41 protein-coding genes and 2 pseudogenes (1 of these 43 running past the window's edge) are annotated in these 57,671 nt (G+C 76.4%); 13 read left to right on the plus strand and 30 right to left on the minus strand.

Features of this window, described 5'->3' with window-relative positions; genetic code table 11:
• The 4 genes and pseudogenes from K353_RS00005 to K353_RS37060 form a co-directional block, all read right to left on the minus strand.
• A partial coding sequence (locus tag K353_RS00005) for a hypothetical protein (protein ID WP_199527931.1) occupies positions 1-468 on the minus strand: 468 nt, incomplete at its 3' end.
• Positions 469-1,080: 612 nt separating this feature from the next.
• On the minus strand, positions 1,081-1,491 hold the full coding sequence (locus K353_RS34725) for a hypothetical protein (RefSeq protein WP_199527932.1): 411 nt from the start codon (positions 1,489-1,491) through the stop codon (positions 1,081-1,083).
• A 221-nt stretch (positions 1,492-1,712) separates the two neighbouring features.
• On the minus strand, positions 1,713-1,991 hold the full coding sequence (locus K353_RS35000) for a GlsB/YeaQ/YmgE family stress response membrane protein (RefSeq protein ID WP_233533295.1): 279 nt from the start codon (positions 1,989-1,991) through the stop codon (positions 1,713-1,715).
• Between the two features lie 333 nt (positions 1,992-2,324).
• A pseudogene (locus tag K353_RS37060) lies at positions 2,325-2,627 on the minus strand (alpha/beta fold hydrolase); the annotation flags it as partial.
• Positions 2,628-2,995: 368 nt separating this feature from the next.
• Here K353_RS37060 and K353_RS00020 point away from each other — a divergent pair.
• Entirely contained in the window at positions 2,996-3,199 is a 204-nt protein-coding gene (locus K353_RS00020; RefSeq protein WP_033253417.1) for a cold-shock protein, read from the plus strand.
• Between the two features lie 278 nt (positions 3,200-3,477).
• On the opposite strand, the gene K353_RS00030 is transcribed toward K353_RS00020, so the two are convergent.
• Complete coding sequence (locus K353_RS00030; RefSeq protein ID WP_111551454.1) at positions 3,478-4,077, minus strand: TetR/AcrR family transcriptional regulator; 600 nt, start codon at positions 4,075-4,077, stop codon at positions 3,478-3,480.
• Between the two features lie 88 nt (positions 4,078-4,165).
• Between K353_RS00030 and K353_RS00035 the strand changes: the two genes are divergently transcribed.
• On the plus strand, positions 4,166-5,032 hold the full coding sequence (locus tag K353_RS00035) for an MBL fold metallo-hydrolase (RefSeq protein WP_111551455.1): 867 nt from the start codon (positions 4,166-4,168) through the stop codon (positions 5,030-5,032).
• Between the two features lie 45 nt (positions 5,033-5,077).
• Here K353_RS00035 and K353_RS00040 read toward each other — a convergent pair whose 3' ends face one another.
• The 4 genes from K353_RS00040 to K353_RS00055 all read right to left on the minus strand — a co-directional run bounded on the left by K353_RS00040 (position 5,078) and on the right by K353_RS00055 (position 9,462).
• Complete coding sequence (locus tag K353_RS00040) at positions 5,078-6,028, minus strand: YihY/virulence factor BrkB family protein (protein WP_370447531.1); 951 nt, start codon at positions 6,026-6,028, stop codon at positions 5,078-5,080.
• A 151-nt stretch (positions 6,029-6,179) separates the two neighbouring features.
• Positions 6,180-8,339, minus strand: a complete 2,160-nt coding sequence (gene glgX, locus K353_RS00045) for a glycogen debranching protein GlgX (protein ID WP_111551457.1) — start codon at positions 8,337-8,339, stop codon at positions 6,180-6,182.
• 153 nt (positions 8,340-8,492) lie between these two features.
• Positions 8,493-8,768 (minus strand): UBP-type zinc finger domain-containing protein, encoded by a 276-nt coding sequence (locus K353_RS00050; protein WP_111551814.1) that lies wholly within the window; start codon positions 8,766-8,768, stop codon positions 8,493-8,495.
• A gap of 130 nt (positions 8,769-8,898) precedes the next feature.
• Positions 8,899-9,462, minus strand: coding sequence for a TetR/AcrR family transcriptional regulator (locus K353_RS00055; protein WP_111551458.1), 564 nt, complete (start codon positions 9,460-9,462; stop codon positions 8,899-8,901).
• Positions 9,463-9,579: 117 nt separating this feature from the next.
• Between K353_RS00055 and K353_RS00060 the strand changes: the two genes are divergently transcribed.
• Positions 9,580-10,506 carry an NmrA family NAD(P)-binding protein gene (locus K353_RS00060; protein ID WP_111551459.1) on the plus strand — a complete coding sequence of 309 codons (927 nt, stop codon included), beginning with the start codon at positions 9,580-9,582 and terminating at the stop codon, positions 10,504-10,506.
• A gap of 91 nt (positions 10,507-10,597) precedes the next feature.
• Here the strand turns inward: K353_RS00060 and K353_RS00065 are convergent, their stop codons facing one another.
• The 3 genes from K353_RS00065 to K353_RS00075 all read right to left on the minus strand — a co-directional run bounded on the left by K353_RS00065 (position 10,598) and on the right by K353_RS00075 (position 12,628).
• Positions 10,598-10,876, minus strand: a complete 279-nt coding sequence (locus K353_RS00065) for a DUF427 domain-containing protein (RefSeq protein ID WP_111551460.1) — start codon at positions 10,874-10,876, stop codon at positions 10,598-10,600.
• Positions 10,877-11,114: 238 nt separating this feature from the next.
• Complete coding sequence (locus K353_RS00070; RefSeq protein ID WP_199527934.1) at positions 11,115-11,570, minus strand: heme-degrading domain-containing protein; 456 nt, start codon at positions 11,568-11,570, stop codon at positions 11,115-11,117.
• Positions 11,567-12,628, minus strand: a complete 1,062-nt coding sequence (locus K353_RS00075; RefSeq protein ID WP_111551461.1) for a Gfo/Idh/MocA family oxidoreductase — start codon at positions 12,626-12,628, stop codon at positions 11,567-11,569. The genes K353_RS00070 and K353_RS00075 overlap by 4 nt, the downstream gene beginning before the upstream one ends.
• A gap of 53 nt (positions 12,629-12,681) precedes the next feature.
• On the opposite strand from K353_RS00075, the gene K353_RS00080 reads away from it, so the two are divergent.
• Entirely contained in the window at positions 12,682-13,758 is a 1,077-nt protein-coding gene (locus K353_RS00080) for an ROK family protein (RefSeq protein ID WP_111551462.1), read from the plus strand.
• 66 nt (positions 13,759-13,824) lie between these two features.
• Here the strand turns inward: K353_RS00080 and K353_RS00085 are convergent, their stop codons facing one another.
• The 14 genes from K353_RS00085 to K353_RS00150 all read right to left on the minus strand — a co-directional run bounded on the left by K353_RS00085 (position 13,825) and on the right by K353_RS00150 (position 38,266).
• Positions 13,825-14,142 carry a hypothetical protein gene (locus tag K353_RS00085; RefSeq protein WP_111551463.1) on the minus strand — a complete coding sequence of 106 codons (318 nt, stop codon included), beginning with the start codon at positions 14,140-14,142 and terminating at the stop codon, positions 13,825-13,827.
• Positions 14,143-14,337: 195 nt separating this feature from the next.
• The gene (locus K353_RS00090) at positions 14,338-15,072 is read right to left on the minus strand and encodes a class I SAM-dependent methyltransferase (protein ID WP_111551464.1); all 735 of its coding nucleotides are present in this window, start codon (positions 15,070-15,072) and stop codon (positions 14,338-14,340) included.
• Positions 15,073-15,204: 132 nt separating this feature from the next.
• Positions 15,205-16,932: a thiamine pyrophosphate-dependent enzyme gene (locus tag K353_RS00095; RefSeq protein ID WP_111551465.1), complete on the minus strand. Its 1,728-nt coding sequence runs from the start codon at positions 16,930-16,932 to the stop codon at positions 15,205-15,207.
• A 78-nt stretch (positions 16,933-17,010) separates the two neighbouring features.
• Complete coding sequence (locus tag K353_RS00100) at positions 17,011-18,591, minus strand: FMN-binding glutamate synthase family protein (RefSeq protein ID WP_111551816.1); 1,581 nt, start codon at positions 18,589-18,591, stop codon at positions 17,011-17,013.
• Between the two features lie 201 nt (positions 18,592-18,792).
• Positions 18,793-20,652: a N,N-dimethylformamidase beta subunit family domain-containing protein gene (locus K353_RS00105; RefSeq protein WP_111551817.1), complete on the minus strand. Its 1,860-nt coding sequence runs from the start codon at positions 20,650-20,652 to the stop codon at positions 18,793-18,795.
• Between the two features lie 110 nt (positions 20,653-20,762).
• Positions 20,763-22,136: a condensation domain-containing protein gene (locus K353_RS00110; protein ID WP_111551466.1), complete on the minus strand. Its 1,374-nt coding sequence runs from the start codon at positions 22,134-22,136 to the stop codon at positions 20,763-20,765.
• Positions 22,133-22,387, minus strand: a complete 255-nt coding sequence (locus K353_RS00115; protein ID WP_111551467.1) for an acyl carrier protein — start codon at positions 22,385-22,387, stop codon at positions 22,133-22,135. The genes K353_RS00110 and K353_RS00115 overlap by 4 nt, the downstream gene beginning before the upstream one ends.
• Positions 22,384-22,605 carry an MbtH family NRPS accessory protein gene (locus K353_RS00120; RefSeq protein WP_100838719.1) on the minus strand — a complete coding sequence of 74 codons (222 nt, stop codon included), beginning with the start codon at positions 22,603-22,605 and terminating at the stop codon, positions 22,384-22,386. The genes K353_RS00115 and K353_RS00120 overlap by 4 nt, the downstream gene beginning before the upstream one ends.
• Entirely contained in the window at positions 22,602-25,661 is a 3,060-nt protein-coding gene (locus K353_RS00125; RefSeq protein ID WP_111551468.1) for a non-ribosomal peptide synthetase, read from the minus strand. The genes K353_RS00120 and K353_RS00125 overlap by 4 nt, the downstream gene beginning before the upstream one ends.
• A complete protein-coding gene (locus K353_RS00130; RefSeq protein ID WP_111551469.1) occupies positions 25,658-27,241 on the minus strand; it encodes a class I adenylate-forming enzyme family protein in 1,584 nt (527 codons plus the stop codon). The genes K353_RS00125 and K353_RS00130 overlap by 4 nt, the downstream gene beginning before the upstream one ends.
• Positions 27,238-32,766, minus strand: a complete 5,529-nt coding sequence (locus tag K353_RS00135; protein ID WP_111551470.1) for a non-ribosomal peptide synthetase/MFS transporter — start codon at positions 32,764-32,766, stop codon at positions 27,238-27,240. The genes K353_RS00130 and K353_RS00135 overlap by 4 nt, the downstream gene beginning before the upstream one ends.
• A 17-nt stretch (positions 32,767-32,783) precedes the next feature.
• Entirely contained in the window at positions 32,784-36,008 is a 3,225-nt protein-coding gene (locus tag K353_RS00140; protein ID WP_111551471.1) for a non-ribosomal peptide synthetase, read from the minus strand.
• Positions 36,009-36,484: 476 nt separating this feature from the next.
• Positions 36,485-37,129, minus strand: coding sequence for a hypothetical protein (locus K353_RS00145; protein ID WP_111551472.1), 645 nt, complete (start codon positions 37,127-37,129; stop codon positions 36,485-36,487).
• Between the two features lie 141 nt (positions 37,130-37,270).
• Positions 37,271-38,266: a DUF5937 family protein gene (locus tag K353_RS00150; RefSeq protein WP_233533261.1), complete on the minus strand. Its 996-nt coding sequence runs from the start codon at positions 38,264-38,266 to the stop codon at positions 37,271-37,273.
• A 116-nt stretch (positions 38,267-38,382) separates the two neighbouring features.
• Here K353_RS00150 and K353_RS00155 point away from each other — a divergent pair, with 116 nt between their 5' ends.
• The 4 genes and pseudogenes from K353_RS00155 to K353_RS00175 all read left to right on the plus strand — a co-directional run bounded on the left by K353_RS00155 (position 38,383) and on the right by K353_RS00175 (position 41,609).
• Complete coding sequence (locus K353_RS00155; RefSeq protein WP_111551473.1) at positions 38,383-39,291, plus strand: oxidoreductase; 909 nt, start codon at positions 38,383-38,385, stop codon at positions 39,289-39,291.
• Positions 39,292-39,360: 69 nt separating this feature from the next.
• A complete protein-coding gene (locus K353_RS00160) occupies positions 39,361-40,311 on the plus strand; it encodes a serine hydrolase (RefSeq protein WP_158585300.1) in 951 nt (316 codons plus the stop codon).
• A 345-nt stretch (positions 40,312-40,656) separates the two neighbouring features.
• Positions 40,657-40,998, plus strand: a pseudogene (locus tag K353_RS37065) (FUSC family protein); the annotation flags it as partial.
• A gap of 293 nt (positions 40,999-41,291) precedes the next feature.
• Positions 41,292-41,609 carry a hypothetical protein gene (locus K353_RS00175; protein WP_111551476.1) on the plus strand — a complete coding sequence of 106 codons (318 nt, stop codon included), beginning with the start codon at positions 41,292-41,294 and terminating at the stop codon, positions 41,607-41,609.
• A gap of 130 nt (positions 41,610-41,739) precedes the next feature.
• Here the strand turns inward: K353_RS00175 and K353_RS00180 are convergent, their stop codons facing one another.
• Positions 41,740-42,012, minus strand: coding sequence for a hypothetical protein (locus tag K353_RS00180; RefSeq protein WP_111551477.1), 273 nt, complete (start codon positions 42,010-42,012; stop codon positions 41,740-41,742).
• A 356-nt stretch (positions 42,013-42,368) separates the two neighbouring features.
• Between K353_RS00180 and K353_RS00185 the strand changes: the two genes are divergently transcribed.
• Positions 42,369-43,130: an isocitrate lyase/phosphoenolpyruvate mutase family protein gene (locus K353_RS00185; protein WP_111551478.1), complete on the plus strand. Its 762-nt coding sequence runs from the start codon at positions 42,369-42,371 to the stop codon at positions 43,128-43,130.
• 236 nt (positions 43,131-43,366) lie between these two features.
• Here K353_RS00185 and K353_RS00190 read toward each other — a convergent pair whose 3' ends face one another.
• Positions 43,367-44,803, minus strand: a complete 1,437-nt coding sequence (locus tag K353_RS00190; protein WP_111551479.1) for a DHA2 family efflux MFS transporter permease subunit — start codon at positions 44,801-44,803, stop codon at positions 43,367-43,369.
• Positions 44,804-44,908: 105 nt separating this feature from the next.
• Between K353_RS00190 and K353_RS00195 the strand changes: the two genes are divergently transcribed.
• Positions 44,909-45,433 carry a MarR family winged helix-turn-helix transcriptional regulator gene (locus K353_RS00195; RefSeq protein WP_111551480.1) on the plus strand — a complete coding sequence of 175 codons (525 nt, stop codon included), beginning with the start codon at positions 44,909-44,911 and terminating at the stop codon, positions 45,431-45,433.
• Positions 45,434-45,725: 292 nt separating this feature from the next.
• Here the strand turns inward: K353_RS00195 and K353_RS00200 are convergent, their stop codons facing one another.
• A complete protein-coding gene (locus K353_RS00200; protein ID WP_111551481.1) occupies positions 45,726-46,589 on the minus strand; it encodes an NAD(P)H-binding protein in 864 nt (287 codons plus the stop codon).
• Between the two features lie 96 nt (positions 46,590-46,685).
• Here K353_RS00200 and K353_RS00205 point away from each other — a divergent pair, with 96 nt between their 5' ends.
• Complete coding sequence (locus K353_RS00205) at positions 46,686-47,147, plus strand: helix-turn-helix domain-containing protein (protein WP_111551482.1); 462 nt, start codon at positions 46,686-46,688, stop codon at positions 47,145-47,147.
• Positions 47,148-47,199: 52 nt separating this feature from the next.
• On the opposite strand, the gene K353_RS00210 is transcribed toward K353_RS00205, so the two are convergent.
• Positions 47,200-48,054: a hypothetical protein gene (locus K353_RS00210; RefSeq protein ID WP_111551483.1), complete on the minus strand. Its 855-nt coding sequence runs from the start codon at positions 48,052-48,054 to the stop codon at positions 47,200-47,202.
• A gap of 648 nt (positions 48,055-48,702) precedes the next feature.
• Between K353_RS00210 and K353_RS00215 the strand changes: the two genes are divergently transcribed.
• A complete protein-coding gene (locus K353_RS00215) occupies positions 48,703-48,921 on the plus strand; it encodes an MbtH family protein (protein WP_111551819.1) in 219 nt (72 codons plus the stop codon).
• A gap of 234 nt (positions 48,922-49,155) precedes the next feature.
• Positions 49,156-57,671 carry the 5' portion of a non-ribosomal peptide synthetase gene (locus K353_RS00220; protein WP_111551484.1) on the plus strand. 6,196 nt of this gene lie beyond the right edge of the window, so only the first 8,516 of its 14,712 coding nucleotides appear in the window; it begins with the start codon at positions 49,156-49,158; its stop codon lies beyond the right edge, outside the window.

A 57,671-nucleotide genomic window follows, 5' to 3' on the forward strand; every position in this document is an offset into this window, starting at 1 on the left:
GCTCCGAGTGAGGTCGAGGTGCCCGAAGGGGCTGGGGAAGTCGGCCAGCAGCGTGCCGTTCGGGCCGCCGCCGGCCTTGCACCACTGGAAGCCATCGCCGTCGGGGCGGAAGTCGCCCACGGTGACGTAGTCACCGCTCTGCGGGTCCTGCGGGTGGGCCGCCGTCGAGTCGACGTACCGCCGGCCCTGGATCAGGTGGAAGCAGTCGGCGCAGGTGCCGCTCGGCCCGGCGAAGACCGTACTGAACCGGCGGCTGCCGCTCCCCGGGGCATCGGAGGCCAGGTAGACGGGGCAGGGAACCGTCTCCAGATCGTCGACCGCGAGCGCCGGGACCGGGCCGCCGCCGTACGGGGGGTTCACCGCGCAGGCGGGTGCCACGGTAAGGAGCAGGACCGCTCCGGCGACCGCGACCGCGCCCGCAACGGCGGCGGCGGCGGTGGCGGCCGGCTTGAACGATTCCAGGGACACGGTGGCACTCGCTTTCGGCTCTGCCGGCGGGATCGGCACGAGCGGTGGCGGAATTCGCCCGACAGCCCCGGAACGTGATCCGGCACCGGGACCGGCGTGCACGAAAAGACTCCCGCGCCGGCCGGCGCGACGGCATCGGTCACATGACGCTCACTCCGTCCGCGCGCACCGGCGCGCGGGCGGACGGCCCGGAAATCCGGGACGCCGCTCTCCCGGCCGCCGACGCGGCGCTTCGATCCACGGCCCCGGGCCCCGACGAGGCGCCCGCCGCCACCCGTTCGGCAGTTGCGCACGGTCGAGACGCCCACGCGGGCCGTCTGACGGGGGTGGCCGCAGCAAGGCCCTGGCGAACAACCGCGGCGTCGCGCTCACGGGTGTGATCCTCGGTGCCGTCGGGCTCCTCGCCTCGGTCGGCGGCGGGACGGTCGCCGTGGTGGAGGTGCACGACCTCAGGCAGGAGCGCCGCAATGCCATCCGGACCGGCTCCCCCGACCGATCGGCCCCTCGTCCGCCGACCGGCAGCCCTCAACTGGTCCTGACGGCGCTCCGGTTCGCGCTGTACGTGCGGTGGTGGGACCCGGCGGTCAGCGGACGGGGCGGTGTCGCCGGGTGTTACTCCGGCTGGGTCACCACCAGGGCCCAGCCGATCGTGTCGGCGGAGGCGTCGATGCCCACGGAGAAGGAGCCCTCGACCAGGCCCGGTGCCATGGTGGCGGAGCCGACTCCGGTGGTGCCCACCGGGCAGTCCACGGTGAAGGCGGCGACCCGGGTCTGCTGGGACTCCATCGTCACCCGGACGCTGCCGCCGCCTTCGCAGGCCACGGTCAGAACGGTCGGCAGCCTCTTCGACATCCCGCCCGACACCAGGCCGCCGTCCCCGACCTGGCCGTTCACCCACACCACGCCGTCCGGCCCGGGGTACGGCAGCTCGACACCGCCGGTCGCGCCGGCCGGGCCGGCGCCGAGGCCGGTCACCGCGCACAGTGCCAGTACCGCCGCGCCGAAAGCCTTCGCACACTTCATGGTCGTCCCCTCCACAGCTGTTGTGACGTCAGCCATCCTGGTGGGCCCCGGCGGGAGGTACCTGAGCACGGGTACTCATATCCGGCTGCGGAGTCACGTGCCGGTTCGGCCCGGGGCGCGGGGGACGGGGAAGGCGCGGGCGGTGTCCACGCGACAAGCCCTCCGCAGCGGCCCCCTTGTGGTGGGGGCACTGCGGAGGGCTTGTCGGGGAGGGGGGAGGATCAGGCGTGGCTGTGGTGGTGCTTGTTGCCGGTGACCATGCGGTAGACGATCAGCAGGATGACCGAGCCGGCGATGGCGGCGACCCAGGTGGAGATGTCGAAGAAGCCGTCGATGGAGTCGACGCCGAAGATGACCTTGCCGAGCCAGCCGCCGAGCAGGCCGCCCGCGATGCCGATGAGCATCGTGATGATGATGCCACCCGGATCCTTGCCCGGCATCAGGGCCTTCGCGATCGCACCGGCGACCAAACCAATCAGTATCCAGGCGACGATGCTCATGTGCTTCCCTACCTCCACGAGAACGGTCGGTGACGGAAGCCGTCTTCGCTTTTCTCGGGTTTCCAAACCCCTCGAATTTTCCGACGCCCGATCAGGTGGGGTGGCACGGCTGCCGGTTCGGGCGGGACGGCCGGGGCGCGGTGGCGGTGGTAGGGCGAGGGCTGCGGCGGTCTCCTGCGGGGCGGCGGGCTGAGGGCGGTGCCCGGTCGCGTTCAGTGTGACCGGTCGGCTGCCGGCACCTGCGCGTGAACGAACGCGCCCACCTCCGGCGGGGCGATCGCGCCGGACCAGCCGGGGTAGTTGGCGTCCAGCGACTCCAGCAGCCCGTCGATGTCGGCGGCGCTGAACCCGCCCCGGTAGCCTGTGGCCAGGTCGTCGACGAGGCGAGGGGGGCGGGGCGAACAGCACCAGGCCGCTGAACGACTCCGGCGCGCGGGCGGCGGCCAGGACGCCCGTCACGGCGCTGACCGAGTGCCGCACGGAGGTGACCGGCCCCGACGCCGCCTCCCGCACGTCGTGGGCGTACCCGGTCGGCGTCCCGTGGCGGTCCGGGTCCCCGGCCGGCCGCCGCGAGTTCCCCGGGCCCACGTGGTCGAAGCGGACCACGGTGAAGCCTCGCGCCAGCGTCGGCACCACCGGGCGCCACGTGTTCCGGTCGCACCCGAAGCCGTGCGCCGGTGGGCCCGGTCAGTCACGTGGTTCCTGCTCCGCGCGTCCATCCGGGCCGTCCGCGCGGACCGCCCCGGCGGACCGGGACCGAGGCGGGGTCGGCGCTCCGCGGGAGGGCTCCGGAAAAAACCGCGGGGAAATATCCCCCCGTGGCGGACCTGGGCCTGTTACAGTCGACTTAGTTGCGGTAATGGTTCCCATGAAATCTGTGTGCGCCTGCTGATGTTCCGCAGGCGCATTTTTGTTTCCCGGCTCTTCGCCGGGTGGGTGCTCATCTCGGCGACTCGGGGCCCGCGAGGTGCGGGTTCCGGACAGCCCAAGAAGGAGATTTATTTATGACTAATGGCACCGTGAAGTGGTTCAACGCGGAAAAGGGCTTCGGCTTCATCGAGCAGGAGGGCGGCGGTCCTGACGTGTTCGCCCACTACTCGAACATCAACGCCAACGGCTTCCGTGAGCTGCTCGAGGGCCAGAAGGTCGAGTTCGACGTCACGCAGGGCCAGAAGGGCCCGCAGGCCGAGAACATCCGCCCGCTGTAGTTCCTGCTCCGGCACCCGCCCAGCAGCGAGGGGCCCGCACCGCGCATGTGCGCGGTGCGGGCCCCTCGGCATTGCGCCCTCGGCGCGTTCCCGGCCCGTTCGGGCCTCCCCCGGGCTTCCGGCGCCGACCGCCTCCTGGTCCGCGACGAGGAGGGCTGCTGCGCCGGGCTGCCGACCTGCCTGCACCTCGCGCCGTTCGCCACCGCCGACATGGCCGCCGACGCCGCGGCCGGCGTGGGGCGCCGGGGTGCGGTGACGGGCGGTCAGGGGGCGGGCGGTCAGGGGGCGGTGAGGAGGCGGCGGACGGCGCGGCGGGCGCGGGCGGGTGCCTGCGGGTCGTGCCAGAGCTGAACGCCCTGGTCGGCGGCCAGGGCGACGCCGCGCAGTTCGAAGAGCAGTTGCGCCGGGTCGGTGCCGGGGGGCAGTTCGCCGGCGGCGAGCGCCGCGTCGAGTTCGCCGAGGACGAAGGTGTCCCAGCGCGCGAGCGCCTCGCGGACCCGGTCGCGGACCGGGCCGGGGCGGGCATCGAACTCGGCGGCGACGGCGGTGAGGAGGCAGCCCGCGTGCCCGTCGGCCGTCATCGAGGCGAACCAGGCGTCGTGGGCCCGGACCAGCCGCCCGGCGCCGGGGTCCGCGCCGGCCAGCGGGGCGAGGACCGCCTCCTGGAAGCGGGCCACCGCCTCGTCCACGGCGGCCAGGTGGAGTTCCTCCTTGGTGCCGAACGGGCCGATCACGCCGGCCTTGCTCATGCCGAGGCCGTCGGCGAGCACCCCGATGGTGACGCCCTCCAGGCCGGTGGCGACGGCCAGGGCGAGGGTGCGGTCGAGGATGCGGGCGCGGGTGGCGACGGCTTCGGCGGCGGACTTGCGAGGACTCATGGCACGAGCATAACCTGACGACCGTTCGTTATTAGCGATCGGTCGTTCGCCATTTCCGGGGCGGACGCCCGCCGGCCCGGGAGGGCACATGCGGATCCACCACCTCAACTGCGGTTCACTGCGCGGCGTCGAGCACGAGGGCGAACAGCTGCCGGCGGTCTGCCACTGCCTGCTCCTGGAGACCGACCGGGACGGCCTGGTCCTGGTCGACACCGGACTCGGCACCGCCGACGTCGCCGACCCCGACCGCACCCTGGGCCCCGACTTCCGCGGGCGCGCCCAGCCGGTGCTCGACCTCGCGGAGACGGCGCTGCACCAGGTCCGGGCGCTCGGCCACGATCCGCGCGACGTCCGGCACGTCCTGCTCACCCACCTCGACCTCGACCACGCCGGCGGGCTGCCGGACTTCCCAGACGCCGAGGTCCACCTGCTGGAGGCGGAACAGCGCGCCGCGCTCGGCTCCCCCGGGCCGCACCCCGAGGACCGGATCCGCTACCGCCCCGCCCACTGGGCACACCGGCCCGCCTGGACGGTGCACCGGCAGGCCGACGGGGAGCCCTGGTTCGGCTTCGACACCGTCCGCCCGCTGCCCCGGCTCGCCGCGGACCTGGCGATCGTCCCGCTCGGCGGGCACAGTGCCGGACACGCCGCGGTCGCGGTCCGCGACCGCGGCGCCGACCGCTGGCTGCTGCACTGCGGCGACGCCTACTACTTCCACCGGGAGATCGACCCGGACCGGCCCGAGGGCCACCCCGGCATGGACGTGCTGCAGCGGCTCACCGAGGTCGACCGGCCGCTGCGGCTGGGCAACCACGCCCGGCTGCGCGAACTGGTCCGCTGGCACGGCGGAGAGGTGGTGCCCTTCAGCGCCCACGATCCGTGGGAGTACGCCCGGCTGGCGGGCGGGACGACGGCGGGCGGGACGACGGCGGGCGGGACGACGGCGGGCGGTTAGCCGAAGGGGCAGCCGGCGGGCGGCCGGTCGGCGGGGGCGCGGCGCTCAGCCTCCGGCCGGGGAGGGGCCGGGGGCGACGGGCGGCTCGGCGGCGCGCCCGGGCCTGGCGGACGCCTCGGAGGTGCGGGGCGGGCGGGCGGCGGCGCGGTGCAGTTCCGCCGTGAACTGGGCGCCGGCCAGCAGGGCGAGGTTGGAGAGCCAGAGCCAGACCAGGAACACCACCGTCCCCGCCAGCGAGCCGTACAGGCGGCTGTAGGTGCCCAGGGTGGCGGTGTACAGCGCGAAGCCTGCCGAGAAGGCCAGCCAGAGGGCCGCCGCCAGCGCGCCGCCCGGCAGGCTGCCCCACCGGCGCCACGCCGGTTCCGGGCCGGTCCGGAAGACGATCAGCACCAGCGCCGCCGCCACCACCAGCAGCGCGGGCCAGCGGACCACCGACCACACCAGCGGGGCCGTCCCGCCCAGGTGCAGCACCCGGCCCGCGCCCCTGGCGACCGGGCCGCTCAGGATCAGCGCCAGCGCGCTCACCGCCAGCAGCACCAGCAGCACCGCAGCGGTCACCACGATCCGGGGGGCCCGGCGCCACGGGGAGCGCTGGTCGCTGGTGCCGTGCATCCGGTGCAGCGCCCGCCGGAACACCGCCAGGTAGCTGCAGCAGGACCAGAGCGCGCTGCCCGCGCCCGCCACCATCAGCGTCCAGCCGGCCGAGCCCCCGCCCAGCGCCTGGGTCAGCACCCCGCCCAGCTCGGACCCGGCCTGGCCCGGCACCAGCCCCGCCAGCCGCACCGCCGCGTCCCGGGCCGCCGCCGGGCTGATCAGCGCGAAGCCCACCACCGTGGCCAGCAGCGCCGGGAGCACCGCCAGGACCGCGTAGTACGTCAGCGCCGCCGCGAAGTCGGTGATGTCGTCGTTCCACATCGTCAGCGGCGTGCGCCGCAGCGCCCGCCACCAGCGCCTCCTGCCGCCCGACGACCCCGCCACCACGAACCCCCCGCGCACCGAAAGGACCTGAACGCGCCCGACCGGCCGCCAGCACCGGATTCCCGCCCTGACCGGCGCGAAACCGGCCGGCGCGAAACCGACCGGTACGAAACCGAACCGGCGGTGCCCCGCCCGCGCGCGGGTGGGGCACCGCCGGGGGGGACGGCCGTCAGGCGGCCGGGCTCCGGTGGGCGCGGCGCAGGACGCGCAGGCTGTGGCCTTCGAGGGGGACGGTCGTGCCGGCCTTGAAGTCGGTCTCGTCGGCGTCGGTGAGCTCCGGGTCGGCGGTGTCCACCAGGGTGGTCCAGCTCTCGCCGAAGGCGGCGGGCGGGAGTTGGAAGGCGACCTCGCCCGACCAGCCGTTGACCAGGAGCAGCAGGGAGTCCGCGCCCTCGGTGCCGTCGCCGGTGCGGACGCCCTCACCGGTGCGGATGCCGTCGCCGGTGCGGATGCCGTCGCCGGACAGGTAGAGGGCGAGGGCGTGGGTGTCGCGGCGTTTCCAGTCGCCGTCGTCCATGAGCTCGCCGTCGGTGCGCAGCCAGACGGCCTCGGCCTGCTCCGGGGGGCCGTCCTGGCCGTCCGGGCCGCGCAGGAAGCGGCGGCGGCGCAGGACGGGCTGCTCGTGCCGCAGTGCGACGGCGCGGCGGGTGAAGTCGAGCAGTTCGCGCCGCTGCGGGTCGAGGTCCCAGTCCATCCAGGAGAGTTCGTTGTCCTGGCAGTAGGCGTTGTTGTTGCCCTGCTGGGTGCGGCCGATCTCGTCGCCGTGGGCGATCATCGGGACGCCCTGGGAGAGCATCAGGGTGGTGAGGAGGTTGCGCTGCTGGCGGGCGCGCAGCCGTTCGACCGCCGGGTCGTCGCTGGGGCCTTCGGTGCCGCAGTTGAACGAGCGGTTGTCGCTCTCGCCGTCCCGGTTGTCCTCGCCGTTGGCCTCGTTGTGCTTGTCGTGGTAGGAGACCAGGTCGCGCAGCGTGAACCCGTCGTGCGCGACGGCGAAGTTGATGCCGGCGCGCGGGCGGCGGCGGTCGTGCTGGTAGAGGTCGGAGGAGCCGAGCAGCCGTTCGGCGAACTCGCCGGCCGTGCCGTCGTCGCCGCGCCAGAAGCCGCGGACGGTGTCGCGGTAGCGGCCGTTCCACTCGCTCCACAGGGTGGGGAAGTTGCCGACCTGGTAGCCGCCGTCGCCGATGTCCCAGGGTTCGGCGATCAGTTTGACCCGGCTGACCACCGGGTCCTGCTGGACCAGGTCGAAGAACGAGGAGAGCCGGTCGACCTCGTGGAACTGCCGGGCGAGGGTGGCCGCCAGGTCGAAGCGGAAGCCGTCGACGTGCATCTCGGTGACCCAGTAGCGCAGCGAGTCCATGATGAGCTGGAGCACGTTGGGGTGCCGCATCAGCAGCGAGTTCCCGGTGCCGGTGGTGTCGAAGTAGTGGGCGGGGTCGTCGTCCACCAGCCGGTAGTAGGAGGCGTTGTCGATGCCCCGGAAGGAGAGGGTGGGGCCGTTCTCGTTGCCCTCGGCGGTGTGGTTGTAGACCACGTCGAGGATCACCTCGATGCCGGCCGCGTGCAGGGCCTTGACCATCGACTTGAACTCGCGGACCTGTCCGCCCCGGCTGCCCGCCGCGGCGTAGGCGTTGTGCGGGGCGAAGAAGCCGATCGTGTTGTAGCCCCAGTAGTTGGACAGGCCGCGGTCGGTGAGGAAGCCGTCCTGGGTGAACTGGTGGACGGGCATCAGTTCGATCGCGGTGACGCCGAGGGCGGTGAGGTGCTCGATCACGGCGGGGTGCGCGAGTCCGGCGTAGGTGCCGCGGAGTTCCTCGGGGACGTCGGGGTGCCGCTGGGTCATGCCCTTGACGTGCGCCTCGTAGACGACCGTCTCGTGGTAGGCGTGGCCGGGCGGGCGGTCGCCCTCCCAGTCGAACGCGGAGTCGGTGACCACGCCGAGCGGGACGTGGCCGAGGCTGTCGCGGTCGTCGGGGCGGCCCGGGTCGTCGGGGCGGTGGCCGCAGAGGGCGGGGGCGGCGTCGATCTGCCCGTCGATCGCCCTGGCGTACGGGTCCAGGAGCAGTTTCGCCGGGTTGCAGCGGTGCCCGGCCGCCGGGTCCCACGGGCCGTGGACCCGGTAGCCGTAGCGGGTGCCCGGGCCCGTGCCGGGCACGTAGCCGTGCCAGACGTCGCCGTCGACTTCCTTCAGCGGCAGGCGCCGCTCGTTCCCGTGGTCGTCGATCAGGCAGAGTTCGACGCGTTCGGCGCAGGCGGAGAACAGGGCGAAGTTGGTGCCCTCGCCGTCGAAGGACGCTCCCAGGGGGTACGGGCGTCCAGGTGTGATGTCCATCCCGTCACTCCAGCACACGGGGCGGGCCGAAGGGCGGAAAAACGCGGTTCACCCGCGCGTCGGGCCGGTGCGGGGGGCCGCCGGGCCGCGCTGCCGGTCCCGGGCCGGGTCCGCGCGGTGTCCGCACGGTGTCCGCGCGGTCAGGCGGGGCGGTCAGGCGGGGCGGAGGAAGACCTCGTCGGTGTAGCACCAGGCCCAGTCCTCGCCGGGCTGGAGGGACCGGGCCAGGTGGTGCCCGTCGGCGGCGTGCGCGTGGCGGTGGGCGTGCTGCCCGGGCGAGCTGTCGCAGCAGCCGACGTGCCCGCAGCTCAGGCAGGCCCGCAGGTGCACCCAGGTGCCGCCGGAGCGCAGGCACTCCTCGCAGCCGGGGACGGTGTTCGCCGGGACCTGCCGGAGCCCGTCCAGGTGGTGGCAGACCGGTTGGTCCACCCGGCCCCGGTCCTCCGCCACCCGCCATTCGCTGTACTCGTTCACCCCACCCACGGTACGCGCGCTCCGCTCCGCCCGGGCCGGGCGCCTCCCCGGGGCGGGGATCACCGGCCGGGGCGCACGGGCCCGCTCAGCCGCCGTCGGCGCCCAGGCCCGCGACGGCGAGCCGGAAGGCGCGGTCCGCCCGGGTCGCCGGGTCGGTGTAGTCCTCGGTGGCCAGGGCGATCCCGATGACCAGGACGAGTAGGTCGTCGATGGTGGTGTCCGCCCGGACGGTCCGGTCCTCGACGGCCCTGCGCAGCAGCAGGTCGCCGGCCGCGGCGAGGGCGGGCGCGCAGGAGCTGCCGGCGGCCTCGTCCCGGAGCGGCTCGTAGGAGAGGACGTCCGCCAGGCCGCGGGCGGCGAGCGAGTAGGCGAGCAGTTCGCGCAGCCACTCCAGCAGCGCGGCGCGGCTGTCGGGTTCGGCGCGGAGCGCGTGGGCGCGCTCGCACAGGTCGTGGACGCGCTGCTGGAAGACGGCTTCGAGCAGGGCCTTGCGGGTGGGGAAGTGGCGTCGCACGGTGGCCGAGCCGACGCCCGCGACGCGGGCGATCTGCTCCAGGGACGCCTGGGCGCCCCGGGCCGCCACCTCGGCCTCGGCCACGGCCAGGATGTGCGTGCGGTTGCGGCGGGCGTCCGAGCGCTGGCCGGTCATGGTCTCCCCAGCGGTGATCGGTGTGTTGATGAGTGGCGGCCCTCGCCGTATCGTAGCGAACGCAAAACGGCGGACCCCGCCGTTTTCGCCGTGCGCGACCGCCGAGGAGACGTCCCCATGACCACTGCCGAACCGCCGGTTCTCGTCACCGGCACCACCGGCCGCCAAGGCGGCGCCACCGCCCGCGCCCTGCTCGCTCGGGGGATACCGGTGCGCGCCCTGGTGCGCGACCCGGGCACGCCGCGCGCCCGGGCCGTCGAGGCGCTCGGCGCCGCCCTGTGCGTGGGCGACCTCACCGAACCCGCGACCCTGGAGGCGGCCGTGGACGGCGTGCGGGCCGTCTTCTCGGTGCAGATGCCCGCGTACACCGGGCAGGGGTTCGACTTCGCCGGCGAGGTCCGCCAGGCGGACCACCTCATGACGGCCGCGCGGGCCGCCGGGGTGCGGCAGTTCGTCCAGTCCTCCACCAGCGGCGTGGGGCAGCACGTCGAGGCCCCGGGCTGGGCCGAGGGGCGGTGGGCGCGGCTGGAGGTGCCGCTCGGCACGAAGGCCGCGATCCAGGACCGGCTGCGCGAACTGGACTTCCCCTCCTGGACGTTGCTCAAGCCGTCGTTCTTCATGGAGAACTTCGAGCCGGCCCTGCGGTTCTACTTCCCGCGCGGCCTGGAAGGGGGCCTGGTCACCGTCGTCAAACCGGGCACGCACCTGTCGCTCGTCGCCGCCGAGGACGTGGGCCGGGCCGCGGCGGCGGCCGTCGCCGACCCCGCCGCGTTCCACCGGGTGGAGCTGGAACTCGCCAGCGACTACCTGACCATGACCGAGATCGCCGCGGTCCTCTCCCGCGCCTGGGGCGTCCCGCTGACGGCCCCGGACATGACCGAGGAACAGGCCCGCGCCGCCGGGATGGGCGACATGGGCGCCACGCACGAGTTCATGGAGGTGGTCGGCCAGCCGGCCCGGCCGGAGTTCGCCCGGGCGCTGGGCCTCGACCTGACCGGCTTCGAGGAGTGGGCGCGCGCCCACCTGCCGGCGGCCACCGCCTGAGCCGACAGGCGGGCGGGCAGGCGGGCAGGCGGGCACGGTCCCGACGACGGGGCGCCGCGCGGCCCGGGCGGAGGCCGTCCGGGCGGGCCGGTCAGACCACCTGCACGCCCTTCCAGAAGGCGAGGCGGCCGCGGATCTGCTCGGCCTCGGGGAACGGGTCGGGGTAGTACCAGGCCGCGTCCTGGTTCTTCCGGCCGTCGACCACGACGCTGTAGTACGAGGCCTCGCCCTTCCAGGGGCAGGTGGTGTGCGTGTCGGACTCCTCCAGGTACGTCCGCTCGACGCTTTCGAGCGGGAAGTAGTGGTTGCCCTCGACGAGGACCGTGTCGTCGCTGCGGGCGAGGACGGTGCCGTTCCAGATCGCTTCCATACCGGCCATCCTCCGCAGCGGGACGGGCCGTGTCCGGCCGACACGCCGGTGTCCCGCCGACGGGCGGCGGTGAACTCCGGTGGCGGTCAGGGACGTTCGGGCACGGGCTTCCCGCGCCCACCGGACCGGGCGGGCCCCGGCCGGACGGCCCCGCAGCCGTGCGGACACGCAGCCCCGCAGCCGCGTGGACGCGGGGCTGCGGGGCCGTCCGGGCGCGGCGGGGCTGCGGGGCGCTCCCCTACCGCTGCTGTGCGAGGTACCGGGCCAGGCAGTCGGTGACCAGGCGGTGGTCCTCGACCTGCGGCAGGCCGGAGACGGTGACCGTGCCCACCATGCCCGTGCCGCGCACCAGCAGGGGGAAGGAGCCGCCGTGCGCGGCGTAGTGCGCCGGGTCGAGGTCGAAGGTGCGGTTCGCGGCCCGGTGGCGTTCGCCCACCAGGTAGGAGGCTTCGCCGAAGCGGCGCACCACGGCCGCCTTGCGGCGGGCCCAGTGGTCGTTGTCGGCGCTGGTGCCGGGCAGCGCGGCGTGGAAGGCCTGCTGTTCGCCGTGGCGGATGTCGACCGTCACCGCGAGGTCGCGGGCCCGGGCTTCGGCGACGATCAGCGAGCCCAGCCGCCAGAGGTCGTCCAGGTCGGCCGAGGGGAGCTGCAACTCCCGGTGCTGGCGTTCCAGTTCGGGGATGTCGAGGGTCACAGCGCCACCGCCGATCCGGTGCGGGCGGAGCGCTGGGCGGCCTCCAGCACGCGCAGCGCCTCGACGGCGTCGCGGGCCTCGACCGGGACGGGGCCCCGGCCGTGCAGCGCCCGGGCCAGGTCGGCGTAGTAGTCCTGGTAGCTGCCGGGCAGGGTCGCCACCGGTTCGGTCTCCTCCCCGGCCCGCAGCGCGCCCCAGCGTTCGCGCGGGTAGGCGCCCCAGTCCGGGTCCGCCGGGGTGCGGCCCTGGCGCAGCGCGTCCTCCTGGCCGTCCAGGCCGTGGGTGACGTACGCGCCCCGGGAGCCCAGGACCCGGAAGCGGGGGCCGAGGTCGCCCGCGGTGGCGCTCATCCACAGGTGGGAGCGGGTGCCGTCGGCGTGGGTGAGGGCGACGAAGCTGTCGTCGTCGGTCTGCGCGCCGTCGCGGCGGGCGTCCAGTTCGGCGTAGACGCGTTCGGCCGGGCCGAACAGGACCAGGGCCTGGTCGACCAGGTGCGCGCCCAGGTCGTAGAGCAGGCCGCCGGCCTCGGCCGGGTCGCCCAGTTCCCGCCAGGCGCCGCTGAGTTCGGGGCGCCAGCGCTCGAAGCGCGACTCGAACCGGTTGACCCGGCCGAGCCGTCCCGAGGCGACCAGCTGCCGGACGGTGCGGAAGTCGCCGTCCCAGCGCCGGTTCTGGAACACGCTGAGCAGCAGGCCCCGGTCCCGGGCCAGGTCGGCCAGCCGCCGGCCCTCGGCGGCGGTGGCGGCGAGCGGTTTGTCGACCACGACCGGGAGTCCGGCCTCCAGGGCGGCGGTGGCGAGCGGGATGTGGGTGCGGTTGGGGGAGGCGACCACGACCAGGTCCAGTCCGAGGCCGGGCGCGGCGGCGCGGAGGGCGTCGGCGTCCGCGAACAGCTCGGCCTGCGGGTGCTCGCGGGAGACCTGCGCGCGGCGTTCCGGGTCGGAGGTCACCACGGCCGCGAGGCGCAGGCCCGGCGTGGTGCTGATCAGGGGCGCGTGGAAGACCGCACCGGCGATGCCGTAGCCGATGAGTCCCACGTTCAGGGTCGGAAGGTCCATGCCCCCAGTTAAACAACAGCGTGGACTAACCGGCAAGCTCGCATAATCGACGGGTGACCACCGACCCGGCCCACCACGGCGCCCTCAACCTCGCCCTGCTCCGCGACCGCAACGACACCGCCGTCCTGCGCGCCGTCCGCGCCGCCGCCGACCGCGGCACCAGCCGGGTCGAACTGGCCACCCGCACCGGGCTCACCGCCCAGGCCATCAGCAAGATCACCGCCCGGCTGCTCGCCGACGGCCTGCTCACCGAGGCGGGCCACGAGCGCGTCGCCGGACAGAGCGGCAAACCGCGCACCCTGCTGCGCCTCGTCCCGGGCTCCCGCTCCGCCCTCGGCGCCGAGATCGGCCGCCGCGGACTGCGCCTGCTCCGGGTCGACCTCACCGGCGCCGTCACCGCCCGGGCGGAGGAGCCGATCGACCCGGACGGCGGCCCCGGCCCGGTCCTCGACCGGCTCGCCGCCATGGTCCGCGCGCTCACCGCGGCCTCCGGGACCGGCGGCGTGCTCGGCCTCGGCCTGGCCTGCCCCGGCCCCTTGGACACCCGCGACGGCGTCCTGCACCAGGTCACCGGCATGCCGAGCTGGCACGGCCTGCACCTGCGCGAGGCGGTGCGGACCCGCACCGGACTGCCCGTGGTCGTCGAGAAGAACACCACCGCCGCCGTCCTGAGCCGCCCGGGCCCGGACGACCGCGCCTTCGTCCACCTCGGCGACGGCGTCGGGGCCGGCCTGGTCCTCGGCGGCCGGGTCCAGCGCGGCGCCCGCACCAACGCCGGCGAGTTCGGCCACCAGTGCATCGACCCGGCCGGACCGCCGTGCGCCTGCGGCGCCCGCGGGTGTCTGGAGGCCGTCTGCCTCACCGCCCTGCGGGCCGGCCGCACCGGGGAGGCCGCGGACGCCCTCGCGATCGGCGTCGCCAACCTGGTCCGCCTGCTCGACGTCGAGGAGGTCACCCTCGGCGGCGACGCCCTCCTCGCGGACCCGGAGCCGTACGAGGGCGCCATCCGCGCCGCGCTCGCCGCCCGGCTGCCCGATCCGCACTGGCAGCACGTCGCCCTCGCCCGCGCCACCGACCTGGCGGTCCCCCAGGGCGCCGCGGGCCTCACCCTGGCGCGGCTCTTCGGCTGAACCCGCGCGGGCGGGCCCGGCCGAAGCCGGGCCCGCCCGCAGAGCCGCACCGGGGCGGCGGCGGGATCAGGCGGCGGTGGGCACCGCGCGGGTCGGGCAGTAGTCGGGGTTCGGCGCGCTGAACCAGGCGTCGCCGCTGAACGCGTTGTACCGGCAGGTCAGCGGGGCGGCCGGGCCGCCGCCGTAGTTGCACACCAGCCAGCCCTGGCCGTAGGTCCACCCGTAGAGGCCGTGCGCGCCGTCCGTGAGGAACGGCGGGCACATGTACGGCGTGGGCGGCGTGGTGGCCGCGGCCTCGGTGGCGGTCAGGCCCATGAACCCGGTGAAGCCGACGGTGGCCAGGGCGACGGCCGCGAGGGCGGCGGCGGAACGGACGCGCGACAAGGGGGTCTCCTCGTGCTGGGGTCGCCGACGGAACGGTCCGCCGCGACCGGTGTGCAACTTCCGGCGAGTGGACCGTAGCAAGCTATCCGTTTCACGCAAATACCCAACGCATGATGGAAATTGATGGACTTTCGGCCCGACCCGGGCAGGAGGGCCGGGACGGGGCCACGAGCGGGGACGGAGACGGCGGCGGGCTCAGCCGGACGGGCGGCGGGCCGCCAGCAGCTCCGGGTGCGGGGAGGCGACGAACTCCAGGCCCGCCTGCGCGGCCTCCGCCGCCAGGGCCGCGGGGTCGGCCGGCCACATCGGGAACTCCTCCCGGACGTGGCGCACCGCCCGGCCCGCCCGTTCGACCCGGTAGTCGAAGACCATCCGCAGCAGCCCGCGGTCGGGCAGCCGGGTGATGTCCGCCCGGTAGCTGTCGGCCCCCAGCCGGACCGGGCCGAGGCCGGTCAGGGTCTCGGCCCCGTCGGGGAGCCCGGTGGGCGGCGGGTCGAACAGCAGCACTCCCCCGGGCACCAGGGCCCGGGCCGCCGTCCGCCACAGGGCGCGCCGGGCGGCCGGTTCGACGCAGCCGACCACGTTGGCGGCCACGGCCAGGTCGGCGGCCCCGACCAGCCCGGCGTCCTCGGCCCGGTCCGGGTGGACGGTCAGCCGGGTCCGCCGGCCCGCGCCCAGCACCGCCGCGCGGGACATCAGCACCGTCCGCATCGCCGGGGCGGGCTCGACGGCGTGCACCGGGACGCCCGAGGACTCCAGCAGCACCTCGGTGACGAGCCCCGTCCCGGCGCCGAACTCGACGATCCCGTGCCGGGCCCGGCCGGCCGCAGCGGCGAACCACCGCCGGGCCCGCCGCCGGTCGCCCTCCGCCTGGAGCAGGTCGTAGAACTCGGCGCTGACGGCGTAGTCGCTCTCCTCGGAGGCGCTCATGCCGACCGCCCTGCCGCACCGGCCCCGCCCCGGGCCGGTAGACGAGCCGGCCGACGAGCCGGCCGACCGGCCAAGCGACGAACCGGCCGTCCGGACGGGAGGGGCGGGAAGCCCGGGCGGGGCCGGCGGGCGTCACTCGCCATGGCTGCGCAGCGTCTCCTTGACCTTGGCGATCGCGAAGCCCCAGCCCTGCTCGACGGTCGGCTTCGCCGGGACGGCGATCTCCTGGGGGTTGGTGAGCACGTCCAGCAGCACCGGCCCGGGCGTCTCGAAGGCCCGCCGGACGCCGTCCGCCAGCTCGTCCGGGCCGGTGACCCGGATGCCGGTCAGGCCGAGCGCGGTCGCCACCGCCGCGAAGTCCGGGTTGTCCAGCTCGGTGCCGAACTCGGGCAGTCCGGACTGCTCCTGTTCGAGCTTGACCATGCCGAGCCGGCGGTTGTCGAAGACCACCAGTTTCACCGGCAGCCGGTGGGTCTTGATGGTCATCAGGTCGCCGAGCAGCATGCTGAGCCCGCCGTCCCCGCAGAACGCCACCACCTGGCGGTCCGGGTAGTGCAGTTGGGCGCCCAGGGCCTGCGGCATGGCGTTGGCCATCGAGCCCAGGTTGTAGGAGCCCAGCAGCCGCCGTCCGCCGCGCATCGTGACGAAGCGCGACAGCCAGACGGTGGCCATGCCGGTGTCGGAGGTGAAAACCGCGTCGTCGGCGGCCGCCGCGTCCACCGCCGCGGCCAGCGCCTCCGGGCGGACGTCGCCGTCGCGGTTGTCGAAGGCGCTGCGCAGCCGGCCCAGCAGGCGGTGGTCGTGCCGGGTGTCGGCGAGCTTGCGCTGGCCCTGCTGCCAGTCGGCGAACTTCCCGAGCGCCTCGTCCAGGTGGGTGCGGTCCTCGACGGCGTCCAGCAGCGGCAGCAGCGCGCGCAGGGTGGCCGCGGTGTCGCCCGCCAGGCCGACGTCCACCGGGGTGCGCCGGCCGAGGTGGCGTTCGTCCAGGTCGATCTGGACGGCCTTGCGGCCCTGCGGGTACCAGTCGCGGTAGGGGAAGTCGGTGCCGAGCAGGACCAGCGTGTCGCAGGAGTCCAGGGCGTGGGCGGCGGCCGGGTTGCCGATCAGGCCGGTCTGGCCGACCTGGTACGGGTTGGCGTCCTCGAAGCCCTCCTTGGCCTTGAGGGTGAGCACCATCGGCGCGGCCAGCCGCTCGGCCAGCTCGCGGACCTCCGGTCCGGCCTCCCGGGCGCCGCGGCCGACCAGCAGGGTCACCCGCTCCCCCGCGTTGATCAGTTCGGCGGCCCGCCGGACGCCCTCGTCGTCGGGGCGGGTGACCGGGCGGGTGTGCGGGAAGCGGGCCGGGCGGTCGTCGGTCAGCTCCTGCTCGCCCAGGTCGCCGGGCACGGTCAGCACGGCGACGCCGCGTTCGGCGAGCGCGGCGCGGACCGCCGCCTCCAGCAGCCGGGGCAGCTGCTCGGGCGAGAGGACGGTGGCCCGGAACACCGCGACGTCCCGGAACAGCAGGTCGTTGTCGACCTCCTGGAAGTAGTCGCCGCCGATCTCCGCGGACGGTACCTGCCCGGCGATCGCCAGCACCGGGGTGCGGCTCTTGGCCGCGTCGTACAGGCCGTTCAGCAGGTGCACCGAGCCGGGGCCGACGGTGCCCATGCACACGCCCAGCCCCCCGGAGAGCTGCGACTGGGCGCCGGCCGCGAAGGCCGCCGCCTCCTCGTGCCGGCATCCCACCCACTCGATGCCCTCGGTGGTGCGGATGGCGTCGGTCAGTGGGTTGAGGGCGTCGCCGACCACGCCGAAGACGTGCCGCACCTCCAGTTCCCGGAGGGCGTCGACGATCACGCGGGCCACGGTACGTGCCACGGGGGGCTCCTTGTCGCGGGTGGGCGGTTCAGACGGTGAAGCGGTTCGGGCGGTGAGGGGGTTCGGACGGTGGGCGGTTCAGACGGTGAAGCGGTCGGGGTCGGCCTCGCGCCAGTCGCGGGCCCAGGACTGCGGCGGGTCGTCCAGCAGGCGGCCCGGTGCCATCGGCGGGTGCAGGTCGGCGTAGGAGCGGACGGTCTGCTGGTCCAGGCGGCGGCGCAGCATCCGCGGGTGCAGGTCGGCGGGGTCGTCGACGCCCATCGAGGCCATGATCTGGAGGGCGCTCTTGACGGTCGCCTCCTGGTAGCGGGCGACCCGCTGCGACTTGTCGCCGACGTGCAGGGCCCGGGCCCGGCGCGGGTCCTGGGTGGTGACGCCGACCGGGCAGGTGTTGGTGTGGCAGCGCTGGGCCTGGATGCAGCCGATCGCGAACATCATGGCCCGGGCCGCGTTGGTGTAGTCGGCGCCCTGGATCAGCCGCTTGACCAGGTCGCTGCCGGTGGCGACCTTGCCGCTGGCGCCGATCCGGACGCGGTCCCGCAGGCCGGTGCCCAGCAGCGCGTCGTGCACCGTGAGCAGGCCCTCGGTGAGCGGCATCCCGACGTGGTCGGCGAACTCCAGCGGAGCCGCGCCGGTGCCGCCCTCGGCGCCGTCGACCACGATGAAGTCCGGGGTGACGCCCTCCGCCAGCATCGCCTTGCACACCGCCAGGAACTGCTGCCGCGAGCCGACGCACAGCTTGAAGCCGACCGGTTTGCCGTCCGCCAGCTCCCGCATCCGGGCCAGGAACAGCACCAGTTCGCGCGGGGTGGAGAAGACCCGGTGGTACGGCGGCGAGATGACCGTCTTGCCCTCCGGCACGCCGCGCACCTTGGCGATCTCGGCGTTGACCTTGGCGCCGGGCAGCACCCCGCCGATGCCCGGCTTGGCGCCCTGTCCGAGTTTCAGCGACAGGCACTTGACCTGCGGGTGGGCGGCCTTCTCGGCGAACTGGGCCGGGTCGAAGCCGCCGTCCTCGGTGCGGCAGCCGAAGTAGCCGGTGCCGAGCTCCCAGACCAGGTCGCCGCCCGGCCGCAGGTGGTACTCGGACAGGCCGCCCTCGCCGGTGTCGTGCGCGAAGCCGCCCTGCGCCGCGCCGGTGTTCAGCGCCAGCACGGCGTTGGCCGAGAGCGAGCCGAAGCTCATCGCGGAGACGTTGAGCAGCGCCATGTCGTAGGGCCGGGTGCAGTCCGGGCCGCCGATCCGGACCCGGGGCGCCTCCTTCGGCACCGCGACCGGGGCCAGCGACGGGACGAGGAACTCCCGGCCGGGCTCGTACAGGTCCAGCTCGGTGCCGAACGGCTCCTCGGCGTCGGTGCCCTTGGCCCGCTCGTAGACGATGCTCCGGGTATCCCGGTTGAAGGGGCGGCCGTCCACGTTGCGCTCGACGAAGTACTGCTGCACCTCGGGCCGGATGTCCTCCAGCGCGAACCGCAGGTGCCCCAGCACCGGGTAGTTGCGCAGCACCGAGTGCCGGGTCTGCACCACGTCGGCGACCGCCAGCGCCGCCAGCGCCAGTAGCGGCACCGCCAGGAACCACCACCACGGCGACACCGTCGACGCCACCACCGCGGCCGCCGCCGCTCCGCACCCCAGCAAGGCCACCCACAGGAATCTCAGCACGGTGGGCGTCTAACCGGATCACCGGATCGCAGTCCTCCCGCGGCCGGCCCGGAACGCGGAAGAAGGGCAGGTCAGGCGGCGGCAAAGGGTGGGCAAAGGGTCGGCAAGGGGCGGGCGTCGGGCCCGTGCTCCCGGTGCCGCGCGGGGGTGCCCCCGGGCGGTGTCCGAGCGGCCCCCGTGGGTCCGGTCGGCCGGGGTTCAGGCCGGCGGGTGGCTGATCAGGCGGCCGTCCGGGGTGGCGGCGAGCAGGCGGCCGGCGTGGGCGGCCAGCGCGGTGGCCGGGGGGAAGGGCGCGGCCGGGCGGAAGGGTTCGTCGGTGCGGACGGGCGGGCGGCTGAGCAGGCCGTCGGGGCCGAGGGCGTACAGCCGGGCGTTGAGGACGGTCAGGGCGGTGGCCTTCCCGGCGCCGCCGAGCGCCGTCCAGGGGGCGTCGGGGAGCTGGGCGGGGCGGTGGTGCAGGGTGTCGTCGTGCGGGGTGAGGGCGAACAGGGTGGTGTCGCACAGGGCGAGCGCGGCCGTTCCGGCGGGCACCGGTCCGGCGTCCCGCCAGGGGGAGGGGCCGGTGACGGGGTCGCGGTGGACGAGGCGGTCCTCGGTGGTCACGGCGAGCAGGGCGAGCGGGACGGGACGGCAGGCTTCGCGGGGGGCGGTCAGGCAGCGCAGCTCGACGGGGGCGGAGGCGGAGGCGGGATCGGAGACGGGGCCGGGGTCGGGGTCGGGGTCGGCACAGGGCTGCCAGGGCAGGTTCTGCTCGGACGGTTCGCGGTGCAGCAGGGTGCGTCCGTCGGCGGCGAGGGCGAACAGGGTGCCCTCGCAGGCGGCGAGGGCACGCAGCGCGGGGGCCGGGCCGACGGTGTGCCAGCGGGGGGCGGGGACGGTGCCGGAGAGCCGGTCGAGGACGTTGCGGGTGACCCGGTCGACGGCCGGGTCGTCCAGCGCCCGGCCCCAGTTGATGGTGGCCGCGTTGAAGACCGTCCCGGCGCCGAGCCGGTGCACGCCCAGGGTGGCCCAGCCGCCCTGGCCGTAGCTGCGCCAGTGGCGCAGGTCGGCGGTGGCGAGGACGGCGAAGGAGCGCGGGGTGCCGTCGCGGCCGGTGGGCCGGGGGACGCCGAGGGACCAGTCGAGTTCGGCGGCGTCGGTCTCGTAGCCGAGGGCGCCGCGGGCGAAGGTGTCGCCGTCGGACAGGCCGGTGCCCTCGAACACCCAGTGGTCGGCGAACCGGACGGTGTACGCCTCCTCGCCGATGACGGCCATGCCCTCGCCCCAGGCGCCCGCGCCGTTGCGGAAGCTGACGCCGGTCATGGTGTTCTCCGGGCGGTCGACCGGCGCGGAGGACCACTCGACGGTGGCCCGGGCGGGGTCGGTGGCGGCGACGGGGTCGGCGGCGGCGTCCCGGTGGCAGACCATGGTGCGTCCGCCGTCCTCCAGCCGGATCTGCCACCAGGCGGTGTTCCCGGCGAACACGGCGAGGTTGCCGCCGCGGCGGACGAAGCCCTCGACGCTGTCGCGCATCCCGGCGGTCCAGTACTCGTCGTGGCCGTTGACCACCAGCAGCCGGTGGGCGGAGAGCAGTTCGCCGCCGTCGTCCAGGTCGAATCCGGAGCAGAACTCGACCGGGCGGCCGGTGCGGTGCAGCCAGTGCAGCAGCGGTTCCTCCCAGCGCTCGGGCGGCGGGCCGCCGCCGGGGGCGTCCAGCGCCACCCGGGCGGCCCGGTCGGGCTGTTCGGCGTAGTAGAGGCTCCGGCCGGGCTGGCCGGACCGGTGGTAGGCCCGCCAGGTGGCGAACGGGACGGAGACCAGGACCGGGGCGGCCGGGCGGGCGGCCCGGACGGCGAACCACACCTCGTGCTCGGCGTCGCGCTCCGGCTCGGGCTGCTCGGGGCGCAGGTCGTGGAAGCTGGCCCGGTAGAGCGAACTGGGCCAGTGCGCGGGGACGGTGAGCTCCCAGTGGGTGCCCCGGAGGTCCGCGGCGGCGCGCACCCGGCCGGCCACCACGTCGGTGACCAGGACCCGCCCGGTGAGCGGGCCGCCGTCGCCGGCGGTCACCTCGAAGCGCATCCGGCCGCCCTGCGGGCACGAGGTGGCCCCGTCCGCGGCCCGGGCGACCGGGCGGGGCACCGGGCCGGGTCCGGCCGTCGGGACGCCCGGGGGCGTCGCGGCGCCCCCGGTCACCGCAGCGCCTCCCGCAGCCGGGCCACCCGGGGCGGGCGGCCCGCCGCCGAGTCGACGATCACGTCCTCCAGGGCGCGCAGGTGGGCGTGGATCGCGGCCTTGGGCAGGTACGCGGTGTCCGCGGTGAGCGTGACGGTGAGGGTGTCGCCGTCGCCGGTGAGGTGCAGGCAGTAGCGGCAGGCCACCCGGTCCTGGGTGGCCGGGAAGTCCAGCGCGGTGCGCCGGCGCAGCCCGGCCAGGGTGGCGGCGTCCAGCGGGCCGGTGGCGGGCGGGCGGTCGACCAGGCGCATGTCGTTGAAGCAGCAGTAGGGGTGGACCTCCGTGCCGCGTTCGCGGGCGGCGCGGGCCAGCAGGGCGTCCCAGGCCACCGGGTCGTAGGAGGCGGCGCGGTAGCCGGCCAGCGCGGCGGGCCAGGCGTCCGCCAGCAGGTCGGTGAGGACGGCGTCCGGGTCGTCGGGGGTGCGCAGCACGAACAGGGCGTCCTGCGAGAGGGTGCTGACCAGGGTGCGCCGGTCGGCTCCGGCGCGGTTCCCGGCGATCGGCATGACGGCCGCCGTCCGGTGGCCCCGGTCGGCGGCGACCAGCGCGGCGGCGGCGGTGAGCAGCACGGTGGAGCCGCTGACCCGGTGGGCGAGGGCCAGCGCGTCCACCGCCCGGGGCAGCGCGGCGGACACCAGTCGGCCGGTCCAGTAGCGCGGGTGCTCGGGGGCGGCGACGGGCGCGGGGAACATGGTGGGCGGGGCGGCGGCCAGCCCGTCGGCCCAGAACGCGAGGGCCGCCTCGCCGGCCCGGCGGCCCGCCGGGGAGTGCTGGTGGTGCGCCAGGTCGTGCGGGGTCCGGGGGGAGGCCGGTCCGGCGGAGCCGCGCCGGACCAGCAGCCGCAGGTCCCGGACCAGGACCTCGGCGCCGTGGCCGTCGGAGGCCAGGTGGCACAGGGCGAGCACGACGTGGCTGATCCGCCCGTCGTGGCGCACCGCGCCGAAGCGGACCGGCCACTCCCCCGCGTAGTCGAAGCGGCGGGCGGTGAGTTCGGCGAGCAGGCCGTCGGCGGTGCGGGCGGCCGTGTCGGCGTCGGGGGCGTCGCGGAGGTCGACGGTGATCCGGCCCGCGCCGTGCAGCTGTTGGCGGGGGCCGTCGGCGATCCGGGTGCGCAGTGCCTCGTGCCGGTGCACGAGGGCGGCCAGTGCGGCGGCGAGCCGGGGGGCGTCCACGGGGGCGCCCCGGTCGGCGAGCGGGAGGACGCGGCCCAGGTTGAAGTAGTGGTCGTTGGGCGCGGTGCGGCCGATGGCGTGCCAGATCGCCCGCTGTCCCCAGGTGAGCGGCGCCTCGCCGGTCCGCCCGCCGGCGAACGGCACCTCCAGGGCGGTCACGGGGTGCCGCCGAGCTCCCGCACCCGCGCGGTGAGCCCGTCGAGGTCCGTCGTGTACAGGGTGCGGTCGGCCAGGTCGACCAGGATGCCGAACTCCTCCTCCAGGCTGTCGGCGAGCCGCAGCAGGGCGAGCGAGCTGACGCCGAGCGCGGCGAGCGGCACGTCGGCGGAGCCGAGGAGTTCGGGGGTGCCGACGGCGCCGTCGGTGGCGCGGGAGACCAGGTCGGCGACGCGGTCGTGCAGGTCGCTCATCGGGCGTCCTCGCGGGCGTCCGGGTGGCCGGCCAGGCGGCGGCGCAGGCTGAGCGGGCGGATGTCCGGCCAGACCCGGTCCACGTGGGCGGTGCACTCGGCCTCGGTGCCGGCGAAGCCCTCGGCGCGCCAGCCGGCGGGCAGCGGCGCGCCGTCGGGCCACAGGGCGTGCTGCTCCTCGTCGTTGACGGCGACGACGTAGCGGATCTCGTTGCTCACGGGGTGGCTCCTTGCAGGGCGCGGACGGCGGCGGCGACGCCGCGGGCGGTGGGTTCGTCGAAGAAGACGTCGAGCGGGACGTCGACGCCGAGGGTGCGGGAGACGCGGGCGGCGATCGCGGTGATGGTCAGCGAGTGGCCGCCCAGGTCGAAGAGGTCCTCGTCGGGGCCGAGGTCGTCCAGTTCGAGGACGTCGGCCCAGATGGCGAGCACCGCGGCGAGCACGGCGTCCTCGGGCCCGGCGTCCCCGGTTCCGGTGTTCGTGCTCCCGGCGTTCGTGCTCCCGGTGTTCTCGCTCCCGGCGGCGGGCGCGGGGTCGGGGCGGGCGGGCCCGGGGTCGGGCAGCGCGGCCCGGTCGAGCTTGCCGTTGGGGGTGAGCGGGAGGGTGTCCAGGACGGCGTAGGCGTTCGGCAGGACGGCGGCGGGCAGGACGGCGGCCAGGTGGGCGCGGAGTTCGGCCGGGTCGGGTGCCGGGCCGGCCGGGACGACGTAGGCGACCAGCCGGTCCGCTCCGCGCAGGGCGGCGGCGGCCCGGGCGACGCCGGGGTGGGTGGCGAGGCGGGCCTCGACCGCGCCGAGTTCGAGGCGGTGGCCGCGGAGCTTGACCTGGGTGTCGGCGCGGCCCAGGTACTCCAGGGCGCCGTCGGGCGCGCGGCGCACCAGGTCTCCGGTGCGGTACATCCGGGCTCCCGGCGGCCCGTACGGGTCGGGCCGGAAGCGGCTCGCGGTGAGGCCGGGGCGGCCTCGGTAGCCGTGGGCGACGCCGTCCCCGGCCAGGTGGAGTTCGCCGGGGACGCCGTACGGGACGGGGCGCAGCCGCTGGTCGAGGACGTAGGCCCGGGTGTTGTCCAGGGGTTCGCCGAGGGTGACGGCGCCGTGCTCGTCGAGGGCCGGGTCGGCGCAGGTGGACCAGATGGTGGTCTCGGTGGGGCCGTAGACGTTGACCAGCCGGGCGGTGGCGGCGGTCAGGGCGGCGGCGAGCGGGGCGGGCAGGGCCTCGCCGCCGGTGAGGGCGGTGAGGGCGGTGTCGGCGAGTCCGGCGTCCAGCAGCAGCTGCCAGCCGCTGGGGGTGGCCTGGACGTGGGTGATCCGCTGTTCGCGGAGCAGGGCGAGCAGGGCGGGGCCGTCGCGGTGGGCGCCGGGCGGGGCGAGGACGACCCGGGCGCCGGTGGTCAGCGGCAGCAGGAGTTCCACGGCGGAGATGTCGAAGGCGAGCGAGGTGAGGGCGAGCCAGCGGTCGGCGGGGGTGGCGCCGAGCCGGTCGCGCAGGCTGCCGAGGACGTTGGCCAGCGCGGAGTGCGGGACTTCGACGCCCTTGGGGCGGCCGGTGGTGCCGGAGGTGTAGAGGACGTAGGCGGGCAGCGCGGGGTCGGGCGCCGGGGGCAGCGGGGGCGTGCCGGCGTCGGCGGGGGCGAGGTCGGCGGGGGTGAGGTCGCCGGGCTGCTCCGGGCGGTCGGTGATCCGCAGGGCGAGCCGGGCGTCGTCGCGGACGAAGGCCAGGTGGGCGGCCGGGTAGTCGGGGTCGAGCGGGAGGTGGGCGGCGCCGGTGGCCAGCACGGCCAGCACGGCGACGAGTTGGTCCAGGCCGCGGGGCAGCGCGATGCCGACCGTGCGGCCGGGCCCGGCGCCGTGCCGGGTGAGGGCGGCGGCGGCGTGGGCGACCAGGCGGGCCAGTTCGCCGTACGTCACGGGCGTGCCGTCGGCGACGGCGGCGACCGCGTCGGGGTGGGCGGCGGCGCGGGCGGCGAACCGGGCGGGGACGGTGGTGGCGGGCAGGTCGGGGCGGGGGGCGGGGGCGGCGAGCTGGGCGGCGCGTTCGTCGGGGGCCAGGAACTCCAGGGCGGCGACGGGCGTGTCGGGGGCGGCGTGGGCGGCGTCCAGCAGTGCCGTGTAGTGCCCGGCGATCCGGGCGGCGGTGGCGGCGTCCAGCGCGCCGGTGCGGTACTGGAGGCTGCCGAGGACCTCCTCGCCGCAGTCGACCAGGTGGAGGTGGAGCAGGTTGCGGGCGGTGCCGGCGAAGCCGGTCCAGCCGACCCGGGCGGTGAGCGGCCCGAAGTCCGGGGCGGCGGCGGCCGGGCGGCGGCGGTAGCTGACCGACAGCGGGGTGAGCGCGGTGCGGGGGGTCAGGCCCGGGACGGCGCGGCCCAGCGGGACGGCGCGGTGGGCGTACAGGGCGCGCAGTTCGGCCCGGACGGTGCGGGTCCAGTCGGCGAAGGTCCGGTCGGCGGGTTCGCCGGGGCGCAGCGGCAGTTCGTTGACGGCGAGGCCGAGGGCGACGGGGTCGCCGGGGCGGCGCAGCGAGAGTTCGACGGCGGTGGTGGGCGCGGGGTCGCCGTAGCGGGCCAGCAGGGCGTGCCAGGCGGCGGTGAGGAGTTCGAAGCGGGTGACGCCGAGGGCGCGGGCGGTGTCGGCGCAGCGGCGCCCGTCGAGCCGGAAGGCGGCTTCGGCGCCGGGGGCGGGCCGGACGCCGCCGTCGGGCGGCGGGGCCAGGCCGGGCAGGACGGGCGCGGCGGGTTCCCGCCAGCGCGACGCCCAGTACGCGGTGGCGGCTTCCAGCGCGGGTGCTTCGAGGGCGGGGGTCGGCGGGTCGGCCGGGGCGGCGGCCGGGTCGAGCGGTTCGCCGCGGTAGGCGGTGGCGAGGTCGGCGACCAGGCGTTCCTTGGACTCGCCGTCCAGCACGAGGTGGTGGGCGGTGACCAGCAGCACGTGCCGTTCGGCCCCGGGGCGGAACAGCGCGAACCGGCAGAGCGGCCCGGTCGCGGGGTCGAACGGGGCGGCGCGCTCCTCGTCGAGCAGCTTGTCGAGGTCGGCGGGGGCGCAGTCGACCCGGCGCGGCGGGGCGACGGCGGCGGTGGGCGCGGCCGTGCCGTCAGGCGCGAACCGGGAGGCCAGGACGGGGTGGCGGGCGACGACGGCGGCGCAGGCCCGGTCGAGGGCGTCGGCGTCGAGCGGGCCGGTGAGGTCGAGGGTGACGGCGAGGTGGTAGGCGGTGCCGGTGTCGAGCGTGCGCCCGGTGAGCCAGACGCCGTGCTGGGCGGGGGTGAGCGGGGTGGTCATGGCGTGGCCTCGGGGGTGTCCGGAGTGGTGAGGGTGCGGCGCAGTTGGCGTTTGAGGACCTTGCCGCCCTCGTTGCGCGGCAGGGTGGTGCGGAAGTGCACGGTGGCGGGGAGTTCGTGGACGGCGAGGTGGTCGAGCAGGAAGGTGCGCAGCTCGGCCGCGGTCAGTTCGCCGTCCGGGACGACGACGGCGGCGACGACGCTGCCGAGCACCGGGTGCGGGACGCCGAAGGCGGCGGCGTCGGCGACCTTCGGGTGGGCGTGCAAGGCGTTCTCGACCTGGAGGGTGGAGACCTTGTGGGCACCGGACTTGACGACGTCGCGCTCCCGGTCGAGCAGGTGCAGGAACCCGTCGGCGTCCACCCGGCCCAGGTCGCCCATCCGCACCCAGCGGCCCCGGAACACCGCGCCGTCCCGCTCCCCCAGGTAGGCGCGCGGGGCGGCGGGCGAGCGCAGCCACAGCTCGCCGGGCTCCCCCGGCGCGACGGGGTGCCCGTCGGCGTCGGTGACGCGCAGTTCGGCGAGCGAGGCGGGGCGGCCCGGGGAGTCCGGGCGGGCCGGGTCGAACAGCAGGGTGACCTGGGCGGGGGCCGCCTCGGTCGAGGTGTAGTAGTTGACCAGCTGGGCCTTGCCGAACGCCCGGTCGAGGGCGAGCGCGACGGGCTGCGGCAGCGCGGCGGCGGTGGAGCCGACCAGCCGGACGGTGTCCAGGTCGCCGCGCTCGGCCGCGGCGGCCAGCGCCCGGGAGGCGAGCAGTTCGACGGCCGTCGCGGGGACGAGGAACACGCTGCCCACCGCGTGCTCGGCGATCAGCCGGACGAACCGGGCCGGGGTGAACTGCGGGGCGGTGACGCAGGCGGCGTGCGCGTTGAGCGCGTTGACCAGCATGGTCTGCCCGGCGTTGGTGCCGACCGGGAAGGCGTGCAGGAAGGTGCGGGAGTGCCGCAGCGGGCGGCGGCGCTCGTCGAGGGTGCAGCCGTGGACCAGGTTGGCGTGCCGGGCGGTGACGCCCTTGGGGGTGCCGGTCGTGCCGGAGGTGTACAGGATCTGCGCCGGGGCGTCCGGGTCGGGTTCGGGCAGGCCGGGGGTGCCGGGAATGGCGGGGTCGGCGGGGTCGGCGGGGTGGTGGGCGGTGGCGGTGGCGGTGGCCTCGGTGCGGGTGCGGACGCCGTCCGGGACGCCCGGCGGGCGGGGGCCGCCGTCGGCGTGCAGCAGGAGGCGGGCCCCGGCGTCGGTGAGGGCGTGCGCCGTCCCGGCGGGCGAGGCCCGGTCGGAGAGCGGCACGGCGACGGCGCCCGCCCGCAGCACGGCGAGGAACGCGACGGCGTACTCCGCCCAGCGGTCGGTGCCGAAGCAGAGCCCGACCCGGTCGCCGCTCCGGACGCCCTCGGCGCGCAGCGCGGCGGCCAGCGCCCCGGAACGGGCCTGCCAGGCGGCGAAGTCGAGCCGCTGCGCGCCGCAGACGACGGCGGTGCGCTCGCCGTGCGCGGCGGCCCGGTGCGCGAGCAGCGCGGGCAGGGTGGCGGGGGTGGCGGGGGTGGCGGGGACGGGGGTGCCGGGGAGGTGCGGGGCGGTGCTCATCGGGCCCCCGTCCCGGCCGCGCGGCGGGCGGCGGCGGTGCGGGCGCGTTCGCGCAGGCCGACCAGGTCGTCGGGTTCGGCGTCCGGGACGTCGCGGTCGAAGCGGGCGAGCACCGGCAGGCGCAGTCCGAGGGCGACCAGGGCGAGCATGGCGGCGGCGAACAGCAGGTACATCAGGGCGATGCCGCGGCCGGGGCCGGTGCCGATCAGCGGGCCGAAGACGGGGGCGAGCGCGCCGTCCGGTTCCATCAGCGGGCCGAACAGGGCGGAGCCGAGCGGGGCGATGACGCCGTGGCCGAGCGGGAGGGTGGACCAGGCGACCAGGGTGTTCAGGGCGAACACCCGGCCGTGGAACCGCTGGGCGACCTTGACCTGGACGATCGTCGCGTAGATGCCGTTGACCAGGGCCAGCGCGAAGGACATGCCGAACGCGCCGGCCGCCACCGTCCACAGGTTGGCCCGCAGCCCCTCCACCGCGCCCGCCAGGGCGAGGACGGCGGCCAGCGCGAGCATGCCGCGCAGCTTGTGGCGGCGCGGTCCGCCCCAGAAGCCCATCGTGACGCCGCCGAGGACCGCGCCCGCGCCGGCCGCGACCGCGACCCGGGCGGCGCCGCCGAGGTCGTCGAAGGAGAGCACCAGCGGGGTGGTGAGCAGGAACAGCGGGGAGAGGAAGACGTTCAGGCCGGCGAACCAGAGCAGCATCGCCCGGAAGCCGCGGTGGCGCCAGGAGAGGGCGATGCCGTGCCGGATCTCCGCGGTCAGCGACTCCCGGCGGGTCCAGGGCAGGGTCTTCGGGAAGCGGACGGCGAGCAGGACGGTGACGGCGACGGCGTAGGAGGCCACGTCGATGATCAGGATGCCGCGCAGGCCGATCGCGGCGAGCAGCGCCACGGCGGCCAGCGGGACGACGAACTGGGCTGTGCCGAAGGCGAGTTGGACGATGCCGTTGGCGTGGCCGAGGTGGCGTTTGGGCACCAGCTGCGGGACGGCGGAGGCGTACGCCAGGCGTTGGAAGGTGAGCGCGACGGACAGCACCGCGAGCAGCGCGTACACCTCCCAGGCGTACAGGCGGCCGGTGAGCAGCAGGGTCAGCAGTCCGGCCTGGGTGGCGCCGGCGGCGAGGTCGCCCAGCAGCATCACGCGGCGGCGGTCGAGGCGGTCGACCAGGGCGCCGGCGAGCGGGCCGACCAGGATGCCGGGGAGCATCGCGACCACGGCGTACAGCGCGAAGCGGGCCATCGACCCGGTCTCCAGCAGGATCCAGATCGGCAGGGCGAACTCGGTGAGCGCCGAGCCGGTGATGGAGGCGAGCTGGCCGACGACGACCCAGAGGAAGCGGCCCATGCCGGGCTGCGGGCCGTCCGCGTCGGCGGCCGGTTCCCGGCCCGCCGGGCCGTCCGCGGAGCCCTCCGCGGCGGGGGCCGTCTCGCCGTGGAACCACCAGGAGTTCTCCGGGTCCCGGCGCGGGAGGTCGGCGGTGGTGCCGTCGAGGAGCGCGCGGTGGACGGTGGTGACGGCGGCGGCGGTCTCGGCGGCCCGGTAGGCGATGAAGAAGTGGCCGCCCTCGTCCAGCACGGCGACCGCGGAGCGTTCGGCCAGCAGCAGCCACTCGCGGTAGCGCTCCTGGTAGAAGTCGGCGGCCGGGTCCTTGTCGCCGACCAGCGAGACCACGGGGGCGCGCAGCCGGGGCGCGCCGGCCTCGACCTCGGCCAGGGCACGGGTGAAGTAGTCCTCGGCGGCCCGGGTGTCGCGCCGCATGTTGCCGATGACGAACCGGACCTGGTCCTCGTCGAGTTCGGAGGTGTCGACGCCCATGCCGGTCAGCCAGTTGGCGTAGGAGCGGTCGCCGACCAGCGGTTCCAGCGCGGCGATCTTCCCGAGCGCGGCGAGCAGCCGGTTGCGCGGCCGGGCGAACGGGAACTGGGCGCCCGCGTAGACGGCCTCCAGTTCCCGGCCGGAGCCCTCCAGCAGGCGGGCCACGGCGACGGCGAGCGCGGTGCCGACGGCGCAGTGCCCGTAGACGACGAGCGGTCCGTCGACCTTCGCGCGCACCTCGGCGGCGACGGCCTCGGCGAGGTCGTCGAAGTCGAGGTGGTGTTCGGTGACGCCGAGGTCGTGGCCGGGGACGGCGACGGACCAGAGTTCGACGTCGGGCGGCAGCGCGTCGGCGACCGGCTGGTAGACGACGGCGCTGCCGCCGCCGTAGGGGACGCACACCAGGGTGAGGGTGCGGCGGGCGGCGGGGACGGCGCGGGTGAGGCGGTGCAGCAGGGCGCGCGGGCCGCTGGGCCGGTCGTCGGCGGCGGCGAGGGCGGCCAGGTCGCGGACGGTGCGGTGGGTGAACAGGTCCATCACGCCGACCGGGCGGGCGCCGATCGCGGTGAGCCGCTTGCGGGCCCTGGCGACGACCTGGGTGGCCAGCAGGGAGTGGCCGCCGAGGTCGAAGAAGTTCTCGTCGGTGCCGACCTCGGGCAGGTCGAGGACCTCGGCCCAGATCTCGGCGAGGACGGCCTCGGCGGGGGTGGCGGGCTCGGCCGCGCCGTCGGGGCGGTGGATGCGCGGGGCGGGCAGGGCGCGCCGGTCGAGTTTGCCGTTGGGGCTGAGCGGCAGGGCGGGCAGGGTGGTGAACGCGGCCGGGACCTGGTGGTCGGGGAGGGTGCGCTTGAGGGCGGCGCGCAGGGCCACCGGGTCGGGTTCCTCGGCGCCGGGGGCGAGGACCAGGTGGCCGACCAGGCGGTCCTGGTGCAGGACGACGGCGGCGTCGGCGATGCCGGGTTGGGCGCGCAGCGCGGCCTCGGTCTCGCCGGGTTCGATCCGCAGTCCGCGCAGTTTGACCTGGTCGTCGATCCGGCCCAGGTGTTCGAGGGTGCCGTCGGGGCGGCGGCGGGCCAGGTCGCCGGTGCGGTAGAGGCGGGAGCCGGGCGGGCCGTAGGGGTCGGGGACGAAGCGGGCCGCGGTGAGGCCGGGGCGGCGGTGGTAGCCGAGGGCGACGGCGGTGCCGCCGATGTGGAGTTCGCCGGGGGCGCCCGGGGGGACAGGGCGCAGCCGGGCGTCCAGGACGTACAGCCGGGTGTTGTCGACGGGAAGGCCGATCGGCACGGTGGTCAGCGGCCCGGCGCACTCCCAGGAGGAGACGTCGACGGCGGCCTCGGTGGGCCCGTACAGGTTGGCCAGGCGCAGGCCGGGCAGCCGGGCGGTCAGTTCGCGGGCGGCGTCCGGCGGGAGGGCCTCGCCGCTGCTGACGACGCGGCGCAGGGTGGTGCAGCGTTCGACGCCCTCCTCGGCGAGGAAGGCCCGCAGCATGGCGGGGACGAAGTGGGCGACGGTGACCCCGGCGGCGGCGATCAGGTCGCGCAGGTAGCCGCTGTCCTTCTGGCCGCCGGGCTTGGCGAGCACGATCCGGGCGCCGGTGGCCAGCGGCCAGAAGAACTCCCAGACCGACACGTCGAAGCCGGTGGGGGTCTTCTGCAGCACCGCGTCCCCGGGGCCGATCCGGTAGGCGTCCTGCATCCACTGGAGGCGGTTGGCGATCGCCCGGTGGGTGTTGGGGACGCCCTTGGGGCGGCCGGTGGAGCCGGAGGTGTAGATGACGTAGGCGGGGTCGTCGGGGGCGGGGCCGGCCGGGCGGGTGCGGGCCCGGGGCCACTCGGCCGGGTCGTCGAGCAGCAGGACGCGGGCCGCGCAGCCCGCCGGGACGGGCAGCTTGCGCTGGGTGAGCAGGACGGTGGCGTCGCTGTCGGCGAGCAGGAAGGCCAGGCGTTCGGCCGGGTAGTCGGGTTCCAGCGGGGTGTAGGCGGCGCCGGTGCGCAGCACGCCGAGCAGGCCGGCCACCAGGTCGGGCGAGCGTTCGGCGCTGACGGCGACCAGGCTGCCGGGGCCGACGCCCTCGGCGGCGAGCCGGGCGGCGATCCGGCCGGCCCGCTCGTCGAGTTGGCGGTAGGTCAGGGCGGGGCGGCCCTCGGTGGCGACGGCGACGGCGTCGGGGGTGCGGGCGGTCTGGGCGGCGACCAGGGCGGTCAGGGTGGTGGCCGGGCGGTCCACGGCGGTGTCGTTGAAGCGTTCGGTCTCGAACGCCCGCTCCTCGGGGGTGAGGGTGTCGAGGGCGGACAGCGGGGTGTCGGGCGCGTCGGCGACGGCGGCCAGCAGGCGGCCGAGGTGGTCGGCGAGGCGGGCGATGTCGGCCTCGTCGTACAGGTCGGTGTTGTAGTTGAACGAGCCGTTCAGGCCCTCGGGCCGTTCCTGGAGGAAGAGTTCGAGGTCGAAGCGGGTGCCGCTGGCCCGGACGCCGAACGGTTCGGCGGTGAGCGGCCCGGTGTCGGGGCCCTCGCCCTGGACGGCGTAGTTCTGCACCGCCAGGACGGCCTGGAAGACCGGCGGCCGGGAGACGTCCCGGGGCCAGTTGAGTTCGCTCACCAGCTGGGCGAACGGCAGGTCCTGGTGCCCGTAGGCGGTCAGGCAGGTCTCCCGGGTGCGGGCGAGCAGTTCGGCGAAGTCCGGGTCGCCCTCCAGCCGGGCGGGCAGCGCCAGGACGTTGACGAACATGCCGACCAGCGGCTCCAGTTCGGCCGCCGGGCGGCCGGCCACGGGTGAGCCGACCGCGAAGTCGGTGCGTCCGCTGTGGCGGGCCAGCAGCAGTTGGAAGGCGGCCAGCAGCACCATGTACGCGGTGGCGTCGTGGCGACGGCCCAGGGCGGTGAGGCGCTCCAGCAGGGGGCGCTCGACCCGGAACGCGTACCCGGCGCCCTCGAAGGTCTGGCGCGGCGGGCGCGGGCGGGCGAACGCCAGCTCCAGCGGCTCCACCCCGGCGAGTTCGGCGCCCCAGTGGGCGACCTCGGCGGCCAGCCGGTCGCCGCTCAGCTCCTGCCGCTGCCAGATCGCGAAGTCGCCGTACTGGACCGGGAGTTCGGGCAGCGGGTCGGGTGCGCCGGCGATCCGGGCGGCGTGGCCGCGCAGCACCTCGCCGAGCAGCACCTCGCTGGACCAGCCGTCGCTGACGCTGTGGTGCACGACCAGCAGCAGGACGTGGTCCTCGGCGGCGAGCCGGATCAGCCGGGCCCGCAGCAGCGGCCCGTGCTCCAGGTCGAACGGGACGGCGGCGTCCGCGTCCACGATCCGTTCGGCCGCCGCCTCGTCGGCGGCGTCGGTGACGGGCAGTTCGGCGGGGCCGGGCGGGTCGACGACCAGCAGCGGGCGGCCGTCCTCGGTGGCGGGGTAGCGGGAGCGCAGCGTCTCGTGCCGGGCGACGGCGGCGTCCAGGGCGGCGCGCAGGGCGTCCGGGTCGAGCGGGCCGCGCAGCCGGCGGACCACGGGGATGTTGTAGGCGGCGGTGCCCGGCGCGAACTGCTCCATGAACCAGAGCCGTTCCTGCGCGAAGGAGAGCGGGACGGGGGCGTCCTGGGTGCGCCGGGGGACGGTGGTGGTCCGGGCGGAGGGGCGGCCGGCCAGCCGGCGTCTGAGGAGTTCGCGCTTCGCGGCGGACAGCCCGGCCTTGGCGGGGGCGTCCGGGGTGGTGGTGTCGGGGCTCATGACGGGAGCCGGTCTCCTTACGGGGCGTCCGGGGCGGCGAGCAGCCGGGCGGCGTCGTCGTCGGACAGGTTGTCGATCTCGGCGACCAGGGCGGCTTCGACGGCCTCGGCGAAAGCGGCCGCGGTGCGGTGGGTGAACAGGGCGCGCAGCGGGACGGCGAGGTCGATCGCGGCGCGGATCCGGGCGACGACCCGGGTGGCGAGCAGGGAGTGGCCGCCGAGGTCGAAGAAGTCGTCGTGGGCGCCGACGGCGGCCACGCCCAGCACCTCCTGCCAGACGTCGGCGACCAGTTCCTCCGCCTCGGTGCGCGGCGGCACGTGCGGCGGGCGGCGGCGGGCGCCGGCCACGGCGTCGGGGGCGGGCAGGGCGCGGCGGTCGAGTTTGCCGTTGGGGGTGAGCGGGAGGGCGTCCAGCGGGACGATCGCGCCGGGGACGGCGTGCGGGGGGAGCGTCCGGGCGAGGGCGGTGCGCAGCGCGTCCGGGTCGAGGCCGGGGCCGACCACGTAGGCGGCCAGGGTGTCGCGGTGCGCGACCACCGCGGCCTGGGTGACGCCCGGGCGGGCGAGCAGCGCGGACTCCACCTCGCCGGGTTCGACCCGGTAGCCGCGGACCTTCACCTGGTCGTCGATCCGGCCGAGGAACTCCAGCGTCCCGTCCGGGAGGCGGCGCACCAGGTCGCCGGTGCGGTAGCGGCGGGCGCCGGGCGGGCCGTCCGGGTCGGGGACGAAGGCGCGGGCGGTGGCGCCGGGGCGGCCGAGGTAGCCGTCCGTCACCCCCGCTCCCCCGATGACCAGTTCGCCCGGGGTGCCGGGCGGCACCGGGGTGCCGTGCCGGTCGAGGACGGCGACCGTGGTGCCGCCGACCGGGCGGCCGATCGGCGGGCGGCGGTGCGCGTCCGCGGGGCCCAGCTCGGCGGTGGTGGCGATGATCGCGGTCTCGGTGGGGCCGTAGGAGTTGACCAGCCGGACGCGCTCCCCGAACCGGGCCCGCCAGGCCGCGACGGCCTCCGGGCGGACCTGGTCGGCGCCCAGCACGAGCAGCTGCAGGCCCGGCGGCCAGGGCGTCTCGTCCAGGTCGGCGACCAGGTGGTGCCAGTACGGGGTGGGCAGGTCGAGCACCGTGAGGCCGGCGCAGTACGGCTCGGCGAGCTGGTCGGGGAGGGCGGCGTCCGGGCGGGCGGTGACCAGGACGGCCCCGGCGGCGAGCGCCGGGAACACCTCCTCGGCGCTGGTGTCGAAGGACAGGGTGGCGTACTGCAGGACGCGGTCGTCGGCCGTCAGGCCGTACCCGTCGCGCATCCAGGCCACCCGGGCGGCCAGGGCGCGGTGCGGGACGAGGACGCCCTTGGGGGTGCCGGTGGAGCCGGAGGTGTAGATCAGGTAGGCGGGGTCCTCGGGGGCGGCCGGGCTCTCCTCGGGCACGCTCTCCTCCGGCACCTCGGGGGCGGCCGGGGCCGGGGGCTGCGGCCCGTCGGCGGCGAGCACCGGGAGGTCGGCGCGCACGCCGTCCGGGAGGGTGCCGTCCTCGGTGAGCAGCACGGCGGCGCCGCTGTCGGCGAGCATGAACGCCAGCCGGGACGGCGGGTAGCCGGGGTCCAGCGGGAGGTAGCCGGCGCCCAGCCGCCAGGCCGCCAGCATCGCGGTCACGGCGCGCGGGCCGCGCGGCAGGCAGAGCGCGACCAGGTCGCCGCGGCGCACGCCGTGGGCGGCGAGCCGGGCGGCCAGCGCCCGGGAGGCGGCGGCGAGCCCGGCCCGGGTGAGCGTCCCGTCCGGGCCGACCACCGCCGGGGCGTCCGGGCGCCGGCTGGCGGCCAGGTCGACGGCGGCCAGGACGGTGGGCGGTCCGGCCGGGAGCGCGGGCCCGCGGGCCCCGTCGGCCAGCAGGGCGCGGTCGGCGTCGGTCAGCAGCGGCAGCCGGTGCACCGGGGTGTCCGGGGCGGCGAGGGCGGCGCGCAGCAGGGTCTCGAACCGGGCGGCGAGGGCCGCCGCCGTCGCGGGGTCCAGTAGGTCGGTGCGGTGGCCGAGGACGGCGTGCAGGTCGTCGCCGTCCGGCCGGACGTCCAAGCCGAGTTCGGACTTCGCGGCGGTGTGGCCGGCGTCGGCCTCCGCGCAGCGCAGGTCGGCGAAGGGCTCCTCGCCGAGTTCGCCGCCGGTGTGGGTGTGCACGGTGAGCATGGTCTGGAAGACCGGCGCGCGGTCCGGGTCCCGGTCGGCGCCCAGTGCGTCGAGGAGCCGTTCGAAGGGGACGCGCCGGTGGCTCAGCGCGCGCGTCCACTCGCCGCGGACGGCGCGCAGCAGGGCGTCGAAGGTGGGCGCCCCGGAGAGGTCGGCGCGCAGCACGAGCGCCGAGGAGCAGTACCCGACGACCCGTTCGCTCTCCACGGTGTCCCGGGCGGCGGTGGGCACCCCGACGCAGAAGTCGTCCTGTCCGGTGCACCGGTGCAGCAGGGCCTGGTAGGCGGCGGCGAGCACCATGAACGGCGTCACCCGGCGGGCCCGGGCGAACGACTCCAGGACGGGCCGCAGGCCGCGCAGCACCCGGGTGTGGTAGGCCCCGGCGCTGCTGGGCGCGCCGGTCCGGGGCCGGTCGAGGGGCAGTTCCAGCGGGGGTGCTCCGGCCAGGCGTTCGCGCCAGTGGGCGAGCGCCCGGGCCGCCTCGGGGCCGTCCAGCCAGGCCCGTTCGGCGGCGGCGTGCGCCAGGTAGGAGGGGGCGGGCGGGAGTTCGGCGCTGCGGCCCTCCCGGTGCGCGGCGTAGTGCGCGGCGAGTTCGGCGCGCAGCAGCCCCAGCGACCAGCCGTCGGCGGCGATGTGGTGCAGCACCAGGGCCAGCAGGTGCTCCTCGTCCCCGGTGCGCAGCAGGGCGGCGCGCAGCGGGGGGTCGGCGGCCAGGTCGAAGGCGGTGTTGCTCAGTTCGGCCAGCGCCGCCTCCGCCTCCCCCGCCGGGGCGCCCCGCAGGTCGCGCTCGTCGAGCCGGACCGGCCCGGGCGGATCGACCAGCACGGCGGGCCGTCCGTCCGCGGCGGGGAACCGGCAGCGCAGGGCCTCGTGCCGGGCGACGACGGCGTCCAGGGCGGTCCGCAGCGCCGCCGGGTCGAGCCGCCCGGTGAGCCGCAGGACGTACGGGATGTTGTACGACGGGTCCTCCGGCTCCAGTTGGGCCAGGAACCAGAGGCGTTCCTGTCCCACCGACAGCGCGGCGGTGGTTTCGGCCACCGGTTCCGGTCCGGTGTTCCCGGTAGGCATGAATCGAGCTCCCCGTTGGTCTTTCCGTGGTGCGCGGTGCAGGGGCCCTCCGACGTCGAGGGCCGTCCCGGCGGCCCCGTCCGGCGGCGGCGCGGGCGGGTGGGGCCGCACGCGGGTACGCCGGTCACCCGGGCCGGGACGTCCGGGCCGGGATGGCTGAAACGGGGCTGCTGTGACACGGCGGATGCTAGGGAGCGAGGAGGCACCCGGTCAATGGTCTGGACCTCCTCCACGTTTCCGGACGTCACCGGGCCGCCGACCGGAACGCTGCCGCGGACCCTGCCGTCGGCCCCGCCGCGGACCCTGCCGCCGACCCGCCGCGTCCTCGTCGGGCCCGGCTTCCGACCCGCCGTGTCCCCACCGCCGATCCGCCACGGCCCCGTCGGGCCCGTCCGCCGCCGGGCGGACGACGAAGTGGCGCCGGGCCCCCTCCTCGGGGCCCGGCGCCACTTCGGCCGCGGTCGGCTGCCGCGCGGTCAGACGCCCGGCGGCAGGGTCGCGTTGGCCACCGTGTCCTGCGCCATCCGGGTGCGGTAGCGCGGCGCCTGGTCGGCCGCCGGGTGGGTCGTCACGTACTCCGCCCCGATCAGCCGGTAGCGGGGGTTGCCGGCGGCCAGGGCCTGGTGCTGCTGGTCGGCCGTGTCCAGGACGCCCGTCCCGGCGGCGGCGGCCTCCGCGATCAGGAAGTCGGCGTACGGCTCGGCGTGCGCGGACAGTTCGTGGTTGAGGATCTCGACGATCGTCCCCGCGAAGGTGGTGGAGGAGCCGGTGGTCACGTTCACCACGATGGTGAGCGCCGCCCCGGGGTTCGCGGCCAGCCACGTCCGCAGCGATCCGGCCGTCTCGGCCGTCAGGTTGTGCTGCTGCTGGCCGCCCGCCGGGACCCCGATCAGCTGGGTGTCCCCGACCGGCATCCGGGCCCGGGCACCGCGCACGACGACGTTGGCGCCCGGCACGTTCGCCAGCTTTCCCAGCAGGGTCGCCCCCAGCACCGCGGGCGCCGGCCACAGCCCCCAGGCCGCGTCGGCCGCGGCGGCCGGCCGGTCGCAGAGCGTGAGCTGGGCCTGCGCCGCCTGGTAGGCCGGGTCGTTCGCGAACAGACCGACGAATTGCAGAGCCATGGTGTACTCCCCCACCGCAGAGGGCGGGCGCCCCCACGCCCGCCCGACCCCCCGACGCCGAGCTCGGCGCGGAGCCGTCATCGTTCCACGCGGCCGATCCGGGCAACAAGTCGCTTGGAGGAAAACGAATATGACAGATCGTCAGTGCCCGGCGGCGAGCAGTGTGTCGGCGACGGCGGTGCGGGCGTACAGGACGGTGCGGCCGGTGCGGTGGGCGGTGGCGAGGCCGGCGGCGCGCAGGGCGGTGAGGTTCTGCGAGACGTGGGCCGGGGAGAGGCCGGTGCGGTGGGCGAGTTCGGTGGTGGTGGCGGGGGCGTCGAGTTCGGCCAGCAGGAGGGTGCGGGCCCGGCCCAGGACGGCGGCGAGGGCCTCGGTGGCCGAGCCGGTGCGGGGCTGCCAGAGGCGGCCGGCGCCGTGGGCGCGGTAGGCGAGTTGGGGCGGGTCGGGCGGGGCGATCCGGGTGGACAGGCCGGGGCCCTTGAAGGCGGTGGGGATCAGGAGCAGTCCGCCGCCCGCGCGGTGGCGGGCCAGGGTCCGGCTCCGGCGCTCCAGGCGGAGCCCGGTGTCGTCCCAACTGATCTGGGGGTGCAGGGTGTTGAGGAGCCGTCCGGTGCCGTGCCGGGCGGCCTGCCGGGAGCGGTGCAGGACGTCGGCGTCCAGCAGGGCGCGGATCCGCGGCCAGTACGGGGCGAGGGCCGTCTCCCAGAAGGCGGCGACCTCCCGGAGGAGTGCGGGCAGCCGGGCGGCCGGGTCGGCGTGCAGGGCGCGCGTCCGGGGGCCGGTGCGGCCCTGGTGGTGGCGGAGGTGGTCGAGGTCGGCGCGGACGCGTTCGGCGGGGGTGGCGGCGATCGCCGCGAGTTCCTCCTCCAGCGCGGGGGCGGGGCCGGCGGGTGCGGGGTTGAGGAAGTCCGGTACGTACGGGGTGCCGGGCGGGAGCAGTTCGGCGAGCCGGCCCCGGTCGAGCGCGGCGGCGGCCACCCGGGGGCGCACCTGGTCGAGCCAGCGCCGGTGCACCGGGTCCGCGGCGCCCGAGGCCAGCAGGCGGTAGCCGGTGGTGAGCTGCCACATCGGGGAGACGGCGAACCGCACCCGCGCCACGTCGCGGGCCGGGAAGGCCAGTTCGGCCAGGACGGCCACCTCCTGCGCTCCGGGGACCGCTCTCCGAGGACTGCGCTCCGGGGACCGCTCTCCGAGGATTCGCAGATGTCCGAATCAGTAGCCACCACTGTAGCCGTCGGCCGATCATCGGCGGCATGACCCCAACCCCACGGACGATCACCGCCGCCGCGGCGGGCAGCTGGACGCTGGGCGACCGCGTGGTCCACCGGATCGGCTTCGGCGCGATGCGGCTGGCCCAGACCGGCGCGGCCCTGGTGCCCGGCGCGGTCGCGCGCGACCGCGGGCAGGCGGTCGGCGTGCTGCGCCGGGCCGTCGAGCTCGGCGTGAACCACCTCGACACCGCGGCCTTCTACTTCTCGCCGCTGCGCTCGGCCAACGAACTGATCAACCGGGCGCTGTCGCCCTACCCCGACGACCTGGTGATCGCCACCAAGGTCGGGCAGCCGCGCGACCCGTCGGGGGCGTGGCTGCCGCACGCCCGGCCGGACCAGCTGCGCGGGCTGGTGGAGGAGAACCTGCGCCAGCTCGGCCGCGACCACCTGGACCTGGTGAACCTCCGGGTGGTGGGCGACGGTTCGGTCGCCGAGCGGTTCGGCGCGTTGGCCGAGCTGCGGACGGCCGGGCTGGTCCGCCACCTCGGCCTGTCCAACGTCCAGCCCCACCAGCTGGCCGAGGCGCAGGGCGTCGCGCCGGTGGTGTGCGTGCAGAACATGTACGGCCTCGGGGTCCGGCCCGAGCAGGACGCCCTCGTCGAGCTGTGCCGCGAACAGGGCGTCGCCTTCGTGCCGTTCTACGCGATCGCGGCGGCGGGACGCCAGTACGGGGCGGGCGCCGAGGAGCACCCGGAGGTGGTCGAGGTCGCCCGGGCGCACGGGGCCTCCCCCGCGCAGGTCCGGATCGCCTGGACGCTGCACCGCGGCCCGCACGTGCTGGCCATCCCCGGCACCGGCGACCCCGCGCACCTGGAGGCCAACGTCGCGGCCGGCGGCCTGCGGCTGTCCGCGGCGGAACTCGCCCAGCTGGACGCGCTGCACCGGCGGTGACCGCCCTGCCGGAGCCCTGCCGGAGCCCTGCCGACGCCCTGTGGGGGCCCTTCCGGCAGGATGGGCGCCGTGACGGACGACATCCGGGGGATCTTCGAGCGGGCCGGCTGCGAGGGCGCGCTGTGTGTCCTCCCGCTGGACGACGACGGCGAGTCCGGCTTCGGTGGGTTCGGCTCCGGCGAGCCCGGCTTCCGCGAGTTCGGCTTCCGCGCCGACGAGCCGTCGGTTCCGGCTTCGGTGGTCAAGGTGCAGGTGGCCCTGGAGGCGGAGACCTGGTTCGCCGAGGGCCGCCTGGACCCCGGCGAGCGGGTGACGCTGAGCGCCGCCGACCGGACCTTCGGCCCGACCGGGACCTCGCTGTTCGAGGACGACGCGGTGCTCTCCTGGCGGGACATGGTCGTCCTGATGCTCACCATCAGCGACAACCACACCACCGACGTGCTGCTGCGGCGGATCGGCGTCGACGCCGTGAACGCGACCGCCGAACGGCTCGGACTGACCGGCACCGCGCTGGAGTCCGACCTGCGGGCCATGCTCGACTCCATCGGTCGGGACCTGGGCCGCACCGGCTGGGCGGACGCGGTGGCCTGGGGGGAGCGGGCGTCGGCGGCCGAGTCGGCCCGGGCCGGGGAACTGCTGCCGACCGCCCGCGCGCTCGACCCGTCCCGGGGGACCCGCACCACCCCGCGCGACATGGCCGAACTGCTGCGGCTGATCTGGACCGACCGGGCCGGACCGGCCGCCGCGTGCGCCCGGGTGCGCACCCTGATGGGCCGTCAGCTGACCCGGCACCGGATCGCGAGCGGCTTCCGGCCGCCGGTGCGGGTCGCGGCCAAGAGCGGCGGCCTGCTCGGTGTGGTCCGCAACGAGGTCGGCGTGATCTCCCACCCCGACGGCCGCCGGTACGCCGCCGCCGTCTTCACCCGCTCCCGGCCGGGCTCGGACGAGACCGCGATCAACGCCGCCATCGGCACCGCCACCGCCCGGGCCGTCGCCGCACTGCGCCGGGAAGACGGCTGACCGGTCCCGTGCCCATCTCCGTCCGGGCTGTCTCCGGCGCGGGATGCCGGTCCGTGGCGTGACATGCCACATTCGGCGCAATCGGTGGCCGTGGCCCCTCCGGCGACCACGCTGGGCCCGTTGACCGCATTGATCGCGTTGATCGCATTGATCACGGCTTGATCATGTCGATCACGGCCCGGATCGGGGAGACCGGTGGTGCGCAGACCGTACGAGGCGCTGTCCGAGCGGGCGCGAGGGGCGGCGCGGCGGCACGCGCCGGCGGGCGGCCGGGTCCGGGGCGTCCTGGCGTCCCAGGGGCCCGCCGCGGCCCGGATCGTGGTCACGGTCGCCGTCGCCTGGCAGGTGGCGCTCTGGCTGGGGGCGGACCAGCCGCCCGTGTACGCGGCCGTCGTCCCGCTGGTGGCCCTGGGCGGCGACCCGGCGACCGCCCTGCGCACCTCGCTGCAGCGGGTGCTGGGCGTCGTGGCGGGGGTGGCGATCGGCATCGCCGCCCTGAACGTCCTGCACCCCTCGACCGGCGCGCTCACCCTGGTCGTCGCCCTGGGCCTGGGCATCGGGATGCTGCTCCGGGTCGGCGGCCCGCCGAACGTCCAGGTCCCGGCCTCCTCCCTGCTGGTCTTCGCCAGCACCTCCCCCGACGCCTACGCCCTCCACCGCCTCTGGGAGACCGCGGCGGGGGCGGCCGTGACCGTCCTGCTCGCGCCGCTGCTGTGGCCCGCCGATCCCCGGCGCGCCCTCACCGCCCTGGCCCGCGACTCGTCCGCCCACCTCACCCGGGCGCTGGCCGGCACCGCCGCCGCCCTCGGCGCCGATCCCGCGGTGGCCCGCGACAACGTCGCCGCCGTCGCCGGCCACGTCGACGCGGTCCACGACAACGCGGCGCGGGCCCGCGAGGCCGCACGCTCCGTCTCCGCTTCAACCCCCTGCACCGCCGGCACCGCGACAGCGCCGAGCGCACCGCCCGGGCCGTCACCGCCGTGGACCGCCTCGCGCCGCACCTGGAGACCCTGGCCGGGGAGGTCGCCGCGTTCACCGCCAGGGACGACCTCGCCCCGGTCGTCACCGACGCCCGGCCGCACCTGCGCGCCCTCACCGCCGCCACCGGCCGGGCGATCACCGGCCTCCTGGAACCCGGCGGGCCCGGACCGGCCCCGGCCACCGTCCGCGACGCCCTCGCCGCCTACGCCCGCGCCGACTCCCGCCCCGCCGCGGTGGCCCTGCGCCGGCCCTTCCAGCAGGTCCTCCCGCTCCTCGACGGCCCCAGTCGAGCCCCGCAGGAACAGGAGGGCGCATGAGAACGCCCCGCCGGGGCATGCGTCGGGTGCGGCGGACGAGGGCCCGGCCAATCCCCCCCTTGCGGCCGGGCCCCCGCCGTACGGGGTCGCCCCGCGCCCGCCGCGCCGGGCGGTCCCGCGTGCGCGGGCGCTACGGGGTGTCGCCCGTCCAGTCCCAGCGGTGCGGGGCGGTGGGGCGGGGGGCGTAGTGCGCGCGGCCTTCGCTGCCGTAGTGGCTGAGGCCGGTGGCGAGGGCGGCCCCGCGTTCGAGGTCGGCCGGGTCCCGTCCGGTGACGTCCAGGAGGAGGCCGTCCAGGGGGCCGCCCACCAGTTCGCGGTACTCGCGGCCGGGGCGCGGGCCGGGGTCCTCGTGGTCGGCGCCGTAGACCCGGCCGCGCAGCAGTTGCTCGTGGTGCTCGTCCATGGGGCACAGCCTGGCACCCCGGGCCGACAAGCGGCGGGGCGCCGACGGGCTTCCGCGCCGCCGACCTGACCGCCGCCCTGACCGCCGACCTGCGCCGACTGCCCACGCCGGCGGGGAGACTCGCGGACGCAGCAGCCCGCGACCACCACCTGTGGCCCGGCCTGCCGCTGGACGACCTCCCCCACCCCGACACCCTGGACGCGGTACTGACGGCCCCGGAGCGGCTGCCGGCCGCCGCCTCCGCCGACAGCCCTGACCCCGATCCCGATCCCGATCCCGCCTGGCCGTCCGGCCCGGGTGCATGTCGTGACCGTCAAGGCGTTGTGCGCGGCCGGTCCGGGGGTAGCGTCCTGGGCATGGACCTTCCCACCACCGTCGAGCGCGCTCGACGCCTCAAGCAGTTGCACGCCGACCACAAGCCGCTCGTGCTACCCACCGTCTGGGACGTGTGGTCGGCGCGGACGGCGGCCGGCGCCGGGTTTCCCGCGCTGACGATCGGCAGTCATCCGCTCGCCGAGTCCCGGGGCGCCGAGGACCACGAGGGGCAGACCTTCGAGGAGGTGCTCGCCGCCGTCAGGCCGATCATCGCGGCCGTCGACGTCCCAGTCTCCGTGGACCTGGAGGCCGGGTACGGGCAGCGGCCGGCCGACCTGATCGCCGGCCTGATCGAGGTCGGCGGCGTCGGCCTCAACATCGAGGACACCGTCCACTCGGACGGCGGGCGGCTGCGCAGCACCGAGGAGCACGCGGAGTACGTCGCCGGGCTGCGCGCGGCGGCCGACGACGCGGGGGTCCCGGTCTGGATCAACGGGCGCACCGACCTCTTCCTGCACGCGCAGGACGCCTCCGCCGTCCTCGACGAGGCGGTCGAACGGCTGCTGGCCCTGGAGCGGGCCGGTGCCGACAGCGTCTACCCGGTGCGCATCCAGGACGACGACGCCCTGCTCACGGCGGTGACCGGCGCCCTCGGCGTCCCCGTCAACTCCACCGCCCACCCCGTCCGGCACGACCTCGACCGCTTCCGCCGCCTCGGCGTCGGCCGGATCACCTACGGCCCGCTGCTCCAGCTCGCGCTGACGGACTCCATGAAGGACATGCTGGGGGCGTGGAAGTCCTAACACCTGGGCCGACTCCCCCGCGTCTCTGCCGATGAGGTGGCGGTACCGGTGTCGGACGGGCGGGCGGAGCGGCTCGCCCGCGCGGACGTGCTCGCCGCGGTGGGCGATCCGCGCGGGGAGGCGATCCGCGTCGACGCGGCCGTGCTCTGGGTACCGTCCCGACGCCCTGACCGGACCAGCCCCCCGCCCGTCCCCGGCCCGTCCTGGCTCGGAGTCCGGACCGGGCGGCGGGGCGGTCAGCCGACCTGCTGGCGGGGCCCGGGGCGGGTGCGGGCGGTGGGGCCGTCCGTGGGGCGGGTGGTGCCGGGGCCAGCGGGGAGGGTGAAGGCGAAGAGCGCGGCGACGAGGGCGACGGCCGCCAGGACGGCGTAGCTGAGCTGGTAGGCGGCCAGCGGCGGGTGGGCGCGCTGCGAACCGCTCGCGCCGAGGACCAGGACCGAGGTGACGACGGCGGGGGCCAGGGCGCTGCCGGTCTGCCGGACGACGGTGTTGAGGGTGGCGGCGTGGGCGACGTCGGCGCGGGCGATGGTGCTGAAGGAGGCGATGGTGGTGGGGATGAAGACCGCGCCCATGGCCAGGCCGAGCAGGAACATGTAGCCGCGGAAGGCCCACAGGCCGGTGTCGGCGTCGGCGGTGGCGAACAGCAGCATCACGCCGGCGACGCCGAGCAGGCCGGTGCCGATGATCGGGCGCGGTCCGGTCCGGTGGTGGACCGCGCCGACCACCTGCATCGTCACCAGGACGCCGAACGCCTCGGTGAAGGTGGTGCTGCCGCTCTCCAGCGCCGTGCCGCCGCGGGCCTCCTGGATGAAGATCGGGCCGAGGAACATGGCGCCCATCATCGGCACGTAGCCGACCAGGCTGACCAGGTTGGTGTCGCGGAACAGCCGGTCGCGGAACAGCCGCAGCCGCAGGATCGGCTCGGGCGTGCGGAGTTGGTGCCGGACGGCGACCGCGAGCAGGACGGCGCCGGCGGCCAGGGTGCCGAGCACCTGCGGCCGGGTCCAGCCGAGGTCGGGACCCGCGCAGACGCCGTACATCAGGGCGGCGGTGCCCGCGCCGCACAGCAGCAGGCCGGGCAGGTCGAGGCGGCCGGCGGCGTGGTCGCGGTGCTCGGCCAGGAAGAGCGCGCCGAACAGGACCGCCGCGGCGCCGAAGGGCACGTTGACGTAGAACACCCAGCGCCAGGACAGGCCGGTGATCAGCAGGCCGCCCAGCAGCGGGGCGATCGCCGGGGCGATCTGCTGCGGGATGACCATCAGCCGGGACAGCCTGACCTGCTCGGCCTGGCTGAAGGTGCGGAAGAGCAGGGCCTGCGAGGTCGGCATGAGCGGACCGGCGGCCAGGCCCTGGAGGGCGCGGGCACCGACCAGGGCGGTCAGGTTCGGGGCGGCGCCGCACAGGGCGCTGGCGGCGGTGAAGGCGGAGAGCGACAGCAGCATCAGGCGGCGTCCGCCGTGGCGTTCCACCAGCCAGGCGGAGGCGGGGATCATCATGCCCAGGCAGACGGGGTAGATCACGACGACGCCGGTGAGGGCGGCCGGGGTCAGGTCGAACTGCCGGGCGATGCTGGGGAGGGCGACGGTGGTGATCGCCCCGTCGACGATGCAGATGAAGGTGGTCAGGACAGCCATGATGGGCACGACACGGCGCTGGCCCAGGCGGGTGCTCATAGAAGCTGAGCATACTCAGTATGAGTATGCTCATGAAGTCCGAGGGCCCGGCGGGAACGCACCGGATTCCGCAGCGGAACCGGACGAGGATGGGGAGCACACGGCATGGCAGCGGAAGCGAAGGCGCGGCACCGGTTCGGCAGCAGCGACGTCCTGATCGACGAACTGTTCGCCACCACCCAGCAGTTGCGCACCTTCGTGGACGGCCGGCTGCGCGAGCACGGCGCCTCGGTGGCCCGGCTGCGGACCCTGCGCGTCCTGGCCCTGGCGGGCGGCCCGCTGCGCATGCGCGACCTCGCCGAGTACGTGGGCAACGCCCCCCGCACGACCACCACGATCGTCGACAGCCTCGAACGCGACGGCCTGGTCGAACGCGTCCGGCACCCCTCCGACCGGCGCGCGTTCCTGCTGACCCTCACCGCGGAGGGCGTGCGCCGCCACCGCGAGGCCGAGGAACTCGACCGCGCCGCCCTCGCCGCGGCCACCGGCGCCCTCGACGCCGCCGAACGCGAGCAGCTGCGCACCCTGCTCGGCCGCATCCGCACCGCCGTCGCCGACACCGGCAGTGACGGCAGTGACGGCAGTGACGGCGGCGGCAACAGCGACGACGTCCACGACACCCACGGGTGAAAGTCCGCCCGCAGGGGTCAGGTCGACCGCCCTCCACGCCGAAAGGGTTCGTGAACAGAAGGAGGGGGTCGTCGTGCGCTACGTCCTGCTGGGTCTCGGACTCGCCTGCCCGGTGGCGGCCCTGGTCGTCTTCCTCGCCGCGGCCCGGGCGGGCCGCCGCAGCGACGAGGACGAACCGGACTGAGCCCGGGGCCCCGGAGCCGAGCGGACCGGGGCCGAGCCGGCCGGGGCCGGGCGGGACGCGGCCGGGCGAGACGCGGCCGGGCGAGACGCAGGCGGACGGCCCGGAGGCTCAGCGAGTGGTGGCGAGGGCCTCGGCGATGGTGGCGGACAGCGGGGTGGTGGGGCGGCCGATCAGGCGGGAGAGGTCGCCGCTGCCGCCGGCCAGCAGGCCGCGGGAGATGCCGGAGACGTCGACGTCGACCAGGATCTCGGCCAGCTGCGGGGGCAGGCCCGCGCCGGTGAGCACGCCGAGGTTGACCTCGGCCGGCAGCTCGTGGTGGGCGACCTGGCGGCCGCTCTGCCGGGAGAGTTCGGCGGCGTACTCCTCCAGCGTCCAGGCGGTGTCGCCGCTGAGCTCGTAGACCCGGTTCTCGTGGCCCTCGCCGGTCAGCACCTCGGCCGCGGCGGCGGCGTAGTCGGCGCGGGACGCCGAGCCGATCCGGCCGCCGGCGGTGCTGCCGGCCACGCCGTGCTCCAGCTGGACCGGGATCAGCGCGGTGTAGTTCTCGGTGTACCAGCCGTTGCGCAGGAAGGTGTACGGCAGGCCGGAGTCGAGGATCAGCTGCTCGGTGGCCTTGTGCTCGTCCGCGAGCCGGAAGTCGGCGTCCGGGCCGCCGAGCACCCCGGTGTAGACCAGCCGGGCGGCCCCGGCGGCCTTCGCGGCCTCGATCACGGCGGTGTGCTGGGCGACCCGGCGGCCGACCTCGCTGCCGGAGACCAGCAGCACGGTGTCGCCGGGGCGGATCGCCGCGGCCACCGTCTCGGGCCGGTCGTAGTCGGCGATCCGCAGTTCGACGCCGCGGGCGGCCAGGTCGGCGGCCCGGCCCTCGTCGCGGACGGCGGCGGCGACCTCGGCGGCCGGGACGCGGGCCAGCAGGGCGTCGATGACGAGACGGCCCAGCTGACCGGTGGCGCCGGTGACGACGATGCTCATGGTGATGCAACTCCTGAGGTGGGACAACGCTTGGATCCCCACCCTAGGAAAGTCACTAACCATTCGGAAGTACCCACTTTCAGGTAAGGTACTTCCATGAACATCAGGGTGAAGGAGCTGACCGGCGGGATCCCCGTGGACGTCAACTCGGTCTGCTGCCCCTCGCGCGGCATCCTGGAGCACGTCACCAGCCGCTGGGCGGTGCTGGTGCTGGCCGTCCTGCTGGACGGCACCCACCGGTTCAGCGAACTGCGCCGCGCGGTGGGCGGAGTGAGCGAGAAGATGCTCGCCCAGACCCTGCAGACGCTGGAGCAGGACGGCCTGGTCCACCGGGAGGCGTACCCCGTCATCCCGCCGCGGGTCGACTACTCGCTGACCCCGCTCGGCGAGGAGGCCGCCCAGCACGTCTGGACGCTGGCCCGCTGGGCCGAGACCCGCACCCCCGAGGTCCTGGCGGCCCGAGCGTCCCACGCCGAACGTGCGACGCGAGACGGCAAGGGGAAGGGCGTCAAAGCTGAAGCCGCAGGGGCGAAGGCCGCCGCGGTGAAGGGCGTCTGACCGGAGCGGCGGGCGGCGGCGGCCGTGCCCGGGGCGGGCGCGTCCGGGGTGGTCACTCCCCCGGGGTGGTGCGCAGGAAGTGGTGGAGTGAGGCGGCCATCGCGGTGACGAACGCCTCGCGCTGCGGTGGTGGGACGACGTCCAGCGAGAGGTAGGGGTTGAGGTCCTCCAGTTCGACCAGGAGGAGTTCGCCGGTGGCGGTGCGGCAGGCGTCGACGCGCTGGATGCCGTGGTCGAGGGTGTTCCAGGCGATGAACCGGCGGGCGAAGTCCAGGTCGTCCGCGGTGGGGCGGTAGGGCGTCAGCTCCCAGCGGCGGGACGGGTCGGGAGCGTGCAGGGCGTACTGGAAGGCGTCGTCGACGAAGTAGAACGAGACCTCGTAGCGGAAGTCGACCAGTGGCTGGACGAGCATGCCGTCCCAGGAGGGGGCCGGGCCGGGGGCGCGGTCGGTCAGTTCGGCGCGGTCGACCACGGAGAGGCCGATCGAGTCGGCGCCGGCCTTGGGCTTGACCACGTAGCGCTCGACCGGGGGCAGCAGGTGGAGGTCGGCGGGGCGGTCGACGGTGGGGATGACCGGGTGGCCGGCCGCGGTGAGGTCGAGCAGGTAGTCCTTGCCGGCCATGTCGCCGCGGCCGGTCAGCGGGTTGTAGACCCGGGTGCCGCGTTCGGCGGCCCGGCGGCGGAAGGCGTCGAACTGCTCGCGGTAGTGCAGCACCGGCCCGCTGTTGCGGATGACGACCGCGTCGAAGCCGTCCATCAGGGCGGCGGCGTCGCGCGGGTGGCACAGCGCCAGGTCGAACCCCTCGCGCAGCCGCGCGGTCAGGAGGATGTCCTCGTCGCAGTACCGGCGTCCCCGGGCCGGGTACGCGAGGTCGGTGACGAACAGGATTCCGGAACGCTCACGCACGCTGCCGTCCTCTCCCGGTGGGCGGAGCGGTCACTCTACGCGGCCCCGGACGGGCGGCGGCCGGAGGGTCCGCCCCGGGGGCGGGGCCCGGACGGCCTCGGGGGTGGCGCCGGGGGAAGCGGCCGGGAAACCGGGGGCCATCGGGGGACACGGGGCGACACCGGGGGACACCGGGGGACACGGGCGGACCCGGGGCGTACGACAGGCGCACGGGAGCACGGGGCGGGCCGGAAGGGCGCAGGGGATCACGGGGAGAGCACCGGAGGCCGAGGGGAACGGATCGTTCCATATCGGTACATGCGGGGGTGCAGCGGGCACGTCACGACCACATGTGCGCCGGTCCGGGCGGTTCGGCATATGACCGGGGCCTTTTCTAATTCGCTCACTTGAATGATTACGGACCGGTAACGTGGCGATCACCGGGACCGGCCTCGACACATCGAATGACGTGATAGGAATAGATATGTTTTTCGGGGGCAGTCGTGCCCCGGCGCATCACATCCATGACATCTGCGCTGGGTTGTGCGCTGGGTTGTGCGCCGGGCGGTTTTCGGGGGGTTCCGCACCGGAGTGCCGCCGCCCCCGGACCGCAGCACGCTCGAAACGCGGAACGGCGACCGAGACAAGGCGATACAAGGGGTGGGCAACGTGAGCAATCCTTTCGATGACGAATCCGGGCGCTTCGTCGTGCTGGTGAACGCGGAGGCGCAGTACTCGCTCTGGCCCGCGCACATCGAGGTCCCGGGCGGCTGGGACCAGGTGGGCGCCGAGGGGTCGCGGGAGGAGTGCGTGGAGCGGATCGACCGCCTGTGGACCGACATGCGCCCGGCCGGCCTGGTCGCGGCCATGGAGTCCGACACCGACTGACCAGCGTTCCGGCCGTCCGAGCGGTCCGGCCGTCCGATCCGATCATCTTGATCTGATCATCTTATTTATGGGATTTCTGCCCCGGGCCCGGCGGCACCTTCCACGGGCCCGGCAGCAATCCCTCCATTCAGTGGGAATTCACCCCGCGGACGCGCCCCGGCCGACCGCGCGCTCCACCGTGTCCGCAGTTCTTCCCATTCGTCACTGGAAAACCTCACCGAAGGTGTCGTCGGCATGCTTGAATACCGTCCCGTCCTGTCGGACGAAACCGCCCCGGAACTCCTGGACCCGGAACTCCCGGACGCCGAACTCCCCGGCTCCGAGCTGCCGGAGTCCGAACTCCCGGACTCCGAACTCCTGGAGCTGACCACCGCGCAGCAGGGCGTGCGGTACGGCCAGCTGGTCGATCCGGACAGCCCGAAGTACAACATCGGCGAATGCATGGAGATCCGCGGCGGGCTCGACGAGGAGCTGTTCGCCGAGGTGGTCGACCGGGTGGTCCACCAGTGCGACAGCCTGAACACCGTGCTGGTCGAGCGGGACGGCGCGGTGCGCCAGCGGGTGGTCCGGTCCGGGGCGCCGCGGGCGCGGCTGCTGCGGGTGGACCTGAGCGGGGCGGCCGATCCGGTGGCGGCGGCGGAGCGGTACATGGCCGGGGACATGGCCACCGTCGACGACGTCGAGGCCCCCACCCACCACTGGGCGCTGCTGCGGCTGGGCCCGGAGCTGCACTACTGGTACGTGCGCTACCACCACATCGCGGTGGACGGCCTCAGCGGCGCGGTGTTCGCCCGGGCGGTCGCCGAGCTGTACACCCGGGCGGCGGCCGGAGTGGAGCCGGTGGCGCTGCCGGGGCCGCTCGGCGGCCCGCTGCGCGCGCTGGTGGAGGAGGAGGCGGCGTACCGGGCCTCGGAGCGGTACGCGGCGGACCGGGCGTACTGGGTCGGCCGGTTCGCCGACCGGGCCGTCGACGGGAGCGGCGCGGGCGCGGGCAGCCTGCTGCGCCGGCGCACCGACGGCGGCGGCGCGGACCGGTCGGGCGGCGGCGGGAAGGACGCCGGCGCGCCGGGCACCGGCGGGGCGCTGCACACCGGCGAGACGCTGCCGCTGCCGGTGTTCGAGGGCCTGCGGCGGCTGGCCGCCGAGCACCGCACCACCTGGAGCGCGGTGCTGGTCGCGGCGCTCGCCGCGTACGCGGCCCGGGTGGCCGGGCGGCGCGAGGTCTGCCTGGGGCTGGCCTCGCACGGGCGTCCCGGCGGGTTACGGGAGGTGGTGGGGATGACCTCCACCGTGCTGCCGCTGCCGCTGGCGGTGGAGCCGGGGGCGACGGTGGGCGGCCTGGTGCGGGCGGTGGCGGCCGAGATGCGCGGCGCGCTGCGGCACCGGCGCTTCTCCCGCGAGCAGCTGGCCCGGGAGCTGAACCTCGCGGACGGCGGGGCGCGGCTGACCGACCTGGTGGTGAACGTCATGGGCTACGACTACGACCTGGACTTCGCGGGCAGCCGGGCCACCTCCCGGCTGCTGTCGATCGGCCCGGTGAACGACGTGTCGCTGTTCGTCTCCGAGCGGGCCGAGGGGACGGGCCCGCTGATCGGTTTCGACACCGATCCGGCGCTGTACCACCCCGAGGACGTGCGGCTGCACCAGCGGGCGGTGTCCGGTTTCCTGGCCGCGTTCGCCGGGGCGGCCCCGGACGCCCCGGTGGACGGCCTGCCGCTGGTGGACGCGGCCCGGGCCCGGGAGCTGGTCGAGCAGGGCCGGGGCGGGGCGCTGCCGCGGCGGGCGACGGACGGTCCGGCGGCGGACGGCCTGGCGGCGGCGTTCGCGGCCCGGGCCCAGGCCGCGCCGGACGCGCCGGCGGTGGTGGACGGCGCGCGGGTGCTGTCCTACGCCGAACTGGACGGACTGTCGGCCGGGTTGGCCGGGGCGCTGACCGGGTGGGGCCTGCGGGCCGAGGACGGGGTGGGCGTCCTGGTGGGGCGTTCGACCGCGGTGGTGACGGCCTCGCTGGGCGTGGTGGCCGCGGGCGGGGCGTACGTGCCGATGGACCCGGCCTGGCCGGCCGAGCGGCTGGACCGGGTGGCCGGGGCGGGCCGGGTCCGGGCGCTGGTGGTGGACGGGGCGGCGGCCGGGCTGGACTGGGTGGTGGCGGCGGCCGGGCGGCTGCCGGTGCTGGTGGTGGACCGGGCGGGCGCGGTGCTGCGCGGCGGCCCGGAGCGGCCCGGCCCGCTGCCGGGGGCGGTGTCCGGCGGCCGGTTGGCGTACGTGATGTTCACCTCGGGCTCCACCGGCCTGCCCAAGGGCGTCGGGGTCAGTCACGCGGACGTGCTGGCGCTGGCGGCCGACGCGGCCTGGGCGGACGGCGCGGTGGACGCGGTGCTGATGCACTCGGCGTACGTCTTCGACGCCTCGACCTTCGAGATCTGGACGCCGCTGCTGAACGGCGGCCGGGTGGTGGTGGCCGCCCCCGGGGTGCTGGACGCGCCCGGGCTGCGGGCGGCGGTCGAGCGGGACGGGGCGGACGCGCTCTTCCTGACCACCGCCCTGTTCAACGAGATCGCCCGGACCGACCCGGCGGCGTTCGCGGGCCTGCGGCTGGTGGCGGCGGGCGGCGAGGCGGCCGCTCCCGGCGTGCTGGGCCGGGTCGCCGCGGCCGCGCCGGACACCGCGGTGCTGAACGCCTACGGGCCGACCGAGACCACCACCTTCGCCGCCCGGCACCGGGTGCGCCCCGGCGCGTCCGGGGTGCCGCCGATCGGCCGGGCCCTGGACGGCGTGCGGCTGTACGTGCTGGACGCGGCGCTGCGCCCCGTCCCGCCCGGCGTGGTGGGCGAGCTGTACGTGGGCGGGGCGGGGGTGGCGCGCGGCTACCTGGGCCGCCCGGGCCTGACCGCCGGGCGGTTCGTCGCCGACCCGTTCGCGGCGGGCGGGGGGCGGATGTACCGCACCGGCGACCTGGTGCGCTGGACGGCGGACGGGGACGTCGACTACGTGGGGCGGGCCGACGGGCAGGTGAAGCTGCGCGGGTTCCGGATCGAGCCCGCCGAGGTGGAGAACGCGCTGCTGGCCCGCCCGGGCGTCCGGGACGCGCGGGTGCTGGTGCGCGAGGACGTGCCGGGCGACCCGCGGCTGGTCGCGTACGTGGTGCCGGAGCCCGGGGCGCCGGTGGAGGGTCCGGCGCTGGCCCGGGCGCTGGGCCGGGTGCTGCCCGCGTACACGGTGCCGGGCGCGTTCGTGCTGCTGGACGCGCTGCCGCTGAACGCCAACGGCAAGGTGGACCGGCGGGCGCTGCCCGCGCCGCCGACCGCCGCCGCCGCGGAGGGGTCCGCGCCGCGCACCGCGTACGAGGAGGTGCTGGCGGGGCTGTTCGCGGACGTGCTGGGGCTGCCCGCGGTGGGCGTGGACGACGACTTCTTCGCGCTGGGCGGGCACTCGCTGCTGGCCACCCGGCTGGCGGCCCGGGTCCGGGCGGCGACCGGCGCGGAGCTGGAGCTGCGCGAGGTGTTCGCGCACCCGACGGTGGCCGAGCTCGCGGCCGTGCTGGGTCCGGCGGGGGCGGCGCGGCCCGCGCTGGTGGCGGCGGAGCGGCCCGACCCGCTGCCGCTGTCCTTCGCGCAGCGGCGGCTGTGGTTCCTCAACCGGGTCGAGGGCGCGGGGGACGCCTACAACGTGCCGCTGGTGCTGGCCCTGGACGGCCCGCTGGACCCGGCGGCGCTGGGCGGCGCGCTGGACGACGTGCTGGCCCGGCACGAGAGCCTGCGCACGGTGCTCGCCGAGCGCGACGGCGTGCCGCGGCAGCTGGTGCTGGCACCGGCGGACGCGGCGGCGCGGGTGCCGCTGGAGGTCGAGCGGGCCCCGGCGGGCGACGGCGAAGCGAGCGACGGCACGGGCGATGGCGCCTGGGTGGCGGACGCGGTGCGGCGGCTGGCCGCCGCGCCCTTCGACCTGACCGCGGACCTGCCGGTGCGGGCCCGGCTGCTGCGCACCGGCCCCGAGCGGCACGTGCTGGTGCTGGTGCTGCACCACGTGGGCGCCGACGGCTGGTCGCTGGCCCCGCTGTGCCGGGACCTCGCCGCCGCCTACCGGGCCCGGACCACCGGCGGCGGCGCGCCCGACTGGCCGGCGCTGCGCGTCCAGTACGCCGACTACGCGCTCTGGCAGCACGAGCTGCTGGGCGCGGACGGCGACCCCGAGTCGCTGGCGGCGCGTCAGCTGGCGTTCTGGCGCGGGGCGCTGGCGGGCCTGCCGGGGCCGGTCGAGCTGCCCCGGGACCGCCCCCGCCCGGCCGTCCCCGGCCACCGGGGCGGCGCGGTGCCGTTCGCGCTGCCCGCCGGGGCGTACGGGCGGGTGGTGCGGCTGGCCCGGGAGAGCGGCTGCACGCCGTTCATGGTGCTGCACGCGGCGCTCGCGGTGACCCTGCACGCGCACGGCGCGGGCACCGACGTCCCGCTGGGCACGGCGCTGGCCGGGCGCACCGACGAGGCGCTGGACGAGCTGGTGGGCTTCTTCGTCAACACCGTCGTGCTGCGCACCGACCTGTCCGGCGACCCGACCTTCCGTGAACTGCTGGGCCGGGTCCGGGAGTTCGACCTGGCCGCGTTCGGCCACGCGGACCTGCCGTTCGAGCGGCTGGTCGAGGAGCTCAACCCGGACCGCTCCGGCGGCCACCACCCGCTGTTCCAGACCATGCTGGTGCTGCAGAACCAGCGGGCGGCCGAACTCGACCTGCCCGGCGTCACCGTGCGGGACCTGTCCGGTCCGCCGACCACCAGCAAGTTCGACCTGACCTTCTCGCTGACCGAGCTCGCCGGAGCCGCCGGGGCGGCCGGGGACACCGACGCCGCGAGAACCGCCGACCCCGATTCCGACGGCGTGGACGCGGGCCCGGACGGGCCCGGTGCCGTCCGGCTGGGCGGGTACCTGGAGTACGCCGCCGAGCTGTTCGACCCGGGCACGGCGCGCGCCCTCGCGGACCGGTTCGCCCGGGTGCTGGCCCTGGCCACGGCCGACCCCGACCGGAGCGTCGGGGAGCTCGACCCGCTGACCCCGGGCGAGCGGGCCCGGCTGCTGGCCGACGGGCGCGGCGAGCAGCGCCCGCTGCCGACCGCGAACGTGGCGGAGCAGGTCGCCCGGTGGGCCGCCCGCACCCCGGGTGCGCCCGCCGTCCGGGACGGGCGCACCCGGCTGAGCTACGCCGAGCTGGACGCCCGGGCCGACGCGCTGGCGGCGGTGCTGCGCGGGCGCGGGGCGGGCCCGGGGGCTCTGGTGGCGCTGGCCGCGGCGCCGTCGGCGGCGACCGTGGTCGCCATGCTGGCCGTGCTGCGGGCGGGCGCCGCCTACCTGCCGGTCGACCCCGGGTACCCGCCCGCGCGCATCGGGCAGATGCTGGCGGACGCCCGGCCCGCGCTGCTGCTCACCGGCCCGGGCCTCCCGGCCGGGAGCCTGCCGGCGGACGCGGCCGGGGTGCCCCGGCTGGCGCTGGACGAGCCGCTGCCGCCCGTCCCGGCGGACCCCGGCGACGAGCGGGCCGGGGAGCCGGCCGGTCCGGCGGAGGCCGCGTACGTGATCTACACCTCCGGGTCGACCGGCCGTCCCAAGGGCGTGGTCGTCCCGCACCTGGCGCTGGCCAACCACATGGCCTGGATGGCCGGCCACCTGGAGCTGACCCCGGACGACCGGGTGCTGGCCCGCACCTCCACCAGCTTCGACGCCTCGGTGTGGGAGCTGTGGCTGCCGCTGACCTGCGGCGCGGAGGTGTGCGTGGCCCCGGCGGAGGCCAACCGGGAGCCGCGCGAGCTGCTGGACTGGATGCGCCGCTTCGACGTCACGGTGGCCCAGTTCGTGCCCTCGCACCTCGCGCTGGTGCTCGCTGAGGGCGACGGCCCGGCGGGCGAGGGCCCCGCGGGCGGCGGCGGGTCCGGGCTGCCGCCGGGCGGGCTGCGGGCGGTGCTGTGCGGCGGGGAGGTGCTCCCCCGCGCGCTGGCCGAGGCGGTCGGGGAGCGCTGGGGCGCGGTGGTGCACAACCTGTACGGCCCGACCGAGGCGACCATCGACGCCACCGCGCACCGGGTGGCGGGGCCGGTGGCGGGCGCCGCGGTGCCGATCGGGCGCCCGGTGGACGGGATGCGGGCGTACGTGCTGGACGGGCGGCTGCGGCCGGTACCGGCGGGCGTGGCCGGGGAGCTGTACCTGGCGGGGGCCAACCTGGCCCGCGGGTACCTGGGCCGCCCGGGGCTGACCGCCGAGCGCTTCGTGGCGGACCCGTTCGCGGCGGACGGGGGGCGGATGTACCGCACCGGGGACCTGGTGCGGTGGGGCTCCGACGGGCTGCTGCACTACCTGGCGCGGGCCGACGACCAGGTGAAGCTGCGCGGGTTCCGGATCGAGCCGGGCGAGGTGGCGGCGGCGCTGCTGGCGCTGCCGGGGGTGTCGGCGGCCTGCGCGGTGGTCCGGGAGGACGTGCCGGGCCGGGCCCGGCTGGTGGGCTACGCGGTCGCGCCGGGCGCGGCGGCGGGCGCGCTGCGGGCGGCGCTGGCCGGGGTGCTGCCGGGGCACCTGGTGCCGGAGGCGGTGGTGGTGCTGGCGGCGCTGCCGCTGCTGCCGAACGGGAAGGTGGACCGGGCCGCGCTGCCGGTGCCCGCGGACGGCGGCGGGGCCGCCGGGCCGGGCCGGGCGCCGCGCACGGTGCGCGAGGAGCTGGTCGCCGGGATCTTCGCCGAGGTGCTGGAGCGGGCGGAGGTCGGCCCGGAGGAGAGCTTCTTCGAGCTGGGCGGGCACTCGCTGCTGGCGATGCGGGTGGTGGGCCGGGTGCGGTCGGTGCTGGGCGCGGACCTCGCGGTGCGCACCCTGTTCGAGCACCCGACGGCGGCCGGGCTGGCCCGCGTCCTGGAACCGGGGGCGGCGCGGCGGCCGGTGGTGCGGGCGGTGGAGCGGCCCGATCCGGTGCCGCTGTCCTTCGCGCAGAGCCGGCTGTGGTTCCTGAACCGGATGGAGGGGCCGGGTTCGGCCTACAACCTGCCGCTGGTGCTGGAGCTGCGCGGCGTGCTGGACCCGGCGGCGCTGGGGCTGGCGCTGGCGGACGTGGTGGAGCGGCACGAGTCGCTGCGCACGGTGTTCCCGGAGCGGGACGGGGTGCCGCACCAGGTGGTGCTGGACGCCGCGGCGGCGGTGCCGCGCCCGGTGGTGGAGAGCACCGCGCCGAAGGACCTGGAGGCGGCGGTGCTGGCGGCCGTCGGCGAGCCGTTCGACGTGCTGGTGGACCCGCCGCTGCGGGTGCGGCTGCTGCGGGCAGCGCCGGAGCACCACGTGCTGGTGCTGGTGCTGCACCACATCGCCGGGGACGGCTGGTCGCTGGGCCCGCTGGTGCGGGACCTGGGCGCGGCGTACCGGGCCCGGCTGGCGGGGGACGGCCCGGCCCGGGCGTCCGGGGCGCCCGCGTTGCAGTACGCGGACTACGCGCTGTGGCAGCGCGAGCTGCTGCGCGAGGACGGGGCGCTGCTGCGCGAGCAGGTGGCGCACTGGCGCGGGGCGCTGGCGGGGCTGCCGGGGCTGGTCGCGCTGCCGTGGGACCGGCCGCGTCCGGCGGTGGCGGACCCGCGCGGCGCGGTGGTGGAGTTCGAGGTGTCCCCGGCGCTGCACGCGGCGCTGCTGGGGCTGGCCCGGTCCACCGGCGGGACGCTGTTCATGGTGCTGCGGGCGGCGGTGGCGGCGCTGCTGCACCGGCACGGGGCGGGCGAGGACGTGCCGCTGGGCGCGCCGGTGGCGGGGCGCACCGACGAGGCGCTGGCGGACCTGGTGGGCTTCTTCGTCAACACGCTGGTGCTGCGCACCGACCTGTCCGGCGACCCGACCTTCCGTGAACTGCTGGGCCGGGTCCGGGAGTTCGACCTGGCGGCGTACGCCCACCAGGACGTGCCGTTCGAGCGGCTGGTCGAGGAGCTCAACCCGGTGCGGGCCCGGGACCACCACCCGCTGTTCCAGACCGTGGTGGTGCTGCAGAACCAGCGGGCGGCCCGGCCGGAGCTGCCGGGCCTGGCGGTGGAGCAGCGGCTGGTGCACAACGGGCTGAGCAAGTTCGACCTGACCTTCTCCTTCGCCGAGGACGCCGGGGCAACCGGGACCGGGACGGGTGCCGGGGCGGGCGGGCTGACGGCGGGCCTGGAGTACGCCACCGCGCTGTTCGACCGCTCCACCGCCGAGGCGCTGGCGGCCCGGCTGGTGCGGCTGCTGGAGCGGGTGGCGGCCGAGCCGGACCGCCGGCTGTCGGGCCACCGGCTGCTGACGGCGGAGGAGCAGCTGCGGCTGACCCGCTGGGGCACCGCGCGGGAACTGCCCGCCGGCCCGGGCGGCGCGCTCGCGGAGACGCTGCCCGCGCTGTTCGAGCGGCAGCTGCGGCGCGCGCCGGGCGCGGTGGCGGTGGTGGACGGCGAGGAGTCGCTGTCCTACGCCGGGCTGGACCGGCTCTCGGCCGGGCTGGCCGGGGTGCTGGCCGGGCACGGGGTGGGCCCGGAGGACCGGGTGGGCGTGCTGCTGGGCCGGTCGGCGGCGCAGGTGACGGCCTCGCTGGGGGTGGTGCGGGCGGCGGCGGCGTACGTGCCGCTGGACGCGCGCTGGCCGGTCGAGCGGCTGGACCGGGTCGCGGAGGTGGCCCGGCCGCGGCTGCTGCTGGTGGACGAGGAGGGGGCCGGGTCGCCGTGGGTGGCGGGCCTGGGCCTGCCGGTGGTGGTGCTGGACCGGTGCGGCCGGGTGCT

Source organism: Kitasatospora sp. SolWspMP-SS2h (assembly GCF_003259315.1).
GTDB classification, from domain to species: domain Bacteria; phylum Actinomycetota; class Actinomycetes; order Streptomycetales; family Streptomycetaceae; genus Kitasatospora; species Kitasatospora fiedleri.

What these genes read in the sequence shown, in the direction of transcription:
- K353_RS34725 (WP_199527932.1), bottom strand. Translation starts at nt 1,491, where the DNA reads ATGAAGTGTGCGAAGGCTTTCGGCGCGGCGGTACTGGCACTGTGCGCG.
- K353_RS35000 (WP_233533295.1), bottom strand. Translation starts at nt 1,991, where the DNA reads ATGAGCATCGTCGCCTGGATACTGATTGGTTTGGTCGCCGGTGCGATC.
- K353_RS00020 (WP_033253417.1), top strand. Translation starts at nt 2,996, where the DNA reads ATGACTAATGGCACCGTGAAGTGGTTCAACGCGGAAAAGGGCTTCGGC.
- K353_RS00030 (WP_111551454.1), bottom strand. Translation starts at nt 4,077, where the DNA reads ATGAGTCCTCGCAAGTCCGCCGCCGAAGCCGTCGCCACCCGCGCCCGC.
- K353_RS00035 (WP_111551455.1), top strand. Translation starts at nt 4,166, where the DNA reads ATGCGGATCCACCACCTCAACTGCGGTTCACTGCGCGGCGTCGAGCAC.
- glgX (WP_111551457.1), bottom strand. Translation starts at nt 8,339, where the DNA reads ATGGACATCACACCTGGACGCCCGTACCCCCTGGGAGCGTCCTTCGAC.
- K353_RS00055 (WP_111551458.1), bottom strand. Translation starts at nt 9,462, where the DNA reads ATGACCGGCCAGCGCTCGGACGCCCGCCGCAACCGCACGCACATCCTG.
- K353_RS00060 (WP_111551459.1), top strand. Translation starts at nt 9,580, where the DNA reads ATGACCACTGCCGAACCGCCGGTTCTCGTCACCGGCACCACCGGCCGC.
- K353_RS00065 (WP_111551460.1), bottom strand. Translation starts at nt 10,876, where the DNA reads ATGGAAGCGATCTGGAACGGCACCGTCCTCGCCCGCAGCGACGACACG.
- K353_RS00075 (WP_111551461.1), bottom strand. Translation starts at nt 12,628, where the DNA reads ATGGACCTTCCGACCCTGAACGTGGGACTCATCGGCTACGGCATCGCC.
- K353_RS00090 (WP_111551464.1), bottom strand. Translation starts at nt 15,072, where the DNA reads ATGAGCGCCTCCGAGGAGAGCGACTACGCCGTCAGCGCCGAGTTCTAC.
- K353_RS00105 (WP_111551817.1), bottom strand. Translation starts at nt 20,652, where the DNA reads ATGCGCTTCGAGGTGACCGCCGGCGACGGCGGCCCGCTCACCGGGCGG.
- K353_RS00115 (WP_111551467.1), bottom strand. Translation starts at nt 22,387, where the DNA reads ATGAGCGACCTGCACGACCGCGTCGCCGACCTGGTCTCCCGCGCCACC.
- K353_RS00125 (WP_111551468.1), bottom strand. Translation starts at nt 25,661, where the DNA reads ATGACCACCCCGCTCACCCCCGCCCAGCACGGCGTCTGGCTCACCGGG.
- K353_RS00130 (WP_111551469.1), bottom strand. Translation starts at nt 27,241, where the DNA reads ATGAGCACCGCCCCGCACCTCCCCGGCACCCCCGTCCCCGCCACCCCC.
- K353_RS00135 (WP_111551470.1), bottom strand. Translation starts at nt 32,766, where the DNA reads ATGAGCCCCGACACCACCACCCCGGACGCCCCCGCCAAGGCCGGGCTG.
- K353_RS00140 (WP_111551471.1), bottom strand. Translation starts at nt 36,008, where the DNA reads ATGCCTACCGGGAACACCGGACCGGAACCGGTGGCCGAAACCACCGCC.
- K353_RS00145 (WP_111551472.1), bottom strand. Translation starts at nt 37,129, where the DNA reads ATGGCTCTGCAATTCGTCGGTCTGTTCGCGAACGACCCGGCCTACCAG.
- K353_RS00155 (WP_111551473.1), top strand. Translation starts at nt 38,383, where the DNA reads ATGACCCCAACCCCACGGACGATCACCGCCGCCGCGGCGGGCAGCTGG.
- K353_RS00180 (WP_111551477.1), bottom strand. Translation starts at nt 42,012, where the DNA reads ATGGACGAGCACCACGAGCAACTGCTGCGCGGCCGGGTCTACGGCGCC.
- K353_RS00185 (WP_111551478.1), top strand. Translation starts at nt 42,369, where the DNA reads ATGGACCTTCCCACCACCGTCGAGCGCGCTCGACGCCTCAAGCAGTTG.
- K353_RS00190 (WP_111551479.1), bottom strand. Translation starts at nt 44,803, where the DNA reads ATGAGCACCCGCCTGGGCCAGCGCCGTGTCGTGCCCATCATGGCTGTC.
- K353_RS00195 (WP_111551480.1), top strand. Translation starts at nt 44,909, where the DNA reads ATGGCAGCGGAAGCGAAGGCGCGGCACCGGTTCGGCAGCAGCGACGTC.
- K353_RS00200 (WP_111551481.1), bottom strand. Translation starts at nt 46,589, where the DNA reads ATGAGCATCGTCGTCACCGGCGCCACCGGTCAGCTGGGCCGTCTCGTC.
- K353_RS00205 (WP_111551482.1), top strand. Translation starts at nt 46,686, where the DNA reads ATGAACATCAGGGTGAAGGAGCTGACCGGCGGGATCCCCGTGGACGTC.